The sequence below is a fragment of the Vicinamibacterales bacterium genome (genome assembly GCA_036504215.1).
GTDB lineage: Bacteria > Acidobacteriota > Vicinamibacteria > Vicinamibacterales > Fen-181 > FEN-299.
In genome coordinates, this window is sequence record DASXVO010000057.1 from 1 (window position 1) to 57,671 (window position 57,671).

Annotated in this window: 43 protein-coding genes, 1 tRNA gene, 1 pseudogene and 1 other annotated feature (1 of these 46 running past the window's edge); of the genes and pseudogenes, 30 read left to right on the forward strand and 15 right to left on the reverse strand. The window is 65.3% G+C overall.

The window, feature by feature from the left end:
- Nucleotides 1-239, reverse strand: a 239-nt coding sequence (locus VGK32_16860) for a hypothetical protein (protein HEY3383441.1), incomplete at its 3' end; no start/stop codon positions are given.
- Nucleotides 240-370: 131 nt separating this feature from the next.
- On the opposite strand from VGK32_16860, the gene VGK32_16865 reads away from it, so the two are divergent.
- Nucleotides 371-1,885 carry a PLP-dependent aminotransferase family protein gene (locus VGK32_16865; protein HEY3383442.1) on the forward strand — a complete coding sequence of 505 codons (1,515 nt, stop codon included), beginning with the start codon at nucleotides 371-373 and terminating at the stop codon, nucleotides 1,883-1,885.
- On the opposite strand, the gene VGK32_16870 is transcribed toward VGK32_16865, so the two are convergent.
- Nucleotides 1,816-3,201, reverse strand: a complete 1,386-nt coding sequence (locus tag VGK32_16870; protein HEY3383443.1) for an amino acid permease — start codon at nucleotides 3,199-3,201, stop codon at nucleotides 1,816-1,818. The genes VGK32_16865 and VGK32_16870 overlap by 70 nt on opposite strands.
- 34 nt (nucleotides 3,202-3,235) lie before the next feature.
- Nucleotides 3,236-3,883, reverse strand: a complete 648-nt coding sequence (locus VGK32_16875) for an FMN-binding negative transcriptional regulator (GenBank protein ID HEY3383444.1) — start codon at nucleotides 3,881-3,883, stop codon at nucleotides 3,236-3,238.
- 251 nt (nucleotides 3,884-4,134) lie between these two features.
- Here VGK32_16875 and VGK32_16880 point away from each other — a divergent pair, with 251 nt between their 5' ends.
- The 6 genes from VGK32_16880 (at nucleotide 4,135) to VGK32_16905 (ending at nucleotide 12,789) form a co-directional block, all read left to right on the forward strand.
- A complete protein-coding gene (locus VGK32_16880) occupies nucleotides 4,135-6,528 on the forward strand; it encodes a TonB-dependent siderophore receptor (protein ID HEY3383445.1) in 2,394 nt (797 codons plus the stop codon).
- A 9-nt stretch (nucleotides 6,529-6,537) separates the two neighbouring features.
- Entirely contained in the window at nucleotides 6,538-7,530 is a 993-nt protein-coding gene (locus VGK32_16885; protein HEY3383446.1) for an alpha/beta hydrolase, read from the forward strand.
- On the forward strand, nucleotides 7,527-8,942 hold the full coding sequence (locus tag VGK32_16890; protein HEY3383447.1) for a YncE family protein: 1,416 nt from the start codon (nucleotides 7,527-7,529) through the stop codon (nucleotides 8,940-8,942). The genes VGK32_16885 and VGK32_16890 overlap by 4 nt, the downstream gene beginning before the upstream one ends.
- Before the next feature lie 161 nt (nucleotides 8,943-9,103).
- Nucleotides 9,104-11,344 (forward strand): DMSO/selenate family reductase complex A subunit, encoded by a 2,241-nt coding sequence (locus VGK32_16895; GenBank protein ID HEY3383448.1) that lies wholly within the window; start codon nucleotides 9,104-9,106, stop codon nucleotides 11,342-11,344.
- 13 nt (nucleotides 11,345-11,357) lie between these two features.
- Entirely contained in the window at nucleotides 11,358-11,921 is a 564-nt protein-coding gene (locus VGK32_16900) for a 4Fe-4S dicluster domain-containing protein (GenBank protein HEY3383449.1), read from the forward strand.
- Nucleotides 11,911-12,789 carry a DmsC/YnfH family molybdoenzyme membrane anchor subunit gene (locus VGK32_16905; GenBank protein HEY3383450.1) on the forward strand — a complete coding sequence of 293 codons (879 nt, stop codon included), beginning with the start codon at nucleotides 11,911-11,913 and terminating at the stop codon, nucleotides 12,787-12,789. Before VGK32_16900 ends, VGK32_16905 begins: the two co-directional genes overlap by 11 nt.
- 202 nt (nucleotides 12,790-12,991) lie before the next feature.
- Here VGK32_16905 and VGK32_16910 read toward each other — a convergent pair whose 3' ends face one another.
- Nucleotides 12,992-13,453 carry a M56 family metallopeptidase gene (locus VGK32_16910; GenBank protein ID HEY3383451.1) on the reverse strand — a complete coding sequence of 154 codons (462 nt, stop codon included), beginning with the start codon at nucleotides 13,451-13,453 and terminating at the stop codon, nucleotides 12,992-12,994.
- Nucleotides 13,450-15,291, reverse strand: a complete 1,842-nt coding sequence (locus VGK32_16915; protein ID HEY3383452.1) for a M14 family metallopeptidase — start codon at nucleotides 15,289-15,291, stop codon at nucleotides 13,450-13,452. Before VGK32_16915 ends, VGK32_16910 begins: the two co-directional genes overlap by 4 nt.
- Before the next feature lie 241 nt (nucleotides 15,292-15,532).
- Here VGK32_16915 and VGK32_16920 point away from each other — a divergent pair, with 241 nt between their 5' ends.
- The 3 genes from VGK32_16920 to VGK32_16930 all read left to right on the forward strand — a co-directional run bounded on the left by VGK32_16920 (nucleotide 15,533) and on the right by VGK32_16930 (nucleotide 20,076).
- The gene (locus VGK32_16920; protein HEY3383453.1) at nucleotides 15,533-16,507 is read left to right on the forward strand and encodes a hypothetical protein; all 975 of its coding nucleotides are present in this window, start codon (nucleotides 15,533-15,535) and stop codon (nucleotides 16,505-16,507) included.
- Between the two features lie 217 nt (nucleotides 16,508-16,724).
- The gene (locus VGK32_16925) at nucleotides 16,725-18,455 is read left to right on the forward strand and encodes a phospholipase D-like domain-containing protein (GenBank protein HEY3383454.1); all 1,731 of its coding nucleotides are present in this window, start codon (nucleotides 16,725-16,727) and stop codon (nucleotides 18,453-18,455) included.
- A 52-nt stretch (nucleotides 18,456-18,507) separates the two neighbouring features.
- Complete coding sequence (locus VGK32_16930) at nucleotides 18,508-20,076, forward strand: serine hydrolase (GenBank protein HEY3383455.1); 1,569 nt, start codon at nucleotides 18,508-18,510, stop codon at nucleotides 20,074-20,076.
- A gap of 7 nt (nucleotides 20,077-20,083) precedes the next feature.
- Here VGK32_16930 and VGK32_16935 read toward each other — a convergent pair whose 3' ends face one another.
- Nucleotides 20,084-20,497, reverse strand: coding sequence for a hypothetical protein (locus VGK32_16935; protein ID HEY3383456.1), 414 nt, complete (start codon nucleotides 20,495-20,497; stop codon nucleotides 20,084-20,086).
- Nucleotides 20,498-20,650: 153 nt separating this feature from the next.
- On the opposite strand from VGK32_16935, the gene VGK32_16940 reads away from it, so the two are divergent.
- A complete protein-coding gene (locus VGK32_16940; protein ID HEY3383457.1) occupies nucleotides 20,651-22,048 on the forward strand; it encodes an MATE family efflux transporter in 1,398 nt (465 codons plus the stop codon).
- Here the strand turns inward: VGK32_16940 and VGK32_16945 are convergent.
- From VGK32_16945 to murJ, 3 genes are all read right to left on the reverse strand, one after another.
- Nucleotides 22,032-23,258, reverse strand: coding sequence for an MFS transporter (locus VGK32_16945; GenBank protein HEY3383458.1), 1,227 nt, complete (start codon nucleotides 23,256-23,258; stop codon nucleotides 22,032-22,034). The two genes, VGK32_16940 and VGK32_16945, sit on opposite strands and share 17 nt — an antisense overlap.
- Nucleotides 23,259-23,282: 24 nt before the next feature.
- Nucleotides 23,283-26,618, reverse strand: a complete 3,336-nt coding sequence (locus VGK32_16950) for a hypothetical protein (protein ID HEY3383459.1) — start codon at nucleotides 26,616-26,618, stop codon at nucleotides 23,283-23,285.
- A gap of 200 nt (nucleotides 26,619-26,818) precedes the next feature.
- Nucleotides 26,819-28,438 (reverse strand): murein biosynthesis integral membrane protein MurJ, encoded by a 1,620-nt coding sequence (murJ, locus tag VGK32_16955; protein HEY3383460.1) that lies wholly within the window; start codon nucleotides 28,436-28,438, stop codon nucleotides 26,819-26,821.
- Between the two features lie 94 nt (nucleotides 28,439-28,532).
- Here murJ and VGK32_16960 point away from each other — a divergent pair, with 94 nt between their 5' ends.
- On the forward strand, nucleotides 28,533-29,297 hold the full coding sequence (locus VGK32_16960; protein ID HEY3383461.1) for a class I SAM-dependent methyltransferase: 765 nt from the start codon (nucleotides 28,533-28,535) through the stop codon (nucleotides 29,295-29,297).
- Nucleotides 29,298-29,362: 65 nt separating this feature from the next.
- Here VGK32_16960 and VGK32_16965 read toward each other — a convergent pair whose 3' ends face one another.
- Complete coding sequence (locus tag VGK32_16965; GenBank protein HEY3383462.1) at nucleotides 29,363-30,523, reverse strand: ArgE/DapE family deacylase; 1,161 nt, start codon at nucleotides 30,521-30,523, stop codon at nucleotides 29,363-29,365.
- 191 nt (nucleotides 30,524-30,714) lie between these two features.
- Here VGK32_16965 and VGK32_16970 point away from each other — a divergent pair, with 191 nt between their 5' ends.
- The 6 genes from VGK32_16970 (at nucleotide 30,715) to VGK32_16995 (ending at nucleotide 37,664) form a co-directional block, all read left to right on the forward strand.
- Nucleotides 30,715-33,273, forward strand: a complete 2,559-nt coding sequence (locus VGK32_16970) for a hypothetical protein (protein ID HEY3383463.1) — start codon at nucleotides 30,715-30,717, stop codon at nucleotides 33,271-33,273.
- Nucleotides 33,274-33,333: 60 nt separating this feature from the next.
- Nucleotides 33,334-33,750, forward strand: coding sequence for a bacteriohemerythrin (locus VGK32_16975; protein HEY3383464.1), 417 nt, complete (start codon nucleotides 33,334-33,336; stop codon nucleotides 33,748-33,750).
- A gap of 80 nt (nucleotides 33,751-33,830) precedes the next feature.
- A tRNA-Lys gene (locus VGK32_16980) sits at nucleotides 33,831-33,906 on the forward strand.
- A gap of 809 nt (nucleotides 33,907-34,715) precedes the next feature.
- Nucleotides 34,716-35,345, forward strand: coding sequence for a DUF6338 family protein (locus tag VGK32_16985; protein HEY3383465.1), 630 nt, complete (start codon nucleotides 34,716-34,718; stop codon nucleotides 35,343-35,345).
- A 193-nt stretch (nucleotides 35,346-35,538) separates the two neighbouring features.
- Nucleotides 35,539-37,089: a hypothetical protein gene (locus VGK32_16990; GenBank protein HEY3383466.1), complete on the forward strand. Its 1,551-nt coding sequence runs from the start codon at nucleotides 35,539-35,541 to the stop codon at nucleotides 37,087-37,089.
- Between the two features lie 407 nt (nucleotides 37,090-37,496).
- Complete coding sequence (locus VGK32_16995) at nucleotides 37,497-37,664, forward strand: hypothetical protein (protein ID HEY3383467.1); 168 nt, start codon at nucleotides 37,497-37,499, stop codon at nucleotides 37,662-37,664.
- A gap of 6 nt (nucleotides 37,665-37,670) precedes the next feature.
- Here the strand turns inward: VGK32_16995 and VGK32_17000 are convergent, their stop codons facing one another.
- Entirely contained in the window at nucleotides 37,671-37,799 is a 129-nt protein-coding gene (locus tag VGK32_17000; GenBank protein ID HEY3383468.1) for a hypothetical protein, read from the reverse strand.
- Between the two features lie 1,191 nt (nucleotides 37,800-38,990).
- A complete protein-coding gene (locus VGK32_17005) occupies nucleotides 38,991-39,713 on the reverse strand; it encodes a hypothetical protein (protein ID HEY3383469.1) in 723 nt (240 codons plus the stop codon).
- Between the two features lie 248 nt (nucleotides 39,714-39,961).
- Between VGK32_17005 and VGK32_17010 the strand changes: the two genes are divergently transcribed.
- The 9 genes from VGK32_17010 (at nucleotide 39,962) to VGK32_17050 (ending at nucleotide 50,999) form a co-directional block, all read left to right on the forward strand.
- Entirely contained in the window at nucleotides 39,962-42,259 is a 2,298-nt protein-coding gene (locus tag VGK32_17010) for a site-specific DNA-methyltransferase (GenBank protein HEY3383470.1), read from the forward strand.
- Nucleotides 42,259-44,940 carry a DEAD/DEAH box helicase family protein gene (locus VGK32_17015; GenBank protein ID HEY3383471.1) on the forward strand — a complete coding sequence of 894 codons (2,682 nt, stop codon included), beginning with the start codon at nucleotides 42,259-42,261 and terminating at the stop codon, nucleotides 44,938-44,940. Before VGK32_17010 ends, VGK32_17015 begins: the two co-directional genes overlap by 1 nt.
- Nucleotides 44,941-45,042: 102 nt before the next feature.
- The gene (locus VGK32_17020; protein ID HEY3383472.1) at nucleotides 45,043-45,651 is read left to right on the forward strand and encodes a hypothetical protein; all 609 of its coding nucleotides are present in this window, start codon (nucleotides 45,043-45,045) and stop codon (nucleotides 45,649-45,651) included.
- 70 nt (nucleotides 45,652-45,721) lie between these two features.
- A complete protein-coding gene (locus tag VGK32_17025; protein ID HEY3383473.1) occupies nucleotides 45,722-46,183 on the forward strand; it encodes a hypothetical protein in 462 nt (153 codons plus the stop codon).
- 981 nt (nucleotides 46,184-47,164) lie between these two features.
- Nucleotides 47,165-47,965 (forward strand): hypothetical protein, encoded by an 801-nt coding sequence (locus tag VGK32_17030; protein ID HEY3383474.1) that lies wholly within the window; start codon nucleotides 47,165-47,167, stop codon nucleotides 47,963-47,965.
- 37 nt (nucleotides 47,966-48,002) lie between these two features.
- A complete protein-coding gene (locus VGK32_17035) occupies nucleotides 48,003-48,407 on the forward strand; it encodes a hypothetical protein (GenBank protein ID HEY3383475.1) in 405 nt (134 codons plus the stop codon).
- 118 nt (nucleotides 48,408-48,525) lie between these two features.
- Nucleotides 48,526-49,020, forward strand: coding sequence for a hypothetical protein (locus VGK32_17040; protein HEY3383476.1), 495 nt, complete (start codon nucleotides 48,526-48,528; stop codon nucleotides 49,018-49,020).
- 219 nt (nucleotides 49,021-49,239) lie between these two features.
- Entirely contained in the window at nucleotides 49,240-49,803 is a 564-nt protein-coding gene (locus tag VGK32_17045; protein HEY3383477.1) for a hypothetical protein, read from the forward strand.
- A 107-nt stretch (nucleotides 49,804-49,910) separates the two neighbouring features.
- Nucleotides 49,911-50,999, forward strand: coding sequence for a hypothetical protein (locus VGK32_17050; GenBank protein ID HEY3383478.1), 1,089 nt, complete (start codon nucleotides 49,911-49,913; stop codon nucleotides 50,997-50,999).
- 87 nt (nucleotides 51,000-51,086) lie between these two features.
- Here the strand turns inward: VGK32_17050 and VGK32_17055 are convergent, their stop codons facing one another.
- Both VGK32_17055 and VGK32_17060 read right to left on the reverse strand, forming a co-directional pair.
- Complete coding sequence (locus VGK32_17055) at nucleotides 51,087-51,593, reverse strand: hypothetical protein (protein ID HEY3383479.1); 507 nt, start codon at nucleotides 51,591-51,593, stop codon at nucleotides 51,087-51,089.
- A 49-nt stretch (nucleotides 51,594-51,642) separates the two neighbouring features.
- A complete protein-coding gene (locus tag VGK32_17060) occupies nucleotides 51,643-52,911 on the reverse strand; it encodes a tyrosine-type recombinase/integrase (GenBank protein ID HEY3383480.1) in 1,269 nt (422 codons plus the stop codon).
- Nucleotides 52,912-53,559: 648 nt separating this feature from the next.
- Between VGK32_17060 and VGK32_17065 the strand changes: the two are divergent.
- Nucleotides 53,560-54,048, forward strand: a pseudogene (locus tag VGK32_17065) (transposase).
- Nucleotides 53,769-53,885, forward strand: a sequence feature (AL1L pseudoknot). Its footprint overlaps the pseudogene before it by 117 nt.
- A gap of 72 nt (nucleotides 54,049-54,120) precedes the next feature.
- Here the strand turns inward: VGK32_17065 and VGK32_17070 are convergent.
- On the reverse strand, nucleotides 54,121-55,227 hold the full coding sequence (locus VGK32_17070) for a pyridoxal phosphate-dependent aminotransferase (GenBank protein HEY3383481.1): 1,107 nt from the start codon (nucleotides 55,225-55,227) through the stop codon (nucleotides 54,121-54,123).
- A 95-nt stretch (nucleotides 55,228-55,322) separates the two neighbouring features.
- Between VGK32_17070 and VGK32_17075 the strand changes: the two genes are divergently transcribed.
- Nucleotides 55,323-56,258: a GntR family transcriptional regulator gene (locus tag VGK32_17075; GenBank protein HEY3383482.1), complete on the forward strand. Its 936-nt coding sequence runs from the start codon at nucleotides 55,323-55,325 to the stop codon at nucleotides 56,256-56,258.
- A gap of 119 nt (nucleotides 56,259-56,377) precedes the next feature.
- Nucleotides 56,378-57,671, forward strand: partial view of an MFS transporter gene (locus tag VGK32_17080; protein HEY3383483.1) — the 5' portion only. Its footprint extends 26 nt past the window's final position; only the first 1,294 of its 1,320 coding nucleotides appear in the window; its start codon is at nucleotides 56,378-56,380; its stop codon lies off the right edge, out of view.

Genomic DNA, 57,671 nt, shown 5'->3' on the forward strand with positions numbered 1-57,671 from the left:
GTCTCGCAATCCCCCGCCTGACTGCACGACTGCGAGCCCGGCTTTGGGCCGGGCGCGCCCAGGTTGACCAACTGTCCGGGTTCGGGCACCGGCAGCGGGCGGAGCAGCATCTGGTCGAAGAGCGAGAAGATCGCCGTATTCGCCCCGATTCCGAGCGCGAGGGACACGATGGCGATGATCGTGACGAGTGGCGTACGAAACAGCGACCGGAGGGCGAAGGGAAGGCGGATCTTGACCATGATGGCTTAGACGGAACGGTGCGGGGTTTTGTTTGCTGTGAATCGCAGCAAGCGCGACGGCGGCCGGCATCACGGAACCGCTCGATGTCGGACGGCCGGCGGCGGATCGGGGACGGGTATAGGATCTGCCCATGCGCACGCTCGAAGGTCTCTGGCTGGATCGGACGGCCCGCGCCACGCTGCAGGATCAGTTGGCGAGGCAGATCAAGGAGTTGATTCAGCGGGGCGTCATCGCGCCGGGAGAGGCACTGCCCTCCACTCGGGAGTTGGCGACCGGGTTGAAAGTGTCGCGCAACACCGCGGTCTACGCGTATGACCGGCTGACGAGCGAGGGGTACCTCGAATCGCTGTCGCGGTCCGGCGTTTTCGTCAGCTCCTCGATCACGCTCTCTCGGCACTCGAAGTGGCCGCCCGGATCGATGAGCACATCCTTGCGCTCGCGGGTGGCACCACTCGCCATCCAGCTCGGAGCCCCTGCGCCCTTTCGACCGTGTCAACCCGACGTGGCGCTGTTTCCGCTCCTGATCTGGAACCGAATGCGCGGCCGAATCCTGCGAAGGGAGGGCAGGAACGTCCTGCACTACCAGGCGGCCTGCATCTCGGGCCTGCCCGCGCTCCGAGAGAACGTGGCCGCGTACCTGCGGGACAGCCGGGGTGTCCGGTGCGATGGGCGCCAGGTGGTCATCACGTCCGGCTCGCAGCAGGCGTTGTTCATCCTGGCTACACTGCTGTTGCGCCCGAGCGACCAGGTGTACATGGAAGACCCCGGCTACGTGGAAGCGCGGCTAGCCTGGCAGAGCGCCGGCGCGCGCATCCGGCCCGGGATCGTGGATGAACAGGGGCTCCGCCTGCCGGGGACACGTGCGGGCAGGGTTTCGCTCATCTACACCACGCCGTCGCGGCAGTTCCCGACCGGCGTGTCGTTGTCGCTCGCGCGACGTCTCGCGCTCATCGACTTCGCTGGCCGGACGAAATCCTGGGTCATCGAGGACGACTACGACTCGGAACTCCGCTACAGTGCGCCGCCGCTCCCCAGCCTGCAGAGCCTGGACCGAAGCGGCCGCGTCATCTACGTCGGCACGTTCAGCAAGCTGCTGTTCCCGTCGCTGCGCCTTGGCTACGCCGTGATACCCGAGCCGCTGCTGGACGGGTTCAACGAACTGAAGCACCTCATCGACGACCACCTGCCCCTCATCGATCAGGCCACGTTGGCCGAGTTCCTCGAGAGCGGCGCGTTCTACTCGCACATCCGCCGGTGCCGCAAGGCCTACGCCGAACGCCAGGCACTGTTCCTGCGCCTCTTCAAAGCCTCGGACCTCCCGCTTCGGTTCGAACACACGGACGGCGGCATGAACCTCACCGGCTTCCTGCCGGCGGGTACCGACGACGCGGCGTGGTCGGAGAAGCTGGGCCGGGCAGGCTTCGACGTGCCGCCGCTGTCGCGGTACGCCCTCGGCGCCACCAGACCGGGGCTCGTCTTCGGGTTCACCGCGTTCAGCCCCGACCTCATCCAGTCGTCCTTCGAGCGCATGTGCGCCGTCCTCCTGAGCGCGGGCCTCGTGACGCGGGCTGCCGGTCAGGACGCACCCTCCGACGTCCGGACCGAGCGGGCGGTCCGCCGCTCGAGGGCTCGGAACAGGAAGTAGAGCGGCACCCCGGCCAGAATCAGGCCGATTCCCAGAAGCGCCTGCCAGAAGTTGGCGACGAACGTGCTCACGACGATGCCGGCCGTCGCCACGAGGAAGAAGATCGGCGTCACGGGGTACAACGGGCACCGGTACGGGCGTTCGAGTTCGGGCCGCCGCCGGCGCAAGATGATCACCCCGGCCACTGCGAGGCCGTAGAAGATCCAGGACGTGAACACGTAGGACGTGAAGAGCTGCTGGAAGCTGCCGACCAGCGTGAACACGGCCGCCCAGGCGCCCTGCGCGATCGTCGCGACGATCGGCGTCCGGAAACGGGGGCTGAGCCGTGCGAACGAGCGGAAGAACAGGCCATCGTTCGCCATCGCCCAGTTCACGCGCGGCGCGCCGAAGATGATGCCGTTCATCGCGCCCAGGATGGATACGGCGATCAAGACCGACATGAGCAGGGCCGTGCCCGCACCGAACGCGTGCTCGACGGCCGCCGCCGCGACGCGGTTCGTCCCCCGAATCAGGTCCGGCGGCAGCACCGCGTAGTAGGCGAGATTGACGAGCAGGTAGATCGCGAAGGTCAACGCGGTGCCGATGAGCAGGCTCCGGGGGAGCGTGCGCGATGGGTCCTTCACCTCGCCGGCCGCGAACGAGACGAAATGCCACCCGTCGTACGCCCAGAGGACGGCAACCAGTGCGACACCGAAACCCGTCCACGACACGCTCGCCCCCGAGGGCGCCGCATGATCGAGCAGTAGCGCCACGCTGCCGCGGGAATACAGGAGGACCGTCATCACGCCGAGTCCAGCCAGCTTCGCCACGGTCAGCGTGTTCTGGACCCACTTGCCGACGACGAGCCCGAGGCAGTTGACGCCGACGAACGCGGCGATGCACAGGATCTGGAAGACCTTCTGCTGCGCGGGGGTGAGGCCGAGAAGCGGGGCGGCATACAGGCCAATCGCCGCCGCCAGCGTGGCGATACTGCCGGCGTGGATCAGCGCCATCGCGCTCCAGCCGTAGACGAACCCGACCGCCGGGCCGTACACCGTGGTCAGGTAGACATAGAGTCCGCCAGCCGACGGCAACGCTGCCCCGAGTTCGCTGAGCGCCGCAGCCCCGCACAGGCTCAGCAGGCCGCCGAACGCCCAGACGCCCGCAACGGCGGAGAGCGAGTCGAGCTGCAGGGCGATGCTGCCGGCCATCAGGAAGATGCCGGACCCGATCATGATGCCCATGATCAGGGACACGGAGTCCCAGAGACCCAATTCCCGGGCCAGACTCGTCACAGCCACCGTGGACGCTGAACTCGAATGATTCTGTCTCGTCATGCCGTTGGCCTCCGCCCACCGGTTGTCGCCCGGCTCACACGGGGTTCGCGTCCGGCCGATCCATGTTGTAATGCCGTATGAGGTCCGCGAGCTCACGGAGCGACGGCTCGGTTCCCTCGTCCAGGCGACCGGCAACCGCGAGCGCGTCCCTCCGAGGTTCGTCCTGCCCGAGCTTGAACTTACCCTCGAGGCGTTCAATCTCCAACTCGAAGCCGACGATGGCGGGCAGCCGGCGCGTCACCTCCGATCGCGGAATCTCGCCGAGACTCCAGCCATTCGGGATCGGCGCTTCCATGCGGGCCACCAGCGTCCCGAGGCTCGCCTCGAGTTCGGCGTCGCTCTGCAGCCGCACGTGGCCGTAGCAGTGGACGGCCGTGTAGTAGTACGTCGACGGCATGTCGCGGCCCGGGTACCAGCTCGGCGTCACGTAGGTGTACGGCCCCTCGAAGATGGCCAGCGTCGGCGCCTGCGCGGCCGCCAGCGCCTGCGCGTGCGCGTTCGCGCGGGCGAGGTGGCCCACGAGGAGGCCGAATCGGCCACGTCTGCGGTCGAGCAAGAGCGGCAGGTTGGTGGCGAGCGGACCGTGTTCGCCGTTGGTGACGAGCCGCGCCCACGGGTGGGCGTCGATGAGATCGAACATCTCGTCGTTGGTGCGCGGTTTCCAGCTGGATCTGACGAACATGGCGTCTCCATCACCTCAACGCAGGCCCGTGGCATCTTCGCCCGGGGACTGGCCCGAGGAAAGGCCCAGATACGGTCGCGTCGTTGGGTCCAGACAAAAGGACGCTGGCACCATCCACACGTCAACAACTGGCTCTTGTGTGATACCACAGGCGATGTGACTATCCGCACGATCGTGGCACAGGCGTCGCCGGCACCGGCTGGCGCGTGGTGGTCCTCATAGCTGTCGGAAGTTTGTGTAAGGAGCAGAACATGAGAGTCGCAGTCGCAGTCGCCCTCCTCGCGCTCGGGCCAGCTCTTGTGAGCGCACAGGCCCCGACCGGGGCTAAGCGGGCCTCGAAGCCAGCCACGGTCGCCGATGGCTGCCGCTACGACGCCAAGCAGCCTCGCGTCCGTTTGACGGGCACCGTCACCGACTCGTCCGGCGCATCGATCCCGTCGGCGACTGTCACCTTGAAGTGCGGCAGTTTCCGGCAGGAGGTCCGCACGCTGGCGGACGGCCAATACAAGTTCACGGTGCCGGCCGGCCCGTACCAGATCGACGTCGATGCGTCGGGCTTCGAGCCCACGGCGGAGACGGTCGACCTCAAGGCGCCGGGCGATAAGCGCGACTTCTCGTTGAACATCGGCGGCTTCCAGAGCATCGTCACGGTGACCGCGCAGGGAGGGTTCGTCGCCACGACGTCGACGGCCGCCACGAAGACGGGCGCGCCGCTCATCGAAATCGCCCAGTCGGTCTCGGTCGTGACCCTGGACCAGATGACGTCGCGTAACATCCAGACGGTCAACGAGGCCATTGAGTACAGCGGCAGCGTCAGCGTCGACACCTACGGCACCGACGCGCGGTTCGACTACATCAACATCCGCGGCTTCAACCAGTCCACCTACGGCCTGTTCCGCGACAACTCCCGCTGGCAGAGCGGGACGGTCTCGGGCCAGGTCGATCCCTACCTGCTGCAGGAAGTGGACATCGTCAAGGGACCGAGTTCGGTGCTCTACGGCCAGAACACGCCGGGCGGCCTCGTGAACCTCGTGACGAAGCGCCCCACACGCGACACGCAGAACGAACTGGTAGTCAACTTCGGCTCCAACGGGCGCAAGCAGGTGCAGGGGGACTTCAGCGGGCCGCTGGACAAGGCGGGCCACTGGCGCTACCGGGTGGTCGGACTGTTCCGCGACAGCGACACGCAGGTGGACTACGTGCCGGACAACCGGAAGATGATCGCCCCGGCGCTCACGTGGGCGCCGTCACAGAACACGACGTGGACGCTGCTCGGCGACTTCCAGCGCGACAAGACCGGCTGGGGCCAGTTCCTGCCCTCGCAGGGCACGTTCGTCTCGAACCCGCACGGCACCATCGCGAGGAACTTCTTCACCGGCGAACCGGGCTACGACTACTTCAACCGCGACCAGTGGTCGGCAGGCAGCTTGTTCGAGCACCGGTTCGGCGCCTTCACCTTCCGCAACACGTTCCGGTACTCCAGCGTCAGCTACGACGGGAAGGACGTCTTCGGCGGCGGCCTGAAGGACGACCTCCGGACGCTCAATCGCTTCGGTTTCGGCAACACGCTCGACCTCTCCATGTTCACCACCGACACCCATGCGACGGCGAGAGCCAAGACCGGGATCGTCGAGCACAGCTTTCTGTTCGGTGTCGACTACTCGCGTTCCGAAACGACGCAGCTCAGCGCGTTCGCGTTCGCCGCGCCCATCGACGTCTACGCGCCGGTCTACGGGTCGAAGGTGCCGGATCTCTTCACCTACGCCAACGTGACGCAGCCCACGTCGCTCCTGGGCATCTACGTTCAGGACCACATGAAGATCGGCAAGCAGCTCGTGTTCACCGCCAGCGGCCGGCAGGACTGGACGCGCCTGACGAACGAGGACAACCTCGCCAAGACGACCGACACGCAGAAGGCGAACAAGGCGAGCGGGCGCGTGGGAGTCAGCTATCTCACGTCCGTCGGCCTCGCGCCGTACTTCAGCTACTCCACGTCGTTCCTCCCGATGCCCGGCACCGACTTCTACGGGCATTCGTTCCTCCCGACCGAGGGCGTGCAGTACGAGGGCGGTCTCAAGTTCCAGCCCAAGAAGTCGAATAGCTTCTTCACGGCCTCCGTCTTCCAGATCGCGCAGACCAACGTCATCGTTCCCGACCCGGCCAACGTGCTGAACTACCTTCAGCAAGGGGAAATCCGGTCCCGGGGCTTCGAAGTCGAGGGCACGGGCAACGTGGCCGAGGGGCTGAACTTCCATGCGTCGTACTCGTACCTGGGCCAGGAAGTGACGAAGACGACCGACGCGCCCGTGCTCGGCAAACGCCCGCCGCTGGCTCCGGATCAGCTGTTCGGCCTGTCCGGCGACTACGTGGTGACGTCGGGGGCGCTGACCGGTCTCGGCGTGGGCTTCGGCGTGCGCTACGTGGGCACGATGGCCGGCGACGCCACCAACACCATCGAGGTGCCGTCCTACACGCTGCTCGACATGTCGGCGCGGTATCTCTGGAAGGCGATGGAGTTCCAGCTGACCGCGACCAACCTGACCGACAAGGCCTACGTGGCGGTGTGCACGTCGGCCTCGTACTGCAACTACGGATCGGCCCGGAAGATCATCGGGTCCATCCGCTACCGTTGGCAGAAGTGGTAGGTCGTCGCGATGCGCGGTGAGGATCTCGACCCCGAGATCAGAGAGTTCGTCCGCCGGATGGGCGAGGCCTGGGCGCAACACCAGGGCCTCGCCTCGGCCTCCCCCTCCGAGGCGCGTCGCATCGCCGATCAGGTGCGCGCGCCCTGGACGCGGGGCGGGCCCGTCATGGCCGCGGTGACGGAACACCGCGTCCCCTGTGGAGACGGCGACGTCCGCGTGCGCTGCTACGTCCCGGATGAAGCGGACTCGATGCCCGGCCTGATCTACCTCCACGGCGGCGGGTGGACGCTGTTCAGTCTCGATACTCACGATCGCCTCATGCGCGAGTACGCCTCGCGCGCCGGCATCGTGGTGATCGGCGTCGACTACGCCCTGTCGCCCGAGGCCAAGTACCCGGTGGCTCTCGACCAGGTGTGCGCCGTCGCCCGTGTCCTCGGCAAGCGGGGCCGTGAGTTCCACGTCGATTCCCGTCACCTCGCGATCGGCGGCGACTCGGCGGGCGGGAACCTGGCCACGGCCGCGTGCCTTCGCCTGCGAGATGAGGGTGACGAGGGCCTGATGCAGGCGATGGTCCTGAACTACGGCGTGTTCGATCGCTGGTCGTCGCCCGAAGCCCGCGCGCGATTCGGCGGCGAGGGATACATGCTCGGCGCTGACGAGATGGAGGCCTTCTGGCGCAACTACCTGCGCGACGATCGGGACGCGGCAGATCCGCTCGTGTGCCCGGTCAACGCCGACCCGAGTCGCCTGCCGCCGGCGTTGTTCGTCGTGCCAGCCTGCGACCTGCTGACCGAGCAGAGCCTGCGGATGGCGGACCGGATGCGGGCGGCCCACGTGCCTGTCGACGTGCGCGTGTATGCCGGCGCGTCCCACTCCTTCCTCGAGGCGGTGTCGATTGCTCCTCTCGCCGATCGCGCACTGGCCGAGTCGGCGTCATGGCTCCGCGCGGCGCTGAACGCGGAGGGCGATCTGTCGTCGCGTGCCGCAGGAGAAAGCCGATGACCTCTCGCTTCGTGATCGCCGCCGTCGCGGCCTGGCTGGTCGCGGCCGGCGCAGCCGCGCAGACACCTCCGCCGCCCGCCGAGCCCGTGGGCAGCAAACTGATCGAGATCTACCGCCTCGCCCCTGGGCAGCACGAGGCCTTCCTCCGCGCCATCGCGCAGTACGACGAAGCCAACCGGCGGGCCGGCATTCCCCCGCGCCAACTGTACGTGCACAGCGACGGCGCGAGCTGGGACTTCCTGTTGATCCAGGACGCCGAGTACCCGGAGGGCAAGGGCCCGCTCGTCACCAAGGCGTTCAAGGACCTGGGCCTCCCGTCGGGCCCGCGGTTCTTCACCGAGTTCCGCAAGTTCATCACCGAGCACACCGACACGTTTGCGAGCGGCCCGACGACGGCTGCCGCGTATCTCGCCGCGCTCGACGCCACGCCTCGTGTCGCGGCCGACGGTGGAGCCGGCCCCGACACCGCGCACTACGAGTTGACCAGGACGGTGGCGCTCGGCGGCACGCCGCGGTGGGACTACCTGCAGGTCGATTCGCCGGCACGCCGCCTCTACCTCGCGCACGACGCGACGGTGGACGTGCTGGACCTCGGCACCCAGACCGTGGTGGGCCGCGTCAACGGGCTCGCCGGAGCCCACGGCATCGCGCTGGCTCCGGGCCTCGATCGCGGCTACGTGGCCAACGGCGACCGCCAGTCGGTCAGCGCCTTCAGCCTCGCAACGCTCCGCATCGTGGGTGAGGCGCGGACGGGCCGCGAGCCGGACAGCGTCACGTTCGAACCGATCAGTCGACGGGTGTTCGTGTGGAACGGCGGAAGCCGAGACGTCACCATCCTCGATGCCGCGACGCTCCACGCCGTCAAGACCCTGCCGCTCGGCGGCACACCCGAGTTCGCCGTGGCGGATGGCCGCGGCGCGGTGTTCGCCAATATCGCCGAGACGCACGAGATCGTCCGGATCGACGCGGCGGGCGCGACAATCGCCGCCCGGCTGCCGATTGCGGGTTGCGAGTCGCCTGGCGCGCTCGCCTTCGATTCGAGCCTGCGCCGCCTGTTCAGCGCATGCGGCAACGGCGTCCTGATCGCCCTCGAGGCGGATACGGGAAAGGCGTTGGGTTCGGCTCGCATCGGACGCGGCGCCGACGCCGTCGTGTTCGACGCCGCCGGGTCGCGGGTGCTCGTCTCGAGTGTCGACGGCACCATCGCCGTGATCGCCGTGAGTGCCGACGGGACGCTCCGCGAACTGCCTGGCGTGCAGACGCGGGCGACCGGACGCACGATGGCGTTCGATCCGGCGACCGGCACGGTCTTCGTTCCGGCGGTGGACATCACCGTGGACTGGACCGGGCGGACGGCGTCGTTCGTGAAGGACGGGCTCAAGCTCTACGTGTTCGAGCGCCGCGCCCCGTGATTTCGGTTTCATGACACGACCGCCCCGTTCGCGTAGCCGACACGCGGATGGCTGCGCGGTTCCTGCCCTTCCCTACTCACGCGGCAATCGCCAGGCAGTCGCAGGACGCCGCGGTTCTCGCCCGAGGTGACGGCCGCAACGGCAGCGGCCGGAGGATGCACATGACTGCTCCAGCGGAATCCGACGATGCCACGCACGTCGTCCCGGTCGTGTGCAACCACGACTGCGGCGGCCGGTGCCGTCTCGAGGCCCATGTGAGGGGCGGCCGCGTCGTCCGCATCACGACCGACGAGTCGCCGGATCTCGCCGACAGGCCGCAGCTCCGCGCGTGTCTCCGTGGCCGGGCGATCGGCAGCCGGCTGAACGACCCGAACCGACTCCTCTACCCGATGAAACGGGTCGGCGCGCGCGGGGAGGGCCGGTTCGAGCGCGTGTCGTGGGACGAAGCCATCGACCTCGTGACCTCTCGACTGCAGCGGGCGGTGAAGACCTACGGTCCGGGATCGGTCTTCATCCACCACGGCAACGGCGACGAAGGCGCCATCAGCGGCGTGGCGGCGGCACGGCGCCTGATGAACCTGATGGGCGGCCACCTCGCCTACTACAACAGCTACACGTCCGCGTGCCTGAACTACACGGCTCCCTTCATCACCGGCCGGCGTGACACGAGTTCGTACCAGACCCTGCCCCACTCGAAACTGATCGTCCTCAACGGCTTCAACCCGGCCGAGACGATCTTCGAAACGAACTCCTGCCACTACCTCGCGCGGGCGAAGGACGCCGGCGCGAAGGTCATCGTCATCGATCCCCGCCTCACGGAGACTGCGGCCACGTTCGCGGACGAGTGGCTGCCGCTGAAACCGACGACCGATGTGGCGCTGTTCGTGGCGATGGCCCACGTGATCGTCACCGAAGGCCTGCAGGACCAGGCCTTCCTCGACACGTTCTGTATCGGCTTCGACGAGCGTCACATGCCGGACGGCGTACCCGAAGGCCTGTCCTTCCGCAGCTACGTCCTCGGCGCGGCCGACGGCACGCCGAAGACGCCGGAGTGGGCTGCGCCCATCACGGGCATCGATGCCGCCACCATCAGGCGGGTGGCCATCGACTACGCCACGCACAAGCCCGCGCAGTTGCTGCAGGGATGCGGGCCCCAGCGCCACGCCTACGGCGAACAGTCCGTCCGCGCCGGGATCACGCTGGCGTGCATGACCGGCAATCTCGGCCGGCTCGGCGGCGGCTGGGGCGGCGGCGAGGGCGGCCGCAGCCTGGGCCTCCCGATCGGAGGCTTCCCGACGGGGACCAACGGCGTCAAGGCCAGGATCCCGGTGTTCCTGTGGACCGACGCGGTCGTCCGCGGGACGGAGATGACCGAGCGGGACGGCGTCAAGGACGGCCCGCTCGAGAGCAACATCAAGTTCATCTTCAACATCGCGGGCAATACCCTGGTCAACCAGCACGCGGACATCAACCGCACCGTGGCGATCCTCAGGGACGAGCGCCTCGTCGAGTTCATCGTCGTCTCCGACCAGTTGCTCACGCCGAGCGCCCGGTTCGCGGATGTCCTGCTGCCGGCGGACCACTCGCTCGAGCGCAACGATCTCGGGTCGCCGTGGACCGGCGAGCGATACGTCGTGTTCGGCAACAAGGTCGTGGAACCGCCTGGTGAATGCTGTCACGAGTATTGGTGGCTGAGCCGCGTGGCCGAGCGGCTGGGACTCGAGCCGGCCTTCACCGAGGGAAAGACGCGCGAAGACTGGCTTCGGCAGATCGTGGCGGAGGCGCGGGCGGGCGACGCGTCGTTCCCCGATTACGACGAGTTGCGAAGTCAGGGCCTGTACCGGAAGACACCGGAACCGTACGTGGCGTTCGAGAAGGAGATCGCCGATCCGGCGCATCACCCGTTCGCGACGCCCTCCGGCAGGATCGAGATCTTCAGCAAGACGCTCTACGACATGCAGCACCCGGAGATTCCCGGGGTGCCCAGTTACCTGGCGGCCTGGGAAGGCCCCGAGGCCGACCTCGTCGGCCGGTACCCGCTGCAGTGCATCGGGCCGCACGCGAAAACACGGATCAACTCCACCTACGACGAGAACGGGTGGATGGAAGAGGCCGAGCCGCGAACCATGTGGATCAGCCGTCAGGATGCGGCAGCGAGGCACATCGCCGACGGCGACACGGTGAACGTGTTCAACGACCGTGGCGCCCTCCTCGCGAGGGCGCGGGTCACCAGGCGTATGCGGCCGGGCGTCGTCTCCGTCCCGCAGGGCGCGTGGTACACACCGGACGAGCACGGCGTCTGCCATCGCGGATCCGTCAACATCCTGACCAGTCAGAGGCCGACGCCGCTCGCGCACGGGAATGGCCAGCACACGATGCTGGTGGACGTGCGAAAGGCGTGAGAAGGGAGGGCGCGTGCCCGTCGGACAGATCGCATTCCTGGTGGACACCACCAGGTGCATCAACTGCAAGACGTGCGAGGTGGCGTGCAAGGACGTCAACGAGGGGGTCGTCGGCGTGCGGATTCGGCAGGTGCGGACGTTCGAGGGCGGCGAGTTCCCCCGGGTCTTCGCCTACGCGATCTCGATGTCGTGCAACCACTGTGAGGACCCGGCCTGCGTGGCCGCGTGTCCGGCCGGGGCATACACGAAGCGGGCCGGAGACGGGATCGTCGTGCACGACCCCGAGCGGTGCATCGGCTGCCGCTATTGCACGTGGGTGTGTCCGTACGGAGCGCCGCAGTACGACGCGACGGCGGGCAGGATCCGCAAGTGCAACCTGTGCGTCGAGGAACTCGACCGGGGCCGACTACCCGTGTGCGTGACTGCGTGCCCGATGCGGGTCATCGAGGTGGGCAGGCTGGCCGATCTCGAAACCCGCCCGGGCGCCACGATGCTGATCCGGGGCGTGCCATCGCCCGATCTCACCAAGCCGGCGTGCGTGTACCTGATCCGAAGCGAGGCAACCGATGTCCGCTGACGCGAGACCAAGCGAGTGGCCGCTCATCGTCTTCACGCTGGGCGTGCAGTTTGCGTGCGCGGTCCTGCTGGCCGCCGTGACGGCCGACGTGCTCACGGGCGCCAACCACGCCGGCGCGGCACGTCCGCTGGGCGTGATGGTGTTTCCCTCGATTGCCGGAGCGATCCTCTGTTCGTGGTTCCACCTTGGGCGGCCGCGAGACGCGTGGAAGTCGCTGTCGAATCTCGCGCACTCCCGGCTCAGCCAGGAGGTCCTGCTGACGGGACTGTTCGTGGCTGCGGCGCTCCCGTACAGCGCGATGTGGTACGGCGGCATCACGGCCTTGCGCCCCGCGTGGGGCATCGCCACGGCGATGCTCGGGCTGGCGGCGATTGCGTCGGGCGCGTCGATCTACACCGTGCCCGCCAGACCCGTCTGGAATTCCTGGTGGGTGCCGGCGTCATTCTTCGGCGCGACGCTCGTGCTCGCGGGCCCTGCGTTCGCCATCGTCGTCAACGCGTCGGGCCTGCGGACGGTCCTGGACGTGCTGCTCGCCGCGACGATCGTGGGCAGTGTTCTGCAACTCGTCTCCGCCTTCGGGATGTTGACCGTCGCGACCGCGGTGGCCGGCCGACAGGCACGCGACGCGGGCATCGAGGAAGCGCCGGCGCTCAACGGGGCCGCGCAGCGGAGGACATTCGCCCTTCATCTCATTCTGGCCTGCGTCCTGCCCGCCGCCGTCGCCGTGTGGCTCTCGACGGTAGGCCGCGAGGACGCCGGGGCCGTGAACCGCGGGATCGTCGCGCTTGCGTTCCTGTCAGCGGCAACCGGCGCCACGCTCGGAAGACGGCTCATGTTCACCCTCGGCACCTCGATCCCGCGATTCTGAGATTCCGGAAGCCTTGGGAACAGATTGGCCTATTTCTGTGTCGAATCGTTCTTCAGCACCAATCGTCCCAGCATGATATTGGTTGGCGGTGCCTTGAAGGCGTCTTCGCTCAGCGGAAAATCCGTCGTGCGGGGGAACCCCTGCGGTCCTGTCTCTGCGATGAAGCCAAGGTTACCCAACGTGTCCGGGAAGATTCGGAACCTCAAGCAGGCGCCGAAATAGGACGAGAATGAGCGTTCTTGGCACACGTCCCTCCGTCAAAGTGCTTGTCTATTAGTTGCCTGGAGGCAGAACGAGGACCTGTCCGATGCCAGAGGCTACTTGCGTCTCTGCAGCCGCGCGAGTACGAATCGAAGCCCTGCGCCAGGACTCCCCGGTCGGCGAGGTATTCGTGAAGCTCCCGGAGCGCGGTCTTGTAGAGCCAGATGAATGGATTGAACCACTGTCCGATGGCCGCACACTGGATGAGCAGGATGTCCGGGGAGTGCCCCTGGCGGATGTGCGTCCGCTCGTGCGCCACCACCTGACCCAGGACCTGCTCGTCGCCGGCCGCGTACACCCACAGCAGCAACTGCTGCCAGTCCCACGGGCCGTGGGGCACCGGCATGTCGTCGAACGCCCTGGCCGGCAGCCGCGGGAGGGTCTTCAAACCGCCGCTGGTCACCGGGCCGTCGGCTTCGCGAGGATCACTGTCGACCGCACCGTTCCCGCGCGGTCGTGGCTCGCCGTCACGGACACCGTCGTGCCCGCGGGCGCCGCGACCAGCCACTCCACCAGCCCGCGGTCTGGTGTGCCGGGCGCGTATCCCCACCAGGTCGCCGTGGAGCGCTGGCCGCTGCGGCCCTCCAACTGCCCGAGCGACCGACGGAGTTCGCCTTCGATGAGGCGTGCGCCGGATGGCAGGGCGAGTTCGGCCACGATCCCTCCAACGACATGGCGGTCGAGCGCCTGCTGCGAACCGTTGGTCGGGAGCCAGCCCGAGTTCTCCAGGGCCAACCGGACGCGCCAGATGTCCTGGCCGACCGGTTGCGCGACGAGCGATCGGATCTGGATTCGCGGCGTCGCCAACCCCAGGTAGATCAGCCAGTCGCTGTGCGGCGCCACCTCCTTCTCGAGGCGGTCGAACGGGATGTTGTACCAGTAGCGGATCAGATCCCAGCCGCCGATCTCGACCGGCCCGAGCTGCGGGTGGTTGAACGCGTGCCAGCGGACGAACCCGTCGCCGCGAAGCTGCTCGTCACTCCAGCGGAGCATCTTCACCTCGTCGTCCACCGGGTGGAAGCCCCACAGCCACGCCGAGGCGTTCGTGCCCTCCAGCGAGATGCCGGCCGCGCGGAGCGGATTCCAGAATTCGGTGATGAACGAGTAGATGCCCTTCCGGTCGAAGAGCCAGCCGAACGCGCTCGGAATGTAGGCGTCCTGCTCGGTGGCGCGCAGGTCGAAGTACGACATCGCCGTGTAGCCCGTCAGCGCCGCCCCCTTCGCGGCGAGCGTCGCGTAGGTCAGGCGGTCGGACGATGCCAGCCGTTCGCCCGCATTGACCGGCGGCGTGAGGACCAGCCCGCCGAACGTGTGGCACGTCACGTGGGCGACGATATTGGGACGGCTCGCGATGGCGGCGATGTACGCGGCCACCTCGGGCTCCGAGGTCGGGTATGGGCCCGCCGGTGCGCTTCCGCCACTCGACCGCTGGTCACCGGGGAAGTTCTGGCCGAAGTCCAGCGACTCGATCGGCGGCGGGTCGGCGATCGTCTCGCCGTTGTAGTCGGTGATCAGGCCCTCGGGCAGCACGCGCCAGTAGTCGCCGCCGAACTCGTCCGGCTGGCGAGGGACGAGCAGGCGCGAATCGCCCGGATACGACTTCCAGGGGCCGTTCGGATCGCGCAGCCGCATGAAGACCGACCGGCCGTCACCATCGACGTCGCGGGCGTAGAGGCCGGGTTCCTCGGCGCCGCGCCGTGACGGCCGATCGACCGAGCGGATGAACCGCCCCTCGGTGAGCGTCGCCTCGACGCCGTCCGGGGTCAGGCGCGGGAGAACGTAGACCGTGCGCGTGTCGAGCAACTGCGTGACCCGTGCGTCGGTGCCGTAGTCGCGCAGCAGCCGCCAGACGAAGTGGAGCGCCGCGACGCCGCCTCCCCACTCGGCCGCGTGGGTGTTGCCGTCGACGACGAGTGCGGGCTTCTCGAGCGCGGGACCGGTGGCGCGGTTCGTCAGCGTGAGGAACCACATCTTCCGCCCTTTTGGCGTCGCGCCGATGCTCGAGAGATCGAGGAGCTCGGGCCGCGCCGCTGCCCACGCCTTCAGGAGGCTGGTCAGCTCGTCGTAGCGAAGGATGTGATCGAAGGGAAGCGCCGGCAGTGCGGCGGCGGTCCTGGATGCGGCGCCTGGTCCCATCGGTCCGCCCGTACCGGCGACAGGAAGCCCGGTGGTTCCCCCCTCAACCGTGGCGAGCACGCTGAAGACGGCCAAGATGACAATCCGTGCGTTGATCTGGTTCATTGCCGTGTTCCCGCTCTGCGCTACCCGACGGTCACTGTGGAGTGGATTATGCTCCCTCGGCGTGTGGTATCAGTAAAGGCCCAGATGCTGCACAATCGGTAGGTCCAGCGCGGGCCACGTCGGAAGCGGCGGGGCGAGGCAGCGGGTTTGACAGCGGGTCGGGTGAATTATAGGATTTCAATATGAGACTGCGTCTCATTCCCTTGCCACTTGTCGCACCCGAACTCACTGGACCCCGACCGTGAACCTGACCCGCGTCCCGACCTACGTTCCGCCAGTCGTCGTGCTCATCGCAGCGGCCCTCCTCGTCGCCGCCGTCCTCGGGATCCGCCTCGACTTCCTGTCGCACCCCGACCCCACCGCCCGACCGGCCGGCTCCGGCGTCGCCGCCGTCGACATCGCCGTGCTCGTCTTCCGCGAAGGCCTCGAGTGCATCCTCGTGCTGGCCGCCATCACCGCGAACATGGTGGGCCCCCGCGCCGCGTGTCGCCGCCCCGTCGCCCTCGGCGCCGCTGTCGCGTTCGCCGCAACCCTCATCACCTGGCGCGTCGCCGCAGGCATCGTGGACGACCTCTCGCAGAGCGTTCCCGCGCTGCACCTCCAGGCCATCACCGGGCTGCTGGCCATCCTGGTCCTTCTCGTGGTGATGAACTGGTTCTTCCACAAGGTCTACTGGACGGGCTGGATTACGCTCCACACCAACCGCAAGCGGGAGTTGATGAGCGCCGCGACGAACGGCCCCGGTGCGACCACCCGCCTCTGGTGGGGACTCGGCCTCCTGGGCTTCACCTCGCTCTACCGCGAAGGGTTCGAGGTCGTGCTCTTCCTCCAGAGCTACAGGCTCAAGCTCGGGAGCGGATCGCTGCTCTCCGGGGTGCTCGCCGGCCTCTTCTGCACCAGCGGCGTGGCCGTCCTGACCTTCCTCGCCCACCGCCGCCTCCCCTACCGGCAGATGCTCGTGCTCACCGGCGCGCTGCTTGGGATCGTGCTCCTCGTCATGGTGGGCGAGCAGGCCCAGGAGATGCAGCTCGCACGCTGGCTGCCGACGACCGAGATCGCCTGGCTCTCGCGCTGGGTCCCGGACTGGGTGCGTCTCTGGTTCTCCGTGTTCCCCACCGTCGAGACACTCACTGCGCAGGCAATCGCGGCGCTGCTCGTGCTTGGCTCGTATCTGCTCGCTCGCTCCCAGCCGCCCGCACGACTCAGGACGTCCTGAACCGGGTCCCACGCGGGACTCCCACCAGGCGTTGCACGAAAAATGCAGCACCTCTCGTGACGCTCAGCCGCACCCCGCCGTATGATTGGGTGCGTACTGTCGCCCGCTGTCCGCTGTCTCGCCAATCTCGAGCCCAGCTCCGGTTGTCCCGGTTCCCTCTTCACTGGGGCGCCCCCGCCAAGCGGCGCTCCCCCCATCTCGCGACAGGGAGGTACTCATGCGCGCGACTTGCACCGAGAAGGGTTTGACCGTCAACCTGATCGCCGGCACGCACGTGGTCCTGATCGCCATGAACCTGACCAAGGCCCGGGCGACGGGACTCCTCGGCTTCTCCATCGAGCGCACCGACCACACCGAGGGCGAGAAGTACTTCCTGAAGAACTTCCTGCTCTTCAAGGTCAACGACACCGGCGCCAAGGCCGACCACTCGAGCGACAACAACCCCTTCCAGGAGTTCCTCTGGGGCGATTACACCGCGAAGCCCGAGCACACGTACACCTATCGCGTGATCGCGAAGAAGGGCCGCCCCGGCCGGCTGCAGCCGGACAACGAGGTCAGCGTGACGGTCACAACCGAGAGCGAAGTGACCGACGACCACGCGATCTTCTTCAACCGCGGCGTCGCTGCGTCGCAGGCCTACGCGGACAAGTTCCACAATCAGCGGCCCGAGAAGGTCCCGAACAACGCCGCCTACATCTGGCTGTCGCGCGGCCTCGAGGAGGCGCTGCTGAAGTTCATCGGCCAGGCGAGCGGGCCGGGCTTCGGCCTTCGCGCCTGCATGTACGAGTTCAGCTATCCGGAGGTACTGCAGGCCTTCGGGATCGCGTCGCGCGCGGGCGCCGACGTCAGGATCGTCTACGACTACAACGCAAAGACGGTGAAGGACAAGTCCACGGGCCAGAGCCGCACGGAACGCGATCCGGGCGACCGCGACCTGAAGGCCATCACGACGGCCGGCATCACGGCGCTCTGCACGCCGCGCCAGCAGAGCGACAACATCTCGCACAACAAGTTCATCGTGCTGCTCGAGGGCAACCGGCCGGTGCAGGTCTGGACCGGCTCCACGAACATCACCGAGGGCGGAATCTTCGGCCACTCGAACTGCGGCCAGATCGTGCGCGACCCGGCCATCGCACGCGTGTACCTCGACTACTGGAAGCGGATCAGCGGTGATCCCGGACCGAAGGCGTTCAAGGCCTACGTCGAAAGCCTGACGCCGGTGCCGGACAAGAAGGGCCAGAAGCCGCCGAAGCAGACGATGCTGCCGGTGCTGAGCCCGAGGCCGTCCATCCGCGCCCTGAAGTGGTACGCGGAGTTGATGGACGGCGCGAAGTCCGGCGTCTTCGCCACGTTCCCGTTCGGCGTGAACGCGGACTTTCTGAAGGTGCTCGCGAAGCGCCGGGCGTTCCTCCGGTACGCGCTGCTCGACAAGCCGAGCCTGGGCCGCGGGCCGAACCAGGTGGAGATCATCAGCCGCGACCCGAACAACCGGGCCACGGCGGGCACGACGCTGAAGGGCGGGCTCGCCCAGTGGGCCGCCGAGAAGCTCACCGGCCTGAACGTCAACGTGCCGTACATCCACACGAAGTACATGATCATCGACCCGCTCGGCGACGATCCGATTGTCATCAACGGTTCGGCCAACTTCAGCGAGAACTCGATCCTCCACAACGACGAGAACTCGCTGGTCGCGCGCGGCGACATGCGCATGGCCGACGTGTTCCTCGGCGAGTTCATGCGTCTCTTCAACCACTACTACTTCCGGGCCGCCGTCACCGAACCCAGGAAGCCGAACGACACGGCCGACTCCACGCACCAGGCCGCGGCCAACGATCCCGCAGGCAAGGTGTACCTCAAGGAGACCGACGGATGGGCCATGCGCTTCTTCGAGGCAAGCAACCCCCGGGCCAGGGAGCGTAAGTACTTCGGCGGGACGATTGCGATCTGACACGAGGCCGGGGCGGCGCAGACGGGCATCGGCCGTGGTAGCATCGGCGCTCATGACGCGCACATCCACCCGCCTGGTCGCCCTCGTCGTGCTCCTGCTCGCCGCCGCGAGCGCATTCGCCCAGCCGGCGCCACTCGCGCCCGCCGACCGGGATGCGTTCGTGCAGCGGGTGATGAAATCGTTCGACGTCCCCGGCCTCGCTCTGGCCATCGTCAAAGACGATGCCGTCGTCGTGGCCGGAGGCTTTGGCGTGCGCAAGCTGGGCGAGGCCGGGCCTGTCGACGGCAGAACGCGGTTCGGCATCGCGTCCAACACCAAGGTCTTCACCGCGGCCGCGCTCGGCCTGCTCGTCGAGCAGCGCAAGCTGCAGTGGGACGCGCCGGTCGTCACCTACCTGCCGTGGTTTCAGCTCTACGACCCCTACGTCACGCGCGAGTTGACCGTCCGCGACCTGCTCGTCCACCGCAGCGGCCTGGGCCTCGGCGCCGGCGACCTGCTCTGGTGGCCGTCGAGCACCTACGACCGGAAGGAGATCGCCCACCGCCTCCGTTACATCAAGCCCGCCACCAGCTTCCGAAGCGCGTACGCGTACGACAACGTGCTGTATCTCGTGGCCGGCGAAGTCATCGAGGCTGTGAGCGGCCAGCCCTGGGAGGATTTCGTCTCCTCCCAGGTGCTCGCGAGAGTCGGCATGACGAATAGCAACGTGCGCCACTCCGCGGCGGCAGGCGGCGGGAACGTCGCGGCGCCCCACGCGAGCGTGGACGGCACGGTGCGGCCCATCGCCCCGTTCGACAGCGACACGACGAATGCGGCCGGCGGCATCAACTCGTGCGCCGAGGACATGGCGAAATGGCTGAAGGTCCTGCTGAATGAGGGCACGCTCTCCGACGGATCGCGGCTCTTCAGCGCCTCCACCTGGCGCGAGTTGACCACGCCGGTGACGCCCGAGCCCGTCGGCACGGCGCCGCCAGAACTGCCGGCGCTCCGGGCGAACTTCCGCGCATACGCGCTCGGCCTCGAGGTTCGCGACTTCCGGGGCTACAGGGTCCTCACCCACACGGGCGGACTGCCAGGGTACGTCTCGCGAGTCCTGATGATCCCCGACCTCAGGCTTGGCGTCGCGGTGTTGACCAACCAGGAGTCGGACGAGGCGTTCAACGCGATCGCCTACGCGATTGCCGACGCCTACGTGGGCGGGCCGCAGAGCCCGTGGCTGGAAGGCTTTCAGAAGATCCGTGCGCGAGGCGTGACTGCCCTCGCGGGCGGCGAGCGGAAGACCGCGACCGCGCGCAACGCGGCGTCGAAGCCGTCACTGCCGCCCGCCGGATACGCCGGAAACTACCGCGACGCGTGGTACGGCGACGTGACGATCGCCGAAGAGTCCGGGAAGCTGACCATCAGGTTCGGCAGGACACCCTCGCTCGTTGGCGACCTCGAGCACTGGCAGTACGACACGTTCGTCGCGCGGTGGCGAAACCGCGAACTGCGCGCCGACGCGTTCGTCACGTTCGCGTTGAAACCGGATGGCACGATCGACCAGGCAAAGATGCAGGCGGTCTCGCCGGCGACCGACTTCAGTTACGACTTCCAGGACCTGCTGTTGAAGCCGATGCGATAGGCGCCGATCAGGACCAGACCGCCCAGGAGTTGTCCACCGCGGAGGGACGAGCGGCGGGCCGGTCGGTGGGCCGCCGGGCCGGCCGTGCGGCGGGCTGCTTGCGCCTCGATCCTTCGGCGCTCGCGTCGAGGCAGCCGGTCCTCGCGAGAAGCGCCGTCAGTTCCGCGAAGACGGAGCAGGCTCCGTTGGCCTGAAAGTAGACGAGGCGTCCCTGCGCGATCCGGACCAGGAGTCCCGCGGAGACGAGCGTGGCCAGTTCGCGCTGGACTGCGCCCGGAGCCCCGCAGCGCCTGATGATCTCCCGCAGGTAGAACGTCGACTCCGGATGGCCGAACAACCAGCCCAGGACCCGCTGTCGTGTCGTGCCGAACAGGACACCGGCCAGCACCCGAGCATCTCCCCTGATCGGTTTTGTACCCATAATGAGTACTAAGTCTACTCCAAGTGGCCTCGGGCGCTCACGGCGAGTGACACGTACGCGGCCTCATCGGACAATTGCTGGTGAGGTTCGATCCATTTCGACACCGGCTCGCGATACGATGAGGGTTCCTGTGCCCCGGAGGCCGCTCGTTCGATGACTGTTCGCCCGTCTGTCCGCACATTCGACCGGAGCATCGTCGAAGGCCCGCTCTCCCGCGCGGTCTGGAAGCTCGCCTGGCCGACCATGCTTCAGAACGCCATCGCGGGACTCCAGGGCATCGTCGACCACACCCTGGTTGGTCACTTCGTCGGGTTCACCGCCAACGCCGCCATCGGCGTGAGCTGGCAGATTATCCTCGTCGTCATCACCTTCATTGCATCGCTCTACACCGGCACGGCCGTGCTGGTGGCGCGCGCCGCGGGCGCGGGCGACGCGGAAGGCGTCAATCGCGTCGTCTACCAGGCGTTTCTGGCGTCGTTGATCCTCGCGTGCGGCATCCTCGCACCTGTCGGCTACGTGGTCGCGCCGTACCTGCTCGACCTCGTCAACGCCGCACCCGAGGTCAAGCGGGAAGCCTTGCCATTCCTGCGCATCATGCTGACCTGCAACCTCGGCATGCTGATCTTCTTCATGCTCGGCGGTGCGTTTCGCGCGGCCGGCGACGCCCAGACGCCGCTCCGCCTGGGCATTGCCGTCACCGTGCTCAACGCGGGCTTCAACGTCGTGCTGATCCGCGGTCTCGGCCCCATCCCGGCGTTCGGCACCGCGGGCGCCGCCATTGGGACGACGCTCGCGAACTTCATCGTCGGCCTCGTCGGCCTGGGACTGCTCTTCTCGGGACGCTCGGTGATTCACTGGTCGCGCCGCATGTCCTGGCGTCTCGACTGGTCGGTCGTGCGAATGCTGTTTGCGTTCGGCCTGCCGGCGGGATTCCAGGGAATTGCCATGAACATCGCCGGGATGATGCTGCTGCGGTTCATTGGCTCGCTCGGCCACAGCGCGCAGGCGCAGGCGGCCTTCGCCGTCGGCTACAGCGAACTGTTCTCGCTGGTCACGTGGACGTCGGTGGGCCTGATGGGCGCGGCAGCCACGGTGGTGGGACAGAACCTGGGCGCGGGACGCCCCGAGCGCAGTGAAGCCGGACCGCGCATCGCCGCACGGATCGGCGTCGCGCTGGCGGCGACGGTCGGCGTGCTGTTCCTCCTCGTGCCGCGCACGCTCTTCGGCTTCTTCGGCTTGACCGACCCGATCGTCCTCGACCTCGGCACGCAACTGCTGCGCTTCCTCAGCGTGTCGGGCCTGTTCGTCACGGTCGCCCTCACCTACAGCGGCGCGCTCCAGGGCAGCGGCGACACCCGCAGCCCGTTCGTCATTTCCATCATCTCGCAGATCGTCGTGCCTCTCGGCCTCTGCGCCGCGCTGCAGGCCTCGGGCCGGCTGACGCCCGGCGGCATCTGGACGGCCGTCGTCCTCGGCCACATCACGCGTGCCGGCTTGAGCGTCTTGCGCTTCCGGCAAGGACGGTGGCGGACGATCAAGGTCGAGCTGTAGTCTCCGTGGCCCGTCCATCCCAGGTTCTGGCCACGGCGAGCAGCAGCGCCGTGATCGCGACGGCAAGCCCGCCGACGCTCGTCCACAGTGCGGTGCCGCCGCCGAGCACATAGAGGCGCGTGCCGAGGGCGGGCCCGGCGACGATGCCGACGCTGAAGCTCATGCTGAACAGCCCCTGGTAGCGTCCCTGCGCGCCCGCAGGTGCGCGGAACGACACGAGCGTGGTCAACGCCGGCATCGTCAGCATCTCGCCGAACGTCCAGATCGCCACCGTCAGCGCCACGAAGGCCGCCGATTCGCTGAGCGGCATCACGCCAAACCCCGCGGCCAGCAGCAGCGTTCCGCACGCAGCCATGCCGGTCCGCGACCAGCGCTCGACGGCGTGTGTGAGCGGCATCTGGACCAGGACGATGAGCGCCGTGTTCACGGTGAGCAGGACGCCAATCTGCGGCTCCGAGAGTCCGCACGACTCCTTCAAGTACATCCCGAACGTGCTGAACACCTGGGAGAAGACGATGGCGACGCCGACCGAGGCGCTGAGGATGCCGAGAAACACGCCGTCCCGCCACCACGCCGCGTGACCGTCCGAAGGCGACGCGGGCGCGGCGGTGGACAGGTCGGGCCGACTGGCGGGGAAGCACCACAGCATCGCGCCGGCTGCGAGCACGCTCGTGACGCCGTCGACCCAGAACAGCAGGCGGTAGTCCACTGTGGCCAGGAATCCGCCAACCACCGGCCCCACGGTGGCGCCGAGGTTGGAGGCCAGACGCAGCAGCACGAATCCCCGCGCGCGCACCGACTCGGGGCACAACGACGCCATCGTCGACGCGTTCGCGGGGAACAGGGCCGAGGCGAAGAACCCCCAGAGTGCGGTCGCGGCGAGGACCGTTGGAACGCTGTGGAGGTATGAGAGGACGACGAGCGTGACGCCCGCGCAGCAGAGGCTGAGCCGCTGCACGCGGAACGCACCGAGGCGGTCGGACAGGGTGCCGCCGGCCAGGGTGCCCACCAGCATGCCGCCGCCGTAACTGCTCATCGCGAGCCCGGCGGTGGCCACCGCCCACCCGAGCTGGCGCGACAGGTAGAGCACGAGGAAGAACACGACCATCGTGCCGGAGGTATTGACCAGCAGCACGGTGGCCAGGATCCACGCCGGTCGGGGCAGGCCCGCGAAGGAGTCAACGTAGTTCCGCGCGAGTCGCTTCAGCATGGCCTGCCCATCGACGTTCCGTCGCTACTTCTTCCAGCGTGGCACGCCGCGGCCCGGAGTCCACGGGGCGCCCGCCGCTTCGAGGCGATCGCCGACAGCCTTCAGATCGACCTCGACCAGCACTCGCATCTCCTCTGCCAGTTTCTCGAATCCAGTGGCGGCTATCTCGTAGTCGCGCTGGACGGTCGCGGTAATCGGGCTCGTCGAGCCCAGCTGACCGCTCACGCGATCCATCAGCGACGGCAACACCACTTCGGATCGCCTCGCCTTGGTCTGATCGCCCGTCAGCGTCATCAGTGCCGTGCGCATCTTCTTCTCGAGCGCCCGCACGTCGTCGCCCAGCTTCGGATCGGCCTTCGGCGTGTCGGTGAGCGCCTTCTTCATGAACTGGATGCTGCGGAGCGCGTCGTTGACCGATGCGGCCGCGCCCATCATCGCGCGCTGGAGCGAACCGGCGCGCTGCTGGTAGGCCAGGAGCGCCTGGCGGTTCTTCGCGTCGAGCGAGGCGAGCCCGAGCGACTCGACCGTGAACGTCTGCGGATCGCCAAGCGGCGTGATGACGCCGGCCACGCGTTTGGCGAGCGACACGGTAAAGGTTCCGGGTACGACGAGCGGGCCCTGCGGCGGACCTTCCCACTCCTCGCGCGCAGTCACCTCGAGTTGCGTCGGGTCGACCGCGGGATAGCGCAGGTCCCAGGCCACGCGGTTCAGCCCCTGCGCCGTCGGACCCGTGATGCGGCGAACCACCTGGCCGGCCTGGTCTGCGATGGTCAGGATGATCTCCGGCTTCTCCTCGCTCTCCTCGGTGCGCAGCGCGGTCCAGCCGGCAAAACCCACCGGCTTGCCAGCCTTCTCCTGCGCCTTCTCACGCTCGCGGCGCGCGTCCGCGGTGGAGCGGACGGCGTCCTTCAGGTAGTAGGTGACCACGGCGCCGAACGGCGGGTTGGGTGCCACGAAATACGCTTCGCCGAGCATCCCCTTCGTGCCGTCGCCAATCGGACGCTGCGGCACGTACATCAGCGCCTTCTTCACGCCGAACAGGAGCGCCTCCTTCTCGAGCGCCTGCTCGCCGATCGTTCGCAGCGCCGAATAATCGTCGAGCACGTAGAAGCTCCGCCCGAACGACGCGCCGACGAGATCGCTCTCGCGCTCCTGGATCTCGAGGTCGCGGAACGCAATCGTCGGCACGCCGCCCGACAGCTTGACCCAGCGTGTGCCGCCGTCGATCGTCACGTAGATGCCGTACTCGGTGCCCGCGAAGAGCAGTTCCTTCTTCACGTGATCCTGCACGATGGACCACACCCATCCGCGGTCCGGCAGATTCCCCGTGATCGAGTGCCACGTGCGGCCGCGGTCGTCGCTGCGCAGGAGATACGGCTTGTAGTCGCCGGTCTTGTGGCTGTCCACCGCGACGAACACGGCGTCTTTCTCGAGCCGCGACGCCTTCACCTTGTTCACGAAGAAGTTGTCGGGCACACCGGGGAGCCTGTCGATCTTCCGCCACGCCTTCCCGCCGTCTTCGGTGACCTGCACCAAGCCGTCATCCGTGCCGGCGTAGAGGAGGCCCTCCACCAGCGGCGATTCGCTGACCGTCGTGATCGTCGAGAACATCGACATCGCACCGTGGTGCCACAACGCATCCGCGCTCCACGTGCGGCCCATGATCGGCTGGTCGAGACGGAAGACGTTCCGCGTCAGATCCGGGCTGATCTTCGTCCAGGAATCGCCGCGATCCTCGCTGCGCCAGACATACTGCGACGCGTAGTAGATGCGGGTGTGCGCGTGGGGGCTGACGATGACGGGCGAATCCCAGTTGAACCGCAACGGCGCCTCGTCGGGCCCCGGCCGCGGGCTGATGTAGACCGTTTCCAGGCTCTTGCGGTCGAATCGCAGGAGATTTCCCTCCTGCCACTCGATGTACTGGGTGTTCGAGTCCGTCGGATCGATGGCGCACGCGTACCCGTCGGCGCCGTAGGTGATGATCCAGTCGGCGTTGCTGATGCCGTGGTTGTTCAGCGTGCGCGACGGCCCGAGCTGGCTGCCGTTGTCCTGCATGCCGCCGTGGACGTTGTAGAACGGCAGCGCGTTGTCGAGCGCGAGCTTGTAGATCTGCGTCACCGGCAGGTTCTCGAAGAACCGCCAGGTCTTGCCCGCATCGTGGCTCTCGTACACGCCGCCGTCGCTGCCGTTGAGGATGTAGTCAGGGTCGCCGACGACGAACGCCATCGCGTGGTTGTCGCCGTGCTTGCTCTTCTCGCCGACCGGCCGCCACGTCTTGCCGCCGTCGCTCGTCACCCGCATGGCGGGATCCATCTGGTAGACGCGATCGAAGACGTTCGGATCCGCGAAGATCTCCTGGTAGTAGTGAGGGCCGGTGCCGCCGCTGATGTATTCGTTCCGCTTCTCCCAGCTCTCTCCCCGGTCGGTCGAGCGGTAGAAGCCGCGCTCGTCTGGCGACGCCTCCACCGTGGCGTACACGACGCGCGGGTCGATCGGTGAAACCGCCAGGCCAATCTTGCCCTTGTCGCCGGCGGGCAGGCCGACCGTCAGCTTTCGCCAGGTCTTCCCGGCGTCGGTGGACTTGTAGATCCCGGAGTCCGGTCCCCCGCCCATGAACGCCGCCACGGAGCGCCGGCGCTGATAGGCCGCCGCGTAGAGAACGTCCGGGTTCGACGGATCGAGTTCGGCGCTCGCCACGCCGGTGTCCTTGTTGATCTCGAGCGAAATCGTCCACGTCGCGCCGCCATCGGTCGACTTGTAGAGCCCCCGGTCGCCGCCCGACGACCACAGCGGCCCCTCGGCAGCCACGTAGATCACGTTCGAGTTGCGCGGATCGACCAGGATGCGCGCGATGTGGTCCGACTGCCGCAGCCCGGTGTTCGTCCAGGTCTTGCCGCCGTTCAGGCTCTTGTAGACGCCGTCGCCGATGCCCACGTGGCGCCCGCTGACGTTCTCGCCCGTTCCAACCCACACCGTATCCGGGTTCGACGGATCCAGCGTGATGCATCCGATCGAGTACGACGCCTGGCTGTCGAAGATCGGCGTCCATGTCGTCCCGGCGTTCTCGGTCTTCCACACGCCGCCCGAACCGACCGCCACGTACCACAACTGCCGCTTCTTCGGATGGATGACGATGTCGCTGATGCGGCCCGACATGATCGCGGGGCCGATGCTGCGGAACGCGAGACCCGACAGCGCGGCCTCCGTCACAAGGCTCTTCGGGGAAACAGCGACGGCCGGCTTGTCAGACGACTTCGCAGCCGGTTTCGCGGGAGGCGTCTGTGGCGTGGGGTTCTGCGCCACCAGAGAGGATGACAACGCGACGAGGATGACTGCGAGACCCAATGACATCTTTCTCACGATGTACTCCTGGATAGAACCGGGGGAGGGCGAGAAAATTCTACACGGATCACAGGTGCTGAGGGTGCCAAAGGTGCTGGAGGTGCTGGGGGTGCGGTGCTGAGGGTGCCACGGGTGCTGGAGGTGCTGGGGGTGCGGTGCTGAGGGTGCCAGGGGTGCTGGAGGTGCGGCGGGTACGGTGCCGCGGGTGCTGGAGGTGCCTATTGGCTCGGGCGAAGGCGGGCTGCCAAACGCCGCGCGTAGCTCAGGCCCATCAGGGTTGTCAGGCCCAGGTAGGCGGCACCGTAGGGCACGAGGACGATGAGGCCTTCGAGAAGTGGCGACCGTTGCGGGAGGGTGAGCTTGCAGGTCCAGGCGATGGCGGCCGCGGCGAGCGCCGAACTCCACAGCCGGGGGAGCAGCAGGCGCGGCAGCACCACGCGTCCGATGCGGCGCGTGAGCGTCCGGCGCAGCAGGAAGAACTCCACCCAGCCGGCGAGGCCGGCCGAGGCGGTGAGGCCGGCCGCACCCCAGCGCGTCTCCACGCCGATGACCGCTGGCAGGAATACGGCGGCCAGGAAGCCGAGCACGGCCGTCAGCGCCACGCGGACAATCGCGTAGCGAAGCGGCGTGCGCGTGTCGCGCAGCGCCCAATAGGTGGACGAATAGAGCCGCGCCGACGTCGAGGCGAGCAGACCGACCGATGACCCGGCCAGGATGCCCCAGACGTACAACGCGTCGGCATGTCCAAATCGTCCCGTCTGAAGGATGGTGGCGGCCACCACGTCGCCGAGCGTCGCAAAGGCGACGGCGGACGGGACCACGAAGAACGCGATCTGCTCGAGCCCCCGCGCGAGGCGTTCCCTCACCTGCGCCGATACCGCGGCCTCGTCGCCCACCGCCCGCGACATCGCGGGCAGCTCCGCGGCCGAGACGGACATGCCGAACAGGCTCACCGGCAGGGTGTAGAGCAGTTGCACGTTGGTCAGACCCGTCACCGCGCCGGTTGGCAGCAGGCTGGCGATCATCTGATCCACGTACGCGCTGATCTGCACGACGCCGCGGCTGAAGAACACCGGCCAGAAGTTCCGCACGACCTCGCGCACGTGGGCAGACCGGTGGCCGAGCGACAGCCGCAGGCGCGTCGTCACCCGCGCGACCGTCGGCCACTGCACGAGCACCTGCAGGCCGCTGCCGGCCACCGATCCCCACGCCAGCGCGATGGCCAGCGAGTCGAGCGGCAAGCGGCCGCCCCACCCGACGAGCGTCGCGATCATCGCGACGTTCCACATGACCGGCGCCGCATACGACAGGAAGAAGCGGTGGTGGCTGTTCAGGATGCCGAGACACCACGCGGACAAGACGAGCAGGCCCGCCCCGGGAAACAGGATGCGGACGATGTGGATCGTCAGGTCGCGCTTGGCGCCTTCGAAGCCAGGCGCGATCAGGTCGAGCAGGATCGGCGTGGCCAGCACCCCGACCAGCACGATCGTGGAGACGGCGAGTGCCAGAAGCCCCGCGACGGCGCCAGCGACGCGATCGGCCTCCTCCTCGTCGCCCGTGGCCAGCAGCTTCGCGTACACGGGAATGAACGACCCCGACAGCGCGCCTTCGCCAAAGAGGTTCTGGAGCAGGTTCGGGATGCGAAAAGCGGCGTTGAAGGCGTCGGCCGCGTCGGACGCGAGACCGAAGTAGTGGGAGAACACGCGGACCCGCACCAGGCCGAAGATGCGGCTGACGAAGATGCCGATGGCGACGAGGATCGCGCCGGCGCTACTGGGCCGGCCGGATGGCGCAGGCATGAGGCGGCGATCGTACCCCGACGTGTCCAGGAAATCCACCGAGTCCGCCAATTGGATGGCCGGACAAGCACCGCAACCGGCTGTTGGCGATCCTCCTTCCCGCCCCGACAATGCCAACAGAGAGGAACAGCGTGTGACCTTCGTGAATTCGTACGCAGATGAGACCCGGGCGGCGGCGTATGCGACGCTCGACTTCCCGGGGACGTACCACCTGGCATTCCGGGACTTGCCCCGGCTGTTCGCGGCGCACACGAGCGGATCTGGCGCGCTCGACTTCGGATGCGGCGCCGGACGGTCCACGCGCTTCCTTCGCGGTCGGGGGTTCGCGGTAATCGGCGTGGATATCTCGGCCGAGATGCTCCGCCGGGCCCACGACCTGGATCCGACGGGCGACTATCGCCGCGTGGGCGACGCGGATCTGACGGCGCTCGGCGGCTCGCGCTTCGACCTGGTCCTCTCTGCGTTCACCTTCGACAACATTCCGACGCGGGAACAGAAGGTCGCGCTCTTCCGACAACTCCGCACGCTGCTCGCCGAGCGCGGGGCCATCGTGAACGTGGTCTCGACGCCCGACATCTACACGCACGAATGGGCGTCGTTCTCGACGCTCGACTTCCCGGAGAACTGGCGCGCCCGTCCCGGCGACGTCGTGCGGACGATCATCACGGACGTCGGCGATCGCCGCCCCGTGGACGACGTGCTCTGGCCGGACGCATGGTACAGAGAGGTGTACGAGGCGGCCGGGCTGGAGGTCGTCGCGCACGAGCGACCGCTCGCGACGGGTGACGAGCCGATCGCGTGGGTCAGCGAGACGACCGTCGCACCATGGAGTCTGTATGTGCTGCGCCCAGGGATGGACGATACGCCCCGCGCATGGTGGGGCCACGCCCTGGCATAGCCACAATCGAGATCACCAATCGGCGTGAGGGAGGAGCGGGAGCAGCGATCTCGAATCGCGGTCTCTCAGCAGGAGCAGTACTCGGCCGCCGCGGCCGCGAAGATCTCCGCGCACTGGACGACGCTCTCGACGTCCACCCACTCGACCGCCGAGTGTTCGCCGGCGCCAATCGGTCCCATCACCACCGTCTCGATGCCCGCAGCGGCGAGCAGCGCGGCGTCCATCCAGGGTGTGTCGCCGACAAACGGCGGTTGGTGGCCGAGCACGTCGTGCGAGGCTCGCGCCAGCACCTGCACGAGCGCCGCGTCCGGTGCGACCTCGAACGGCTCGCGCGAGAAGGTCGTGCGGACGGTCGCGTGGAACGTCGGATCCGCCGCCGCCAGGCGATCGACGATCGCCTGCACCTGGCCGACGGCAGCTTCGACGGTCTCGCCTGGGATCGTGCGCCGCTCGACCTGCAGACGGCAGGTCGCGGCGTACGTGCTCAGGCCCGTGCCGCCCTGGATCATCGCCGCGTGCAGCGACGGCGGCCCGACGAGGCGATGGGCGGGACCGGTCCGCAGCGTCCGCTCGAGGACGTCCAGTTCGCCGAGCACGCGGCCCATCCGCATCACGGCATCGACGCCCTCGGTGAACCGGCTGCCGTGCGCCGCCTTGCCGTGGGTCTCGACTTCGATCCAGATGTAGCCCTTGTGCGCGAGACAGATGTCGAGGTTGGTCGGCTCGGTGACGATGGCACCGTCCACGTGGCAGCGCGGGATCAGGTCCGTCGTGCCCATGCTGCCGTACTCTTCGTCGGCGACCGCCGCGATGACGAGGTCGCCGCGAAGACGGATGCCGGCATCGACCAGGACCTTGGCCGCGCCGATGCACGCGGCGAGGCTCCCCTTCATGTCGTGCGCGCCGCGGCCGTAGAGTCGACCGTCCCGAATCTCCGCCGAGAACGGATCGGCCATCCCCTCGACGCCCACCGTGTCCGCGTGTCCGTTGAGCATCAGCGAGCGGCCGCCGCCCGTGCCGCGAAGCGTCGCGACCGCGGTGGCGCGGCCTGGCTGCGATTCGAAGGTGGTGGCGTCGAGGCCGAGGCCCGCGAGCGTGCGCGCCACGTAGGCGGCAATCCGCGCCTCCCCCTCCCCGTCTGCGGCAATGCTCGGGTTGACCGAGTTGATTCGGACGAGATCCACGAGGGTTCGCTCGATGAACGCACGATCGGCTGTAAGGGTCATCGTGATCTTTTGTCGGGCAGACTGAGTGCACTGCCTCGTTTCCGTCCATGCAATCGGCCGGCTTCTGCGGCGCACGTGTTCCGCCGGCGCGGCGGGCCGGGCCTCGCGCCGCTCGGCGCCCTTCGGCCGTTGCCCGGCGGCGGATCCGAACAGGCTGTGACAGGCGGCCCGATCTTGTACACTATCTCGCCATGCAGGACTTTGAAAAGCTCGGCGTCTTCTATCTTGGCCGGCCGTACGACCTGGCGACGAAGAAGCGCGGCGACGGCTGGCTGCTGTACGACTCGCGTGACCTCGTCACGCACGCCGTCTGCGTCGGCATGACCGGCAGCGGCAAGACCGGCCTGTGCGTGGGCCTGCTCGAGGAAGCGGCAATCGACGGCATCCCCGCGCTCGTCATCGATCCGAAGGGCGATCTCGGCAACCTGCTGCTCACGTTCCCCAACCTGCAGCCGTCGGACTTCGCGCCGTGGGTCAACCCTGACGATGCGAGGCGGAAGGGGGTGAGCGTCGAGGAGTATGCGGCGCAGCAGGCCAGTCTGTGGAAGAAGGGCCTGGCCGAGTGGGGCGAGGATGGCGATCGGATCGCGCGGCTGAAGAGCGCCGCCGACTTCGCCATCTATACGCCGGGTAGCGAGGCAGGTCGGCCCGTGTCGATCCTGCGGTCGCTGTCGGCGCCGACCGGTGATGCGGCGTCGGACCCTGAGCTCGTCCGCGACCGGATCACCACGACCGTGTCGAGCCTGCTCGGCCTGCTCGGTGTCGATGCCGATCCGGTCAAGAGCCGCGACCACATCCTCCTCTCGACACTGATCGACCACGCGTGGCGAAGCGGTCAGGACCTCGACCTCGGCGCGCTGATCCAGCAGATCCAGTCGCCGCCGATGGCGCGCGTGGGCGTGCTCGACCTCGAGTCGTTCTACCCGGCCAAGGACCGGTTCGAGCTGGCGATGGCGGTCAACAACCTCCTGGCCTCGCCCGGCTTCGGGGCGTGGATGAGCGGCGAGCCGCTCGACGTGCAGCACCTGCTCTACACGGCGGATGGCCGGCCGCGCGTGTCGATCTTCTCGATTGCGCATCTTGGCGACGCCGAGCGGATGTTCTTCGTGTCGCTGCTGCTGAACCAGGTGGTCGGGTGGATGCGGTCGCAGAGCGGCACGACGAGCCTGCGGGCTCTCATCTACATGGACGAGATCACGGGCTACTTCCCGCCTGTCGCGAACCCACCGTCGAAGGCGCCGCTGCTCACGCTCCTCAAGCAGGGGCGGGCGTTCGGCGTCGGCGTCGTGCTTGCGACGCAGAACCCCGTGGATCTGGATTACAAGGGGCTGTCGAACGCGGGTACGTGGTTCCTCGGCCGCCTGCAGACCGAGCGCGACAAGGCGCGCGTGCTCGAGGGCCTCGAAGGGGCCGCGACCACCGCGGGGAGCGCGTTCGACCGCGGTGCGATGGAAGAGACGCTGGCCGGCCTCGGCAGCCGCGTGTTCCTGATGAACAACGTGCACGAGGATCACCCGACGGTCTTCGAGACGCGGTGGACGCTCTCATACCTGCGGGGGCCGCTCGGACGGATGGAGATACGGAAGCTCACGACAGGTGCTGAAGGTGCCAATGGTGCTGGAGGTGCCGCGGGTGCGAGTGCTGAGGGTGCTACAGGTGCTGCAGGTGCTACAGGTGCTGCAGGTGCTGCAGGTGCTGCAGGTGCCACGGCACCCAGCAACCAGCCCGTAGCGCCGTCCAGCGCACTTAGCGCCCAGCGCGTCGCACCGTCCAGCGCGCCTGGCACCGAGCACATAGCACTTGGCACTTCTGCCCCAATCCTACCTCCTCCCCTCGAGCAATACTTCGTGCCGGTGCGCGGCCAAGGGACCGGCGGCGCGAGGCTCGTGTATGCCCCCATGCTCCTCGGTTCCGCGCAGGTGCGGTTTGTCGACCCGAAGGCGGGCGTGGACTCCACCGAGTCGCTGAACGTGCTCACGCCGGTCACCGACGCGGCCGTGCCGGTCGATTGGACTTCGTCCACCGAGAGCGCATTTGCGCCGGCCGACCTCGAGCGCGAGGCCGCGGCCGGAGCGGCGTTCGATCTTCTGCCGGCGGCGGCAACCAAGCCGAAGAGCATCGACGCGTGGAAGAAGGCGTTTGGCACGTGGATTTACGGGTCGCGAAAGCTGACGCTGTTCAGGTCGGCCGATCCCGCGCTCGTGTCGCAACCCGGCGAGACCGAGGGTCAGTTCCGCGTGCGCGTGCAGCAGGCCGCACGCGAGGGGCGCGACCAGGCAGCCGAAGCGCTGCGCGCGTCGTTCGCGCCGCGTCTCGCGTCGCTGCAGGAGCGGTTGCGGCGCGCGCAGGCGGCCCACGATCGCGAGGCGGGCCAGGCGACCGCGGCGAAGCTCCAGACCGCCATCTCGTTTGGCGCGACGCTGCTCGGGGCATTCCTCGGTCGCAAGGCCGTGAGCGTGGCCACGATCGGCCGTGCGACGACCGCCGCGCGCGGCGTGGGCCGGACGATGAAAGAGGCGGAGGACGTCAAGCGCGCGACCGAGACCGTCGAGGCCGTGCAGCTTCAGATCGATGCCCTCGAGTCGGAACTGCGCGAGCAGATTGGCGCGATTGACACGCGCGTCGCGGCGGGCGCGCTCGACACCGTCGTCGTCGCACCGAAGAAGACCGCGATCTCGGTGCAGCTCGTCGCACTGACGTGGGTCCCCTTCTGGGACGACGGCGCCGGCGGGAGGTCGGCGGCGGCGTAGCGAGATCCGAGATTCTCATCTTTCCCTTCCCCGTGCCGATTGAACGAGCGTGGAGGGGTGATGGCTGCGATCGAGTGGTCCGCGCGGATGAACGTCGGGATCCCGGAAATTGACCGGCAACACCAGAAGCTGCTGGAGCTGTTCAACGATCTCGAGGAGGGCCTGTCGCGCAGCCTGCCGGTGAAGAAGCCGCGCGTGTTGTTCGCGGAGCTGGTGAGCTACTCGAAGTACCATTTTCTCGGCGAAGAGAACCTGATGCAGGTGGCGGGTTGGGCGGGCCGTGACGACCATGCTCGGGTTCATGCGGAGTTCGTGGCGAAGGTGACCGAGTTGGAGCGGACGCTGGAATGTGAGGGCAACCTGGAGGCCGCGCTCGCGAGCAGCCGCTTCCTGCGCCACTGGATTCTCCGCCACATCGTCGTCGCCGACCGGCTGGCGTTTGCGACGATGGAGCGCGAGGGCCGTCTGGTTGGTTGATCAGCTTTCAACCGCTTGATATACTGTCTGTCTCGCATCGAACTCGTCCACGGCCATGGGACGAGGCGCACTCATGGTGTGGGCCGCTAGCTCAACTGGCAGAGCAGCAGACTCTTAATCTGCGGGTTCACGGTTCGATTCCGTGGCGGCTCACCACTTAACTTCTTTATAATCAGCAACTTACAGGTTCTCTCTTTGCGTCTCTCTGGGCTGGAAAGTCTGGGGAGAGCGCGGGGAGAGCGTTTTCGAGTTGCTTGCGCTTCAGCGTCTCGCGTCCCTGTAGCGTGGCGTTTCGAGGCTATTTACGGGGCTTTTCTGGCGATTCTGCGGTTCGATCTCGGCTGCTCTCGGGCTATCGTGCTGGCGTTGACGTTCGTCGCGGCGGAATGGTGGCTCTCGGCAGTGGTCAGGGAGCGGTATTAGGGGCTTCTGGACGCTCTGGCGGGCAGTTTCGCCGGTCGGCTGGCGCTCTGTGGCTGAGCGGAAGCGCTAACGGCGGTTTCGGGGCTGTACGGGGCGCTTGGTCAGGTCGGGCACGCATCAGCGGGCGCGTCTTCTGAATCGCTGCATCGCAGGCGCGGACAGTCGAGGCGGTCAACGACAACGACGATTCAGCGGAGACACGACGCCGCTCGATTCTCGGCCCTTCCTTTCACCGCATCCACGAAGGCCATTCAGGTGACGCCCTGGTCGTCCACAGAATCGCTGTCGTGGCCTGCCGATCCGCCGTCGTCTCCGGTCAAGGGTAGCTTCCGCTGATTCGTCACTGTCCTCCACCACAGAACTGCGCATCGGCATGACCTTCGGCGCAGTGCGCACGTTTCGACGAGTACGATACCAATCTGCCCTTGCACCCGGATGGAAAGGCGGCAACAATGCCCGCGAGCGGCGACGCACCCCGCGCCTGATCGTCCGTTGACGCCACTCGCCCATATTCGTTGGGCGGACTCGCCTCAGTGTGACGTATGGATGTTCCAAGCAAGACGATAATCGACGTTCTGACCTACCTCCTGCCCGGCTTCATTACCGCTGCATTGGTCTACAACCTCACGCCGGTGCCGCGTCTCGTGCCGTTTGAGCGCGTCGTTCAGGCGTTGATCTTCACGATCCTGGTCCAAGTTGCGGTGCTGGTCGTCAGAACGGCCCTGCTCGCCCTCGGAGTGCGAGTTGGCGTTCTCGGCGCGTGGACCGAAGAAGCGCGATTGGTGTGGTCGGTCCTGGTGGCGATAGGTCTGGGATTGTCGGTCGCGTGGGCGACGAACACGGACAGAATCCACGGGCTGCTGCGGCGGTGCGGGATCACCCACCAGACCTCGTTCTCGTCGGAGTGGTACGGTGCCCTTTCGCAGAACGCGGGCTTCGTCGTCCTCCACATCAAGGGTGAACGCAGGCTCTACGGCTGGCCCGAGGAGTGGCCCAGCACGCCAGACAAGGGGCATTTTGTCGTCGCACAGGCGGAGTGGCTCGACGGTGACAACCGCATCGAGTTGACTGGCGTCCACCGAATCCTCGTCAGAGCAGACGACGTTGAAATGGTCGAACTGATGCGCTGTGCGTCGGCGACAACACTGGAGAAGCCAAGTGGGAGATCGTAAGCTGCCTACGCCGCCCCCGCCGAATCGAACAAACGCGGGCCGTTCAGTTCCGTCGCAGCCACCGCCCCAGCACAAACCACCGCCGCCACCTCCGCCGCCGACAAGGAAGTGACGCTCGCGCAGCGTCCTCAGTGCGCCAGCCAGGCAATGGGGTGTCGTGCCAATAGTGACGCCAGGGAAGCTGTCGCACCGCATGAACCGACCGCACCGCCGTCCCGAGGGGGGACTGTCGATGAGCGTGACCCTGAAACGACAACTGAATGACGACGAGAAGAAGCACATCCTAACAGTACACGGACGAAAGTGCTTCGCAACGGGCCACCAGATCGCGGACGGCGAAGAGATCCACTTCGACCACATCCAAGCGTTCGCCCTGGACGGCGTATCGGAGTTGGAGAATATCGCCCCGATGTGCCAGGAGCACAATCTCCAAAAGAGCACGCTCTCCCTCTCTGACTTCCGCGTCAAGCTGCGCCTCAATGACTTCTTCTCGCAGGGCGACCGGCTAACGGTAGGCGACCTCCTCAAATACCTGAAGGGACGGGGCGATCTCCCCGAGTTTGGCAAAGCCGTAACGGTCACTGAGACTGATGGCAGCGTTCAGGTCGAGTCGTCCGCAGGCAAGCAGTCGTACCGGTCGTACGAGTGCCCACTCACGCACTGGCGATACTTCTACGCCACACTCGACATCTCTCTGCTGGACAGCGACGACGAATCGGATCAGGCCATCGGCCTTCAACCGCGTTACCTGCTTCCCGACAAGGTGTTTGAACTGTATAGACATTTCCAGGGACACCCGGTGCTTCTTCCATCAATCGGACGCGTCGAAGGCAACCGCATCAAGCTGTTCGACGGCCAGCACAAGATCGCGGGCCTGCTATGGACCGGGCGTCGAGAGTTCGAGTGCAAAATCTACACGAAGCACGATATTCGGCTCCTCAACCAGACGAACATCGCCGCGCACGACAGGTTCGCGCAGGTGCGGTTCTTCTCGTCCATCATGGTCATGAAGTTGGGTGCTCTCTTCGGCGCGGACTTCGATGAATACAAGAAGGCCGAGGAGGAGCCGATCAAGAGCGAGGCGGCGTTCCTCAAATGGCTCGAACGGCGGGATGCCGGTGCTGTGAAGAAAGGCGACCGCTCCGAGCAGTTCCGGTCGTTCCTGTACAACTCTGTCATCGAACATACCGACAACAAGCTCAAGGTGCGGATCTCTTCATCGAACAGAAGCACAGATGAGAGGCCGCTGACCATCGACATGTTGAACAAGTCGCTGTTCGCGTGCTTCCTTTACCGCCAGCCCGTCGAGGACAACATGGCGACGGAGGCATACAAGCGCGAGAGCGAAACCGAGAACATGGTGTTGCTCATGAACATGCTTCACGATCTCGGGTTACATCTGTGGAACCCCAAGGCCCTGGACGGCGACACGACGCAACGGAAGCTTGAGCGGATGTTCCGGTCCAAATCGATGATGGCGTGGAGCGAACTCCTGCGTGATGCGGTGCTTGCGACACTTGGTTTGCAGGACGCGGATGACCGTGCGTGTCCGTTCTATCGGGAGTTGGACAAACAGAAGATGGAAGGGGTGAAGCAGATTGTCGCACGGCTGTTCGCCTGGAAATTCTGGTCTGACGCGAACGACGACATCGACCGAGTGCTGGCCGACAACAAGAGTGAGGTCAAACAGTGGTTCAAGACGCACGACCTTACCACTGGCTACCTTCTCGGTGCGCCTTCGTAGAACCGCATCGTGTGCCCTGTCGATTGCTGGAGGTCATCATGGACCCGTGTGTTTACGCCACTCAGCACGAGACGTGGCTCCGCGCAGCGTCCGCCTGTACGCCTACTCAGGCAGTGTGCTTTCGGAGTGCGAAACGGTGGGCGACCGCGGCCCGGTTGCTTGCGGTGCAGACTACGCTTCCGGTCCTGTTTCGGCAGCAGGACGAGCCGACGCCCGTTTTGGCGTGCCGCTTCGCGGCCACGTTAGTTGAGGTCTGTTACCCGGATCGACTCGAAAGCGACGCGATGCGGCTCGAATGGCTCGACGAGAGACTCTGGCTCCAGCGCGACACGATCAAGTGCCAACCACGCACGGCCCAGTTCTCAACGTGGGAGTCGCAATACCACACTTGGGAGATCGACACTTTCATGAAGGCCAAGACTTGGTACACGATTCGTGGCCTGTATGAGATCGAGCCGCTGCCACTGCCCGAGTTGCTCAAGCTAGACGGCGGCCATCCCCTCTCAGCCAACTACGTCAGGAGCTACGCCCTCTGTCAGTACCCAGGCGAACGGATTCGGCGCGTTTCTAGCTGAGTCGGCCTACTGTCGCTGCTCGTTCAACTGGCGGGCGATCTCGATTACAGCATACGGTGACAGCGGCGGCGGGTCGTTGGTCGCGTTCGGGTCCGTCAGCCACGCGGCGATCAACGTGGCGTCAGGGCCGCGCACGACAGCGGCCACGGCTCGGCGCACAACGCACAACAGGACGGGGGCGATCACTGTTGCGCGTCGGCTTCTGATCTGAAATCGCGGATGCTGGCCTATCCCTGTCCTCGGCGTGGTCTGCGCGTTCTCGCCTCCCGGTCGAATAGCGACGGCTGATTCACGAATCGACGCACGCTTGCGTCGAAGAAGCCGGGCAGCGGGTACCATGATCCTTTGATGATGGGGCAATTCGGATCGTCCAGCGTCACGACGACTTCGTATCTCCCCTTTTGCGACGCGGCTCTCGCCCAGATGTACCGGGCTTTTCTGCGCACGAACGGATTGCGGGCTTGGGCGACCACTCCCGGTGGTCCGTCAACAGGCTGCCGGGGCACATCAGGACTGCGGGTTGCCCCGTGGGTCTGCGCCAAGCAGTAGTCGGCGTCGGCGTCTCGGTCGGCGACGACCTTATCAGGCTGGGGCAGTTCTCCCTCTGACCGATTGCGGCGGAGTGACGATTTCGTCGGCAGCTTCATGTCGTGTTTCTCCTGGAACGGTGCCTTGAATGTTGCGCAGTACGCCGACCGACGCACGAATGCGACAGATGGACGCATGTACTAACAGATGTACGGACGAACGAACGTACTGACTGACTAATGAACGTACGTACGGACGAACGTACGTACCGACAAACGCACGTACTGACTAACTGACGTTACGGAACTGGCCTGGCACCCCTCCGTTGTCAACCCAGTCAACGCTGATCCGTCCGTCGCTGGCGTTCTGTTTCACTACGTTCTTTCGCGCTGGCGTATCCAAGCTTCGATCTCGTCTCGCCGCCAGGCGATAGCGTTCTGAGATAGACGGACTGGTTTCGGCATGGTTCCTGCCTTGCAGTGACGCCAAATGCTCGTCCTGGACAAGGGAATCAAGGTCCGCTGAAGCTCCTTGATCCGAACAAGGCCCACGGGATCTGGTCCTGCTGGCTCGCTGGCGGCTCGTCGCTCGACAACTGGTTTCGGCTCGGGTCGCTTGACTCGCAACTTCACATGGCCTCCTTGCCTTGCCGTGTTCGGACGGCTTGCATGGTTTCCGGGGATGCCCGTCGGCATTCCTCAAGCACGCGCTCGTTGAAACCAGGGTAGACGCGGATAGACCGGGGAACTATTCCGAAAAGAGGGGGGCGAGGGAATCTGAATCGGGAAGAGTGAGCGTCTACGGTGTGCGGCGGGGGCGACCACTTCTCGGTAACGGCCTACGTTTCAACCCGAGTAGTCTGGCCGTTGTCTCAAGCGCACCGTGTACGGTGTTCGGCGCTTGATTGACGCTCCCTGCAAGCGCCGTCAGCGTCAGGTTCGGAGGACCGCACTGCAAGCGGACGAACCACTCGAAGTGCTCGCGCCTCCTCTTCGACGGAGCGCGTTGGTAACCCTGCTTCTTGGCCGCTGATACGCGAGCGTCCCAGTGTGCCGCCGCTGCGGCTGCGGCCTCAGCGTGAACGCGGGCTAGAAACTGCTCTCTCCGCTGGCCGTCAGGACGCGCATCAAACGGATAGGCATCGGATTCCGTCGGATGACCCCTCCACGAGAGCGAGTACGCTTGAGGAATCGTCGTTGCCGACTTCGGCGGCTCCAACTCCCCATCGTGTACCCCGATCTTCCAGAACGCCCACGTGAAGACGATCTCGCACGACAGGTGCCACCGGGCGGCCCAACATTGAAGTTCAGCGGAGGGCACCTGCACAAGCGTCGTCTGGCCGGGAGTCCAATTCGGACGCCTCGCTATCGATATGGCTGGGTGGTGCACGTCACGGTAGAGTTCCGTGAGCGCATCCGGGTACAGCTTCTTTACTGCCTCCATCAACAGGTCAACGGCGACGGCGCGGGCACCGCCCCCGCCCGGCGTGTCGAAATCCCCGTACGCGAGCTTGTTCACCACGCCTGCCCTCGCTGCATTCCACGAACGGTCGTCACCCCCGAGGCGTCGGAGGCGCTCCAGTCCCGGTGGCAACTTATACCGTACATCCGAGAGGGCGACGCTCCGATGTTCAGGCTGGGCGCGTTTCCAGGGCCATGCGCAGATCCGTCTACGCCGACACACTGCCTTGACACCGACAAACGCTTATCGCTACGGTACGCGCGGCGTTTCAGGCTGCTCCACTCGGCGTTCCCCAGCGAGGACTCTTCATGCCGCGACTGACCGAACAGGAACAACAAGAGATCATCCGGTTCATCGACGCCGACAAGGCCCTGCCGGACAAGTACCGCTTTCTGCTGTTTGCGGACAAGCGGGAGGTGGAACTGGTCTGGAACGGCAAGACCAGCGAGGTCTGCAACATCGTACTGCCCTTCCAGGTCATCGAGCAGGTGGACGAGCCGCGAGCCGAAACACCCAAAGAGACGGCGCTCGAACCCAGCCTCTTCGATCTCGACGCGAGGGGTCGCCAGCTTAAGGGGTGGACGAACAAGCTGATTTGGGGCGACAACAAGCTGATTCTCTCGTCGCTCAAGAACGGCCCTCTCCGCGAGGAGATCGAGAAGCAGGGTGGCCTGACACTGATTTACATCGACCCCCCGTTCGACGTAGGCGCGGACTTTTCGATGGACATCGAGATCGGCGGCGACACCTTCACCAAGAAGCCCAATATCCTCGAAGAGATCGCCTACCGCGACACGTGGGGCAAAGGTGCTGACTCCTTCATCGCCATGATCTACGAGCGGCTGATCCTCATGCGCGATCTCCTCGCTGAGGACGCCAGCATCTATGTGCATTGTGACTGGCGGATGAACAGCATGCTTCGTTTGGCCATGAATGAAGTGTTTGGCTCAGGCCAGTTCCGCAATGAGATTACCTGGCAGCGAACAGGGGCGCACAATGATGCCGGTAGATTCGGTGTCGTGCATGACACATTGCTGATGTACTCGCTAACTGCGAAGAACATATTCAATCCAGTGTTCGTTCCGCACTCGGAAGAACATCTCGATACACGATTCAATCAAGTAGATGAAGCCACCGGCAAGCGGTTTTTCGCTGGACCAATAACAGCACCGGGAGGAGGACCAGAGAGACTCTTTAGAGGCACACCTGTGAAGCCGCCTGCCGGAAGACATTGGAGTTATTCGCAGGAGAACATCGACGATCTGGAGAAGCGGAACCTGATCTATTTCTCAAACACAGGAACGCCCTACCTAAAACAGTTCATGGACGACTACGTAGAGCAAGGGCGAAGAGTTCAATCAGTCTGGACGGACATGTTGCCTAGCAAGACCGGCGCTGAACTTGTCGGTTACCCGACGCAGAAGCCCGAAGCCCTGCTCGAACGGGTCATCACGGCCTCGTCCAACAAAGGTGACATGGTGGCCGACTTCTTCTGCGGCTCAGGGACCACGGCGGTGGTGGCGGAGAAGCTGGGACGGAAGTGGATCGCCGCTGACTTGGGCAAGTTCGCCATCCACGCTACGCGCAAGCGGATGATCGGCGTGCAACGCCAGTTGAAGGCTGACGGCGAGGACTACCGGGCCTTTGAAATCCTGAACCTCGGAAAGTACGAGCGGCAGCACTACATCGGGATCAACCCCAACCTGCGCGAGGTTCAGCAGCAAGAACAACTGGCAGCTAAGGAGGCAGCGTTCCTCGATCTGATCTTGCGGGCCTACCGGGCGGAGAAGACGGAGGGCTTCGCCTGCTTCCACGGGAAGAAAGCAGGGCGGCTGGTCGCAGTGGGGCCGGTGAATATGCCGGTGACGCGGCTCTTCGTCGAGGAGGTCATCCTCGAATGCCGGAAGAAACACATCACCAGAGTGGACATCCTGGGCTTCGAGTTCGAGATGGGGCTGTTCCCTAACGTGCTGGACGAGGCGCGGGCCAAGGGCATCGACATCGCGCCCAAGTACATCCCCGCCGAGGTGTTCGACAAGCGGGCGGTCGAGAAGAATCAGGTCGTGTTCCACGATGTTGCCTATATCGAGGTCAAGCCGCATGTGCAGAACGGGAAGAAGGGCGAGCCATCTGCCGTTGCCGTTGAACTGACCGACTTTTCCGTCTTCTACTCGCAGGACTCCATCGCCAACGCCGAGGCCGAGATCAAGAACAAGGGCAGCCGGATCGTAGTGGAGAAGGGCCAGATCGTGAAGGTGAGCAAGGACAAGAGCGGGATCGTCACCCGCGAACTGCTTACCAAACACTGGACGGATTGGATCGACTACTGGGCCGTGGACTTCAACTTCGAGAGCAAGCGTGAGATCGTCCGGGTGAAGAACGAAGAGAGCGGCGAATGGGAAGAACGCTGGACCGGGGACTACATCTTCGAGAACGAGTGGCAGTCGTTCCGCACGCGGAAGGATCGGACGCTGGAACTGAAGAGCGTCTTCCATGAGTGCCTGCCAGGACGCCGCAAGGTCGCGGTCAAGGTGGTTGACATCTTCGGCAACGACACCATGACCATCGTCGAGGTGAGCGTCGGGACAACTGGAGTGAAGGCGTAATGGCCCTACATAAGGACTTCCCGCAATCCCCGCACGCGATTCTCGATCCAGGCATCCGCTGGTTCCCCGCCGATGAAGCCTTGCGGGAGAGCAGCATGGAGAAGCTCATGCCGCCGCTGGTGGCGATGCTGCGCCGCAAGGTCAAGGAGTTCCGGGACAGTGGGTATCTGGGTGCGAGCGACACCAGTCGGAGCCTGCTCAACTGGTGGTTCAACACGTCGCACCTGGTGCCCAGGGCCGACGGGACCGTGGCACAGTTTCAGTACTTCTTCGCCCAGCGCGAGGCCCTGGAGACGCTCATCTACCTTTACGACGTGGTAGGAGTGAAGGACAAGCACGACCTGATGCGGTTCGACGCCACGGGCCTTGTATCTGGGGGCATGTTCGACGAGACGTGGCGGCGCTTCGTGATTAAGATGGCGACGGGCAGCGGCAAAACCAAGGTCTTGAGTCTGGCGCTGGCGTGGAGTTTCTATCACAAGCTGTACGAACCGGACTCGGAACTGGCACGCAACTTTCTGGTCATTACGCCCAATATCATCGTGCTGGACCGGATTTACAGGGACTTCCAGGGCCTGCGTATCTTCTTTGACGATCCGGTACTGCCGGATAACGGGTTCGATGGGCGCAACTGGCGGGACGATTTTCAACTGACGCTGCACCTGCAAGACGAGGTGCGCATCACGCGAGCTACCGGCAACATCTTCCTGACCAACATCCACCGCGTGTACTCCGGCGACGAGATCCCGCCTTCGCCCGACGACGAGAACGCGATGGACTATTTTCTCGGCAAGCGGCCCACGGGTGCGACCACGGATTCTAAGGTGGACCTGGGGATGATCGTCCGTGACATTGACGAGTTGATGGTGTTGAACGACGAGGCACACCACATCCACGATCCGCGCATGGCGTGGTTCAAGTCCATTGAAGACATCCACAACCGTCTGAAACAAAAGGGGGCGGCGCTGTCGATGCAGGTGGATACGACGGCCACGCCCAAACACAACAACGGGGCGATCTTCGTGCAGACCGTGGCCGATTACCCGCTGGTGGAGGCCATCTCGCAGAACGTCGTGAAACACCCCGTCCTGCCGGACGCGCCGAGCCGTGCGAAGTTGAGCGAGCGACAGAGCGCGAAGTACACCGAGAGATACGCCGACTACATCCATCTGGGCGTCATCGAATGGCGCAAGGCGTACGCCGAACACGAGAAGATGGGCAAGAAGGCGATCCTCTTCGTGATGACCGACGACACGCGCAACTGCGACGACGTGGCGGAGTACCTGGAGGGGCACTACCAGGACTTGAAGGACGCCGTACTCGTCATCCACACCAAGAACAACGGCGACATTTCCGAAGCCGCTTCGGGCAAGGACAAAGACGAACTTGAAAGGCTGCGCAAGCAGGCCAACGACATCGACGGCACAGACAGCCCGTACAAGGCCATCATCTCCGTGATGATGCTCAAGGAAGGCTGGGACGTTCGAAACGTCACCACTATCGTCGGCTTGCGAGCGTACTCAGCGCCAGCCAACATCCTTCCCGAGCAAACGCTGGGCCGGGGATTGAGGAAGATGTATCCGGGCGGCGTGGAGGAGTACGTCAGTGTGGTCGGCACAAACGCCTTCATGGAATTCGTGGAATCCATTCAGGCCGAAGGTGTGGTGCTGGAGCGAAAGCCGATGGGCGAAGGAACAGGGCCGAAAACTCCGCTGGTCGTCGAGGTTGACAACGAGAACGAGAAGAAGGACATCGCCGCGCTGGACATCGAAATCCCGGTGCTCACGCCTCGCGTCTACCGGGAATACAAGAGCCTCAGCGATCTGGACATTACGGCGATGGCGCATCAGCGCGTGCTGTACTTGCAGTTCAGCGAGGCAGAACAGCGGGAGATCGTCTTCAAGGACATCACCACCGGCGAGATCACGCACACGACAATCCTCGACACCGCAGGCGTAGCCGACTACCGGAGCGTGATCGGCTACTTCGTGCAGATAATCATGAAGGATCTGCGCCTGGTCAGTGGCTATGACGTGCTGTACGGCAAGGTCAAGGCGTTCGTGCAGGTGGAGCTATTCGACCGGACGGTGGACCTGGAAGACCCCAACACCCTGCGCAACCTGTCGGAACTGGCTGCGACTCGGACGCTGATTGAAACGTTCAAGAAGGCGATCAACGCACTGACCGTCCGAGACAAGGGAGACGCCGAGATCCGGGACACGATCAAGCTGCGCCAGACCCGGCCTTTTGTGGCGCAGGATCAAGGCTACCTGGTCCCGAAGAAGAGCGTCTTCAACCGCATCATCGGCGACAGCCGCCTGGAGCTTCAGTTTGCAGCGTTCCTGGAGGATTGCAGCGATTTGGTGTCCTACGCGAAGAACTACCTGGCCGTGCATTTTAAGCTGGACTATGTGAACGCCGACGGCGGCATCTCCAACTACTACCCGGATTTCTTGGTGAAGCTGTCAGACCGCGAAGTGTTCATCGTCGAGACGAAGGGCCTGGCGGACCTGGACGTGCCCCTGAAGATGCGCCGACTGCGGCAGTGGTGTGAAGACGTGAACCGCGTGCAGACGGCTGTGACGTATGACTTCGTGTACGTGGACCAGGAGGGCTTCGAGCAGCACCGGCCCACGTCGTTCAGGAGCGTGGTTGCCGGTTTTCGGGATTACAAGGAGTAGGGACGACAATGGGGCCGGTGGCCAGGTTGACTCGGTAGGCTGCGTCGATAGTCGCGGACGGGCGCTGGCAAGATCGCTGGCCGGACACACAGGAGGTCACGGATGACGGTAGCCGCCCTTGTCCTGGATTACATCAAGGCTCTACTTTCGCCACAGGTCGTGGCTGGCGTGGTTGCCCTCGCCTTCGTCTTACGGTTTGGAGATGACATTCGAGGGCTGATGCGGCGGGTCGCGTCGATCAGGTTGCCTGGAGGTACCGAACTCTCGACTCCTCAACTTGGGCGCACGACAGACGACAAATCAGCCTCCAAGGAACCACCGGCTCTTACGGCAGGGGCAGCGCCCACGATTCCTGAAGGCCTACATCTCACGCCTGAGCAAGCAACGGCTGTGACTGAAGCATTCAGGGCAGAGCGGGCACGAGCGTATCTGTGGGAATACCGTTACCTAAACTACTTCCTGGTGGCCAACACACAGCGGGTGCTTGACTGGCTCGCTGGACTCCCGGAGCGCACGAGCTACGAGATGTACGATTCCTGGTGGCTACCTGTCATCCCGAATCCTAGCGAAAGACAGGCCATTATCAACGCACTCCAGGCTCACTACCTGGTCATGGTGCAGGACGGCAACCACCTGCTCGAAGTAACCCCGAAGGGCCGCGAGTACCTCACGTGGCGCGGTCCCATCGCGGTTCCGACAATGACAGGATGAACCAGCGAGCGTCCGCAGGAACAGGAACGGCAACCCATTCACGCCCTGTGCCGCCAGGTCGAGTAACAACATGGATCAGACCACTTCGATTCTCTCGCTGACTGTCGCGTTGCTCGCCGTAATCGCAGGGCCATTCGTCTCGTGGGTGATCACGCGGCGGACTCTCGCGTCATCCGAGCGGGTCGCTGTCCGGCAGGTGATCGCACCGATGCGGCAGGCGTGGATCAACGACCTACGAGCGCGGCTCGCTGAGTTGAGCGCGACCACCCAGCATTACTTTGTCGCTGGCTACGAGGACAGAACGGATAAGGAATACCGTCGCGTGGCGCAGTTGGAACAGGAGATTGTTCTGATGTTGAATCCGCTCGAAGCGGAGCATCAGGCCCTCCAGCAGACGATCCGAGAGTTGGTGTCCTCTCTGGAACGGGGAAAAGGGGCCGACGACAGCTTCATCGCCGCTCATGGTCGGACGACGGAACTCGGCAGGACCATTCTCAAGACCGAGTGGAATCGCGTGAAGACAGGTACGTAAGCGCGTCTGACCGCTGGTCTGGGCTGTCCCTACCCTTTGGCCGATCCTCACCATTTTTCGGCGGGGGTAGGGCACCTTCCGTCCAACCCTCGTTTTTTGGTCCGGGGGTGGGGGGTGGGTGTCGCTGCGGCGCAACTGCCCCTGATTCCTGGCGACCCGTCCCATGTCAACCTCGCCCGTAGCCGGAAGACCTGTTGCCGGTGACGATCAGCGGCTAATTGTCGTCGTCTCGGCTGTCGCGTCAATCGACGGTTACGGACACGCTTACGACGACAATCACAGGGAATCCCGCGCCTCCCTCCTTCGGACTCTCGGCTGAATCTGGCTCAGAATCAGCGTCACTACTGAACTTACATTCGAGAGGACTATGCCATGGCTCTTCCCCGCGTCCCTAGCGTTCGCCGACGCCTTCCGCTCCGAAATCCCGGCTTGTCCGGGTCTAATTTCCGTATAATCCGACCTTGTTTCGGCCACGGTAGCCGAAAATGCCACGCATATGGCGTAACAGCGAGCGCATCGTAGTTTCGCTGGATTCGTGGTCGTCGAAGTCCGATGGAGCCGATGCTATGTCGCCACAACACCGAGTCACGGTGACGCTCAGCGAACGCCAGATGGGGTTCCTGCGTACGATCAAGGAGCGTGATGGTATCTCAGAGCCTGAGCAATTTATGGAGGCACTCCGCCTCTGGTGCGAGTCGCACGATTACGGAGACGACCGTACAGAGGACCAAGAGGACTTGATGCGAGAGGCCGAGAGGATCGCCAGGCGGGCCAGGAACGCTCGGTCCAAGGAAACCAAGTCACGGTCCAAATGAACGATCCGTGTTCCGCGATCAAAGGCGGCCTGCGGTCACGGATCATCGGCACTGACGCAGCATCCGTACGAACGCATGATCCGCAGACCCTGACCTCCGGGTCACCGGAAGCGTATGATTCGGCTCGTAGCTGAATTGTTGGCCATTAAACGCTCGGGGGCATCTGATGCGCATTGCAAAGGACGGCCATACCATCGCATCGATTGAGGACTGGCACCGATACGCCCCTCCGAAGCGCAACATCCATTGGGCTGAAGGGCACAGCGCGTTCGAGTTGGCACGGGCCTGGTGCGGCACCGGCACAGCGGCCATGCCCGACGACTTACGCGCCCTCTTCGATTCAAGGGACAATACACGCGGCCTCTCGGTTGATCTGGTGACGCCTGAGCATCGGATCGTGTTCGACGCGCACGGCGGTGAACCTCGGAACGCCGACCTCGCATTCGTCGGACGCACGGCGACGACGACTGTCGCTGTCACCATCGAGGCGAAGGCCGACGAGCCGTTCGGCGCAACCGTCGCGCAGACGATGACGGATGCGCTTGAGCGGCTGATCACAACTCCCGCCAGCCACGGCGTGATGCGCGTTGCGGATCTCGTGCAAGCGATCTTGCCGGTTCGAGGGAAGGACCAGCCGAAGGTAGGCGACCTGCGCTATCAACTACTGACGGCGGTGGCCGGTTCTCTCGCGTATGCCCGCGAGAATCAGGCGGACCTCGCGGTGCTGATCATCCACCAGTTCGTCACGAGCAAGACACGGGACACGAAGCACGCCAAGAACGAACAGGACTACCGGGCGTTCGTGAATCGGCTGACCGGCGTTCTTCCCGAAGCACACGACACGACGCCAAGGCTCGGGTTGTTTGCTGTCCCCGGCGCTCCCCTGTTCGCCAGTGGTAGCCGTCTGTTGATCGGAAAGATCGTCACCAATTGCCGTCCAGCGCCCACCACCACGCCCTCGCACTAACCGAGTCTGCAATATGACGCCAAGACACCGCATATCGTTGACCGTCGGGTACGACGTGGAGATGCTGCTCCGCAAAGTCCGCAAACGAGACGGCATCGCGGAGGCTGAGCAGATCGGGCGCGGACTCCGCCTCTGGCTTGGGTCAAACTCGAACGGCGTCGGAATCGACGAACAGATCACCACGCGGAACGCGGCGACACACCGGATCATTGTGACCGTCGGCAGAGCCACGGAAGTTCTGCTGCGCGAGATCCGAGAGCGCGACGGCATCTCGGAGGCTGCTCAGGTCAATCGCGGACTCCAGCTCTGGTTTGACTCGCAGGGTTTCGGAATCGACGTTCAGAAAGCCCTTCGGAACGCAGCCAGGCTCAAGGCCAGGGCCGAGAAGCTGGAGGAGGAGTACGGTCCCATTGTGCTCGTTCAGCGCGAACGGAAAGAATGATCGGATATACGATGGCGGCTCGACCTTCAGCCGCATCATCCGCAGCAGAGTATCGTCGGTCGTCTCGGATTCCCGGAAGCCGCCGTTTCAAGCGTGACCCGCACACTGGAGGACGCCCTTGGCAGGCAACCACCTTGAGTCGCTAGTCGCTGAGTGGTACGAGTTCCGTGGGTACTTCGTCCGCCGGAACGTCCAGGTCGGCAAGCGGGCCAGCGGAGGCCACGAGTGCGAGTTGGACATCGTGGCGTTTCACCCCGAGCAGCGGTCGCTGGTGCATGTGGAACCGTCGCTTGATGGGGATAGCTGGGCGAAACGCGAACTCCGCTACCAGAAGAAGTTCGACGCGGGACGCCGACACATTCCCGACCTGTTCCCCGGCATGGCGATTCCGAAGCACATCGAGCAGATCGCGCTGTTCGTGTACGGGGGCGGCGAGAGCCGGACGCAGTTGGCCGGTGGACGGGTGATGTTCATAAGGGACTTCATGGCCGAGGTCCACGCGGGCATTTCGCACCGCAAGATTGCCAGCGCGGCCATCCCGGAGGAGTTCCCGCATCTGCGAACGCTTCAGTTCGCGGCACAGTACTGGAGCATCGGCAAGAAGACCGCCTAGGCCTCCCGCAGGCGACGGCAGACGCCGATAGCAGGCACCGTCTTAACGGAGCTTCAGGCATCATCCTGAACTGGTGTCGAATCCAAGGTCATGAGAACTCCGACAGTCCGGCACCGGACACACCGTCTCGCGGTGATTCCTCCTTCCGCCACCGTTACTCCGATGTCGGCATCGGCACCCTTGTCGGATACTGAGGCGCGGGCGATTGCCGAGGCTATCATGCTGCGGTTCGCGCACTACGCCAGACAGTACGACACCAAGAAGTACTGGCCGGAGGTCTACAAGCGCGTTCGGCGCGAGTTCCGCCAGCCGAACCGTGTGGCTTCTGGTACGCTACGTGAGGCGCTGCTCTGGAAGTACGGGCACCTCGGCAAACGCGACATCCCGCCAGCCCACAAGCGACTGATCGAACAACTCCAGCGCGGCTGGCCTGCTGCCTCCGCCGGGCTTCCTGGCGTGCCAGAAGATGCATTCGTTGTGCTGGATCGAGCCTTCGGGGGCAGAACGCGGTTCATCACGATGGCGTTCCTGCTCCACCTACTGCACCCTCGCGGCGTGCCGATCATCGACCAACACAACTTCCGGGCGGTCAATGCGCTGATGGCGAGCGTTAGGCCAGACTGGCGCGGAAAGAAGAAGCCCTCGGCGTACGGGGACATCATGTTCATCGCGGCATTCATGAGGGCGGTTCTCGTCGCGTGGGGCCGGTTGGACCCCGGCTCGGTTCCGACTGACCGGGAACTGGACAAGTTCTTCATGATGTACGGAAAGGCCATCAAGTAGCGTCGCCGGTGCGCTCAGCCACGGAAGGCCGCCCCTTCCACCACGAGTCGCCACTTCTGAGCCGTTTGGCGGAAATGTCCGTGGCCGAAAGTGTCCGTGGTGAAACGATGACAGCCCAGAGCAGTGACGACCAACCGGCGCGTCCAGCGGAGGCCGCTGCCGCCACAGACGCGGGGGCCGCAGAGGCTGACCGCTTCTTTAGGCTCTTGCGCCAGAAGACGGAGGCGTTTGTTGCCAGCGGTTTTCGGGAAGGGCACGCCCGAAGGCTGGCGGACCTGGAACTGCGGATCGCCCGGTGGCCGTCCGCATGGGGCGACGACTTAGTGGTCTTGATCTACGGAGACTTCAGTGCGCCACCGACGGAGTTGGACTTCCCTGACCTCGGCATCACGATTGAGCCGGAGCAAGTCACTACCAGCGACATTCGGACCGCGATGTGTGTTCTGAAGGCCCGCGTGAAGATCCCGGAGAAATCGGTCAAAGCGTTGGTGGACGCCGCAGCGCGGATCAGTACGCTCCTTGGAGCGCTAGCGGTGCTGAATTGGGGGAACTGCGGATTCGGCTGGTGGTCGCACTTGACCCACGGCCCAGACGGTGGGGTGATGCCGAAGCTGGAGCCGGATCGGGTCAAGAACGTGGTCGAAGCGCTTCGGAAGTTGCCGTTGCCCGTCGCACGGAAGCTCCAGTCGGCGCTCTATTGGATTCGTGAACCGCGCCAGCTATTGATGGAAGGATACCGGAGCGATGCTCTTCGCGTATACGCAGGGTACTGGAACGCCTTCGAGTGCCTTGTAGAGGCTGTGTGCCTTCTCCGTCCTCAGCCCACACTGGGGAAGGCCGAGAAACAGGCAGGCATCGATGCGTTCGTCGCGGTAAGGAAAGGCAAGCTCGACGCCGCTGCGATTTCAGAATGCTACAAACAGTTCGTCGATGCGGGGTTCGTCGCCAAGGCGAGCCACGCGCTCCGGGTCTGCTTCCCCGAACGGGCGGATCAGTATATCGTGGAATGCTTCCGCATGAAGCCGGAGCAGGACCGGCTGTACAACATCCGAAACGCCATAAACCACGGCGATGTCGATGCGGACGACCCTAACGAACTGCTGCGGGTAGAGGACCGGCATAGCAGGTTGTGGATGATCGTATTCGGAATGCTCGGGTTGATTATCCCGATTGACCGTCCGCGTGATGAACGGTAGCCAAATGGCGCATGGCTGACCGCAGCGTCGTCACTTCCAATCGTAAGAGCACTCACGGGTGAGGCTCGGGGACTTCATCGAAGACGACTAGCGACACCCGACGATTTGCAACGAGCTTCCATCCCACTGGCGACGGAAACGCGCCAGCGGCATCGTCGTCGGTCGCCGGTGCGTGCGCGGGTTCTGGGAATCGAGAAACGACACGGTGTCAGCCGATACATCGATGACGACGATCCAGTGACCGCGTGTGCCCCACCGCCACACGTTGCTCCCCATCCCCACTATGACAGGCGCTCGCCGGAGACGACGCTCCAGGATCGTCCAGGTGTTGCGCGACTTGCTGTTGGTGGTTCGGTAACGGATGGCCTGTCGTCGGAGGTAGCCGGTCACGTCGTCGAGTGTGACACCCTCTGGTCTTCGACGGCCCGACTCGGAGTTGAGGACGTAGACGCCGAGTGCCTTGCGGAGATCACCATAGGACGGCACCCGCTTTCGGCGGATGTGGAATTTCAAGAGCATCATGGTGGCCGCCACGCCGCAGGAGACGTGGGGGAAGGCGTACGTGCGTTGACTGACGAACGGCACCTGGTGCATGCGTACAATCTCCTTGATCGACGTTGAACATCGCTGACGCTGGCCACGGTTAGCCCGCTTGTCTCGCCTGGAACGGCACCACGGTTGCGCCTTTGGTCGCCTTCAGGATGTGTTGCAACTGTCGGCCCCATGCGGTCAGCGCCTTGCGCTTCTCAGCGTCATAAGAGTGGCGGTCGTAGACAGCCGTGACGCCTTGCTCGACGTGGTTGAGCACTTTCGAGAGGACGAGGCGTGGTGTACCGGTGCTGGTCATTCGGCTTGCGGCAGTGCGCCGCAGGTCGTGCGGGCGGAAGTCAACGCCGCATGATTCCCGGATTCGCTTCGTGGCCTTTCTGGTCCAGGCCAGCGACTTTCCCTCGTGCCAGCGGGACGGGAAGACCCACTCGCTCGGCTCCTTCGCATCCAGGTGCTTCTTTGCGCGTCCTTCGTTGATTTCGGGCAGTCGCTCTGCCTGCCAATCCCTCAAGTCCTTCAGGATCGTCACGGCTTGAGGATTCAGCGGCACGCGGTGAGATAGCCCGTTCTTGGCGCGTTCAGCAGGGATGGTCCACCAACCCGCGTCGAGATCGACATCTGCCCAGCGCATGCTCAACACTTCGCCTCCCCGCTGGGCGGTCAGGAATCGGAGCTTGAATAACGCTCGGACGGAAGGCTCCTCGGCGTCGAACGCCGTCCACACCTGGCGTATTTCTTCGTCGTTCAGCACGCGCTCACGAGGGCGTTCCTTCCCGCCCGGAGGCTTCACCTGGTGGCACGGGTTGTGTTCAAGCCACTCGCGCTCGATGGCGAAGTTGAACATCTTGCGGATCAACGCCAGCACGCGGTTGGCGTGGACGTGCGCACCTCGGTCGTATACGGCCTCGACGACGGCGCGGACGTGGCTCCGGGTGATTTCGGATGGCGCGGAGTGCTTCCACCCTGGCAGCAGGTCGCGGTCGATGATCCGCTGGTCTTCCTTCCACGTCTTCTTCTTCGGGATCGCATGCCGCTTCATGTACTCGTCGCACAGGTCGGCGAAGGTCTTGGCGTGGTCGTTGGCGTATTTCTCTGCCGCTGGATCACGACCATCGGCGATGGCTATACGTGCCTGCTCCGCACGCGCATTGGCTTCAGCGAGCTTCATTTCCGGGTACGAACCGAACGTGATTCGGTGTGTCCGAAGGCGGAAGCGATACTGGTAGACCCACGACTTCTGGCCGGACCACGAAACGCGCAGTCCGAACCTCTTGCAGCCCTTCTTCCAGTAATCAACCTTGGCCGGGCGCGGTGGAATGGGAAGGTGCTTCAGGGTGAGGTCAATGAACTCGATGATCGGCATGAATCGACTCCCTTCTGTCGGGAAGAGCGCGGGGAGAGCGTTTCAAAGGAACTGGGCGAACAATCTAGCGACATGATAACACGACAAATGTCGTGTTATCTATATGTCTTTGAAGGACTTACGTGTGTCTTTGCGTTCCAGGCGGTTTCAGGCGGTAGTGTCAAAAATATGACTCTTAATCTGCGGGTTCACGGTTCGATTCCGTGGCGGCTCACCATTTAACTCATTCCATGACAGGCACTTACAGGATCGGCTAATTTCTGCCGATCGGCCGTTTTGTCTCCGGGGTAACACCGGGGTAACAGAACGACGAAACTCGCGGGGCTGGCCGTGAGCCTCCGGTGGAGGGGCTCGGAGACATCGGCACTCCGTAACAACCTCCAGAATTCGTTCCGGGGCTACCACCGATCACGGTGGAAGTCCGCCGTCATCATGCGCGGCGCCATCTTCTCGCCGTCGAGCAGCCGGGCCACAAACCGGAGACGCTCATCCATGACGTGACACTCGTTCCACGGCATGCCCCCTCCCTTGCGAAAAGGGCCAAAGTGTCACCCTTGTCTCCGGAATGAACTGTTACCTTTCTCTCAGGTAGCTCAAACAACTCACTGAACCGTACCGAGTTCGTCGGAGAGCCCGTTCGTCGAGAGGATGGACTCTGTGGCACGACCGAGTCGGTACTCCCCCGAGGTGCGAGGGCGCGCGGTACGGTCGGTCCGGGAGCATGCCCGGAGCATCCGTCGCAGGGGGCGGCGATCCGGTCCGTGGCCGAGAAGTTGGGCTGTCGAGACGAGACGCTGCGCCGGTGGGTCCGCCAGGCCGAGCGGAATGCGGGCGAGCGAGATCTTGCGCAACGCGTCGGCGTATTCTGCCCAGGCGGAGCTCGACCGCCGCGCGAAATGATGGTCGCGTTCATCGACGACCATCGGGGCCACGACGGGGTCGAGCCGATCTCCGCGGTGCTGCCGATCGCCCCCTCGACGTACTTTCGTCATCACGCGCCGGCAGGCCGACCCGGCGCGCCGGTCGGCCCGAGCCCAGCGCGATGACGCACTGCGCGGCGCGATTCAGCGGGTCTGGAACGCGCACTATCAGGTGTACGGGCCGCGGAAGGTCTGGAAGCCATGGCGACGGGAGGGCAGATGCTCGGACCGACGGTCCGGATCCCGCTCGTCGTCGTCGCGGACGCGCCGGTGAGACGGCTGCACGAAATCAGAGCAGGGAGGCCCGCAACGAGGAACTGATCCCGGCGAGCCCCGCCTCCAACTCCGGCACCGTGGGCCAACCGAACCCTAGCCGAAAGTGCCTTCGGGATTGCTCGAACCAATGGCCGGGGCCGACGTAAGTCCCGAAGTCGTCGCTCAGGACCCGGTAGAACGTGTCCAGGTCGACCGGTGCGTTCGGGCTGATCCGTGGAAAACACACGGCGCCGCCCCTGGGTGGCACCCATTCGAGCAACTCCTCCCGTGCCATCCACGCGCGCGTGATGCCGAACGCCTCGGCGATTCGCCGGGAAATCTCGGGCAACCAGGCGCCGCGCTGCCTGAGCACCTCGAACGCGATGGCCTCGTCGACCACGCTGCCGCAAATCCCGATCTGCTCCTTTGCCGCGAGGAACGTCTCCATGAGATGCGGGTCGCGGCAGAGGAGCCAGCCGGCCCGGATTCCGGGAACGCCGTACGTCTTCGACAGGGACGACACGCTGATCGCCCGGGTGCTGAGCGTGGCGGCACACGGCAACGGACCGTCGAACGTCATCTCCCGATAGGTCTCGTCCACGAGGAGCCGGCAGTCCGCCGCATCGACCATGTCGACGAGGCGGCGAAGATCCCGTTCGGGCATGACTTGCCCGGTTGGATTGTGCGGCACCGTCACGCTCACGTACCGGGTGCGCGGAGTCAGCGAGGCGCGGATGGCATCGAGGGGAACGGCGTACTCTTCGTCGAACGAGAGGTCGAGGTAGCTGATGTCGGCCTCGATCGCTCGCGGGGTGAAGATGTTGGTCGCGTAGTTGGGACGCACGACGACGACGTGGTCCCCTTTCTCGAGCAAGGTCGTGGCGATGATGAACAACGCCTGAGCCGCGCCACCGGTCACCAGCACGGCGTCCGCCGCGACACCACTGGTTTCGGCGATCAGGTCGACGAGCCCGCGGTGACCTCGGTGCTCGCCATAGAGGAGGACCAGGTCGTCCAGCGCAACGCGCAAGTCGCCGAGGGAGCGGTCCCGCACTGAACTCTCCGCCAGATTGTAGCGGATGCTGAGATAGCCTCGTTCCTCGGGCGATTCGACCTCGATCGGCATGCGGACGTACTTCACCGGGCCCTCCTTGGAACCGATACAACAGCCCCTCCGACACGCGCGCGATCTAGAATTGTACTCCGTTAGCGTGTAATACAAACAGAGGTCTCTCCATGACACTGGGCTCCAGCACCCCCGAGCAGATCGTCCACCGCATCGTGGACGTCCTTCGTCAGCGCCGGACGCCGGCGGGCGAACACTTGACCGAGGCGGCGTTCGCGGCCGACCTGGGCCTGTCGCGGTCGCCGATCCGTCGCGCGTTCGCGCGCCTTCGCGACCGCCAACTCCTGGTCAGGAAGCGGAACCGGGGGTACTTCCTCGCCGTCAACGGCGACGCCATCGACGAGCGACGCCTGGCTCTCGCGTCCGATCCCCTCGAGGACCTGTACCTGCGGGTGGCCGAGGACCTGCTCAGCGAGCGCATCCCCGAGGAATTCTACGAGGCCACCCTCTTGCGCGACTACGACGTCACTCGGGGACAATTGCTGAAACTGCTGGCGCGCATGGCGAACGAGGGTCTCGTCGTCCGGAAGCCCGGACATGGCTGGAAGGTGGTCCCGGTCCTGAGGGACGCCGAAGCGCACAACCAGAGCTACCGCTTTCGCATGGCCATCGAACCCGCCGCCCTTCTCGAGCCCACCTACCGCGTGGACAGAACGGCGTTCGACGAGGTTCGCGAGACCCAACGCCGCATGGTCGCGGGCGACGTCTTCAGGCTCGAGCGACCGAGGCTGTTCCAGATCGGGGCTGAGTTTCATGAAGCGATCGTCCGCTGGTCGGGGAATCGCTTCTTCCTCGAAGCGATGCAACGCCAGAACCAACTGCGCCGGCTCCTCGAATACCGTTCGAAGGGCGACCGAGACCTGACGCTCGCCCAGTGCCGAGAGCACCTGAGACTGCTCGACCTCATCGATCAAGGCCGGCAACGGGAGGCGGCCGACTTTCTTCGGCGTCACCTGGACGCCGTGCGGCGCAGGAAGACGCGGCACCGGCGGTCGAGTCGGCGCGCCGGCGGACGCCCGGCGGGCGCGGGACAGGGTTCCGTCTGATTGTATTTCTTCGTTGTATAGTACAATCTACCTGCGATAGGCTGATCGCCGACTGAGACCGCCCCTCGTCGGCCACCGGGCCGCGAAGGGTCTCGACCCGATCGACCCAAGAAGGCGACATGGCCCGACCCAGTGAAACAGCTCGTGTCGTGGGAGCGCAGGCGGGCGCGGCGGAGGACCGCGCCGCGAGCGATCGCGCCTTCAGGAAGGTCATCGTTCGCTTCTTGCCGACGATGATCCTCGCGTCCATCGTCGCCTACATCGATCGCACGAATATCGGCTTCGCGGCCCTGACCATGAATCAGGACCTCGGGCTGTCGCCGCTGGCGTTCGGCTGGGGAGCCGGCGTCCTCTTCTTCGGGTATTGCGTCTTCGAAGTTCCCAGCAACGCGTTGCTCTACCGCGTAGGCGCCCGCCGCTGGCTGACACGCATCATGATCAGCTGGGGGCTCGTGACCGCAGCCACGGCGCTCGTCGTGGGGCCCAGGAGTTTCTACGCGGCGCGCTTCCTGCTGGGTGTCGCCGAGGCGGGGTTCACGCCCGGTGCCATGTTCTTCTTGACCGGCTGGGTCCCCTCGCATTACCGGGGCCGGCTGATGTCCTGGTACTACCTGTCGGTGCCCGTGGCCTCCCTCATCAGCGGGCCCGTGTCGAGCCTCGTCTTGCAGTTGGACGGGGTGCTGGGCCTGGCCGGGTGGAAATGGCTGTTCATCGCGGAGGGAGTGCCCGCGCTCGTCATTGGACTCGTACTGCGGCGCCTGCTCACGGAACGGCCACAGGACGCCGGGTGGCTCACCCCCGCAGAGCGCGACATCATCATTCGCTCGATGGCCGCGGAGCGGCGTGAACGGCCCGTCAGGAATCTCTGGGCGGCCATGGCCGACGCCCGCGTGCTCCTGCTCGCCTCGATTCAGTTCTGTTTCACAGTCGGCTCGTACGCTGTCGCAATCTGGCTGCCGCTCATTCTCAAGGGCCACGCCCTCTCGAACAGCGCGATCGGACTCGTCGCGGCCATTCCGTACCTGTTCGGGTGCGTAGGCACCATCGTGTGGGCGCAGCGCGTTGACCGCACGGGTCGTCGGATCGGACACCTGGCCGCCGCATGCCTGGTGGGTGCCGCCGGCCTGCTCGTTTCCGTACAGTTCTCTTCCCTGACCCCGTCGATGGTCGGGCTCTCGATCGCCCTTGTGGGTATCACGTCCGCGCGGGGCATCTTCTGGTCGATTCCTCCGCGATTCCTCACGGGCCTTGGCGCGGCCGGTGGTTTGGCGTTCATCAACTCCATCGGCACGCTCGGCGGGTTCTTCGGGCCCGTCATCATGGGATGGCTGAAGGCGAGCACTGGCTCGTTCACCGCGGGACTTGCCGTGATGGCAGGGCTCATGGCGGTGGCGAGTGCGCTGACCCTTGGCA

What these genes read in the sequence shown, in the direction of transcription:
- VGK32_16865 (HEY3383442.1), top strand. Translation starts at nt 371, where the DNA reads ATGCGCACGCTCGAAGGTCTCTGGCTGGATCGGACGGCCCGCGCCACG.
- VGK32_16870 (HEY3383443.1), bottom strand. Translation starts at nt 3,201, where the DNA reads ATGACGAGACAGAATCATTCGAGTTCAGCGTCCACGGTGGCTGTGACG.
- VGK32_16875 (HEY3383444.1), bottom strand. Translation starts at nt 3,883, where the DNA reads ATGTTCGTCAGATCCAGCTGGAAACCGCGCACCAACGACGAGATGTTC.
- VGK32_16880 (HEY3383445.1), top strand. Translation starts at nt 4,135, where the DNA reads ATGAGAGTCGCAGTCGCAGTCGCCCTCCTCGCGCTCGGGCCAGCTCTT.
- VGK32_16885 (HEY3383446.1), top strand. Translation starts at nt 6,538, where the DNA reads ATGCGCGGTGAGGATCTCGACCCCGAGATCAGAGAGTTCGTCCGCCGG.
- VGK32_16890 (HEY3383447.1), top strand. Translation starts at nt 7,527, where the DNA reads ATGACCTCTCGCTTCGTGATCGCCGCCGTCGCGGCCTGGCTGGTCGCG.
- VGK32_16895 (HEY3383448.1), top strand. Translation starts at nt 9,104, where the DNA reads ATGACTGCTCCAGCGGAATCCGACGATGCCACGCACGTCGTCCCGGTC.
- VGK32_16905 (HEY3383450.1), top strand. Translation starts at nt 11,911, where the DNA reads ATGTCCGCTGACGCGAGACCAAGCGAGTGGCCGCTCATCGTCTTCACG.
- VGK32_16915 (HEY3383452.1), bottom strand. Translation starts at nt 15,291, where the DNA reads ATGAACCAGATCAACGCACGGATTGTCATCTTGGCCGTCTTCAGCGTG.
- VGK32_16925 (HEY3383454.1), top strand. Translation starts at nt 16,725, where the DNA reads ATGCGCGCGACTTGCACCGAGAAGGGTTTGACCGTCAACCTGATCGCC.
- VGK32_16930 (HEY3383455.1), top strand. Translation starts at nt 18,508, where the DNA reads ATGACGCGCACATCCACCCGCCTGGTCGCCCTCGTCGTGCTCCTGCTC.
- VGK32_16935 (HEY3383456.1), bottom strand. Translation starts at nt 20,497, where the DNA reads ATGGGTACAAAACCGATCAGGGGAGATGCTCGGGTGCTGGCCGGTGTC.
- VGK32_16940 (HEY3383457.1), top strand. Translation starts at nt 20,651, where the DNA reads ATGACTGTTCGCCCGTCTGTCCGCACATTCGACCGGAGCATCGTCGAA.
- VGK32_16945 (HEY3383458.1), bottom strand. Translation starts at nt 23,258, where the DNA reads ATGCTGAAGCGACTCGCGCGGAACTACGTTGACTCCTTCGCGGGCCTG.
- VGK32_16965 (HEY3383462.1), bottom strand. Translation starts at nt 30,523, where the DNA reads ATGACCCTTACAGCCGATCGTGCGTTCATCGAGCGAACCCTCGTGGAT.
- VGK32_16970 (HEY3383463.1), top strand. Translation starts at nt 30,715, where the DNA reads ATGCAGGACTTTGAAAAGCTCGGCGTCTTCTATCTTGGCCGGCCGTAC.
- VGK32_16975 (HEY3383464.1), top strand. Translation starts at nt 33,334, where the DNA reads ATGGCTGCGATCGAGTGGTCCGCGCGGATGAACGTCGGGATCCCGGAA.
- VGK32_16985 (HEY3383465.1), top strand. Translation starts at nt 34,716, where the DNA reads ATGGATGTTCCAAGCAAGACGATAATCGACGTTCTGACCTACCTCCTG.
- VGK32_16990 (HEY3383466.1), top strand. Translation starts at nt 35,539, where the DNA reads ATGAACCGACCGCACCGCCGTCCCGAGGGGGGACTGTCGATGAGCGTG.
- VGK32_16995 (HEY3383467.1), top strand. Translation starts at nt 37,497, where the DNA reads ATGAAGGCCAAGACTTGGTACACGATTCGTGGCCTGTATGAGATCGAG.
- VGK32_17010 (HEY3383470.1), top strand. Translation starts at nt 39,962, where the DNA reads ATGCCGCGACTGACCGAACAGGAACAACAAGAGATCATCCGGTTCATC.
- VGK32_17015 (HEY3383471.1), top strand. Translation starts at nt 42,259, where the DNA reads ATGGCCCTACATAAGGACTTCCCGCAATCCCCGCACGCGATTCTCGAT.
- VGK32_17020 (HEY3383472.1), top strand. Translation starts at nt 45,043, where the DNA reads ATGACGGTAGCCGCCCTTGTCCTGGATTACATCAAGGCTCTACTTTCG.
- VGK32_17025 (HEY3383473.1), top strand. Translation starts at nt 45,722, where the DNA reads ATGGATCAGACCACTTCGATTCTCTCGCTGACTGTCGCGTTGCTCGCC.
- VGK32_17030 (HEY3383474.1), top strand. Translation starts at nt 47,165, where the DNA reads ATGCGCATTGCAAAGGACGGCCATACCATCGCATCGATTGAGGACTGG.
- VGK32_17045 (HEY3383477.1), top strand. Translation starts at nt 49,240, where the DNA reads ATGCTGCGGTTCGCGCACTACGCCAGACAGTACGACACCAAGAAGTAC.
- VGK32_17050 (HEY3383478.1), top strand. Translation starts at nt 49,911, where the DNA reads ATGACAGCCCAGAGCAGTGACGACCAACCGGCGCGTCCAGCGGAGGCC.
- VGK32_17055 (HEY3383479.1), bottom strand. Translation starts at nt 51,593, where the DNA reads ATGCACCAGGTGCCGTTCGTCAGTCAACGCACGTACGCCTTCCCCCAC.
- VGK32_17060 (HEY3383480.1), bottom strand. Translation starts at nt 52,911, where the DNA reads ATGCCGATCATCGAGTTCATTGACCTCACCCTGAAGCACCTTCCCATT.
- VGK32_17075 (HEY3383482.1), top strand. Translation starts at nt 55,323, where the DNA reads ATGACACTGGGCTCCAGCACCCCCGAGCAGATCGTCCACCGCATCGTG.